This window comes from Paenibacillus sp. O199 (genome assembly GCF_001636635.1).
In the GTDB taxonomy this organism is placed as follows: domain Bacteria; phylum Bacillota; class Bacilli; order Paenibacillales; family Paenibacillaceae; genus Paenibacillus; species Paenibacillus marchantiae.
The window spans coordinates 1-57,671 of record NZ_LGRP01000024.1; the positions used below are offsets into that span (position 1 = coordinate 1).

48 protein-coding genes, 1 pseudogene and 1 riboswitch (1 of these 50 running past the window's edge) are annotated in these 57,671 nt (G+C 48.0%); of the genes and pseudogenes, 31 read left to right on the forward strand and 18 right to left on the reverse strand.

Features of this window, described 5'->3' with window-relative positions:
* Both A6049_RS24610 and A6049_RS24615 read left to right on the forward strand, forming a co-directional pair.
* Positions 1 to 373, forward strand: a pseudogene (locus A6049_RS24610) (Dyp-type peroxidase domain-containing protein); the annotation flags it as partial.
* A gap of 53 nt (positions 374 to 426) precedes the next feature.
* Complete coding sequence (locus A6049_RS24615; RefSeq protein ID WP_240321536.1) at positions 427 to 2,319, forward strand: FTR1 family iron permease; 1,893 nt, start codon at positions 427 to 429, stop codon at positions 2,317 to 2,319.
* Between the two features lie 165 nt (positions 2,320 to 2,484).
* Here A6049_RS24615 and A6049_RS24620 read toward each other — a convergent pair whose 3' ends face one another.
* Positions 2,485 to 3,546: a LacI family DNA-binding transcriptional regulator gene (locus A6049_RS24620; protein ID WP_063567183.1), complete on the reverse strand. Its 1,062-nt coding sequence runs from the start codon at positions 3,544 to 3,546 to the stop codon at positions 2,485 to 2,487.
* A 507-nt stretch (positions 3,547 to 4,053) separates the two neighbouring features.
* On the opposite strand from A6049_RS24620, the gene A6049_RS24625 reads away from it, so the two are divergent.
* The 15 genes from A6049_RS24625 to A6049_RS24705 all read left to right on the forward strand — a co-directional run bounded on the left by A6049_RS24625 (position 4,054) and on the right by A6049_RS24705 (position 21,534).
* On the forward strand, positions 4,054 to 4,947 hold the full coding sequence (locus A6049_RS24625; protein ID WP_240321538.1) for an ABC transporter permease: 894 nt from the start codon (positions 4,054 to 4,056) through the stop codon (positions 4,945 to 4,947).
* Positions 4,948 to 4,963: 16 nt separating this feature from the next.
* Positions 4,964 to 5,845 carry a carbohydrate ABC transporter permease gene (locus A6049_RS24630; RefSeq protein ID WP_063567184.1) on the forward strand — a complete coding sequence of 294 codons (882 nt, stop codon included), beginning with the start codon at positions 4,964 to 4,966 and terminating at the stop codon, positions 5,843 to 5,845.
* Between the two features lie 56 nt (positions 5,846 to 5,901).
* Entirely contained in the window at positions 5,902 to 7,509 is a 1,608-nt protein-coding gene (locus A6049_RS24635) for an ABC transporter substrate-binding protein (protein ID WP_063567185.1), read from the forward strand.
* A gap of 98 nt (positions 7,510 to 7,607) precedes the next feature.
* Positions 7,608 to 9,089 carry a glycoside hydrolase family 32 protein gene (locus A6049_RS24640; protein WP_063567186.1) on the forward strand — a complete coding sequence of 494 codons (1,482 nt, stop codon included), beginning with the start codon at positions 7,608 to 7,610 and terminating at the stop codon, positions 9,087 to 9,089.
* A 19-nt stretch (positions 9,090 to 9,108) separates the two neighbouring features.
* Entirely contained in the window at positions 9,109 to 10,002 is an 894-nt protein-coding gene (locus A6049_RS24645) for an ROK family protein (RefSeq protein WP_063567187.1), read from the forward strand.
* Between the two features lie 408 nt (positions 10,003 to 10,410).
* Positions 10,411 to 10,755: a Na-translocating system protein MpsC family protein gene (locus A6049_RS24650; RefSeq protein ID WP_024632855.1), complete on the forward strand. Its 345-nt coding sequence runs from the start codon at positions 10,411 to 10,413 to the stop codon at positions 10,753 to 10,755.
* Between the two features lie 477 nt (positions 10,756 to 11,232).
* Positions 11,233 to 12,303, forward strand: coding sequence for an ABC transporter substrate-binding protein (locus A6049_RS24660; RefSeq protein ID WP_063567243.1), 1,071 nt, complete (start codon positions 11,233 to 11,235; stop codon positions 12,301 to 12,303).
* 107 nt (positions 12,304 to 12,410) lie between these two features.
* Complete coding sequence (locus tag A6049_RS24665) at positions 12,411 to 13,349, forward strand: nucleoside hydrolase (protein WP_063567189.1); 939 nt, start codon at positions 12,411 to 12,413, stop codon at positions 13,347 to 13,349.
* Between the two features lie 199 nt (positions 13,350 to 13,548).
* Entirely contained in the window at positions 13,549 to 14,367 is an 819-nt protein-coding gene (locus A6049_RS24670) for an ABC transporter permease (RefSeq protein ID WP_063567190.1), read from the forward strand.
* A gap of 4 nt (positions 14,368 to 14,371) precedes the next feature.
* On the forward strand, positions 14,372 to 15,163 hold the full coding sequence (locus A6049_RS24675) for an ABC transporter permease (protein ID WP_024632851.1): 792 nt from the start codon (positions 14,372 to 14,374) through the stop codon (positions 15,161 to 15,163).
* Positions 15,164 to 15,181: 18 nt separating this feature from the next.
* The gene (locus tag A6049_RS24680; RefSeq protein ID WP_063567191.1) at positions 15,182 to 16,240 is read left to right on the forward strand and encodes an ABC transporter ATP-binding protein; all 1,059 of its coding nucleotides are present in this window, start codon (positions 15,182 to 15,184) and stop codon (positions 16,238 to 16,240) included.
* A 119-nt stretch (positions 16,241 to 16,359) separates the two neighbouring features.
* A complete protein-coding gene (locus A6049_RS24685) occupies positions 16,360 to 18,117 on the forward strand; it encodes an adenine deaminase (RefSeq protein ID WP_063567192.1) in 1,758 nt (585 codons plus the stop codon).
* A 523-nt stretch (positions 18,118 to 18,640) separates the two neighbouring features.
* Entirely contained in the window at positions 18,641 to 19,381 is a 741-nt protein-coding gene (locus A6049_RS24695; protein WP_063567194.1) for an HAD family hydrolase, read from the forward strand.
* 339 nt (positions 19,382 to 19,720) lie between these two features.
* Positions 19,721 to 20,200, forward strand: coding sequence for a Dps family protein (locus tag A6049_RS24700; RefSeq protein ID WP_063567195.1), 480 nt, complete (start codon positions 19,721 to 19,723; stop codon positions 20,198 to 20,200).
* Positions 20,201 to 20,328: 128 nt separating this feature from the next.
* Positions 20,329 to 21,534, forward strand: coding sequence for a nitric oxide synthase oxygenase (locus tag A6049_RS24705; RefSeq protein ID WP_063567196.1), 1,206 nt, complete (start codon positions 20,329 to 20,331; stop codon positions 21,532 to 21,534).
* Positions 21,535 to 21,875: 341 nt separating this feature from the next.
* Here A6049_RS24705 and A6049_RS24710 read toward each other — a convergent pair whose 3' ends face one another.
* A complete protein-coding gene (locus tag A6049_RS24710; RefSeq protein WP_161490634.1) occupies positions 21,876 to 23,141 on the reverse strand; it encodes an MFS transporter in 1,266 nt (421 codons plus the stop codon).
* A 257-nt stretch (positions 23,142 to 23,398) separates the two neighbouring features.
* Between A6049_RS24710 and A6049_RS24715 the strand changes: the two genes are divergently transcribed.
* Genes A6049_RS24715 through A6049_RS24730 form a run of 4 tightly spaced genes read left to right on the forward strand, consistent with a single transcriptional unit; the run spans position 23,399 to position 27,182 of the window.
* Complete coding sequence (locus A6049_RS24715) at positions 23,399 to 24,508, forward strand: ABC transporter ATP-binding protein (RefSeq protein ID WP_063567198.1); 1,110 nt, start codon at positions 23,399 to 23,401, stop codon at positions 24,506 to 24,508.
* Positions 24,498 to 25,331, forward strand: coding sequence for an ABC transporter permease (locus tag A6049_RS24720; protein WP_024632841.1), 834 nt, complete (start codon positions 24,498 to 24,500; stop codon positions 25,329 to 25,331). Before A6049_RS24715 ends, A6049_RS24720 begins: the two co-directional genes overlap by 11 nt.
* Positions 25,306 to 26,112, forward strand: coding sequence for an ABC transporter permease (locus tag A6049_RS24725; RefSeq protein ID WP_063567199.1), 807 nt, complete (start codon positions 25,306 to 25,308; stop codon positions 26,110 to 26,112). The genes A6049_RS24720 and A6049_RS24725 overlap by 26 nt, the downstream gene beginning before the upstream one ends.
* Positions 26,109 to 27,182, forward strand: a complete 1,074-nt coding sequence (locus A6049_RS24730) for an ABC transporter substrate-binding protein (RefSeq protein ID WP_063567200.1) — start codon at positions 26,109 to 26,111, stop codon at positions 27,180 to 27,182. The genes A6049_RS24725 and A6049_RS24730 overlap by 4 nt, the downstream gene beginning before the upstream one ends.
* Before the next feature lie 359 nt (positions 27,183 to 27,541).
* Here the strand turns inward: A6049_RS24730 and A6049_RS24735 are convergent, their stop codons facing one another.
* Together A6049_RS24735 and A6049_RS24740 are read right to left on the reverse strand one after the other, a co-directional pair.
* Positions 27,542 to 28,042 carry a hypothetical protein gene (locus A6049_RS24735; protein ID WP_063567201.1) on the reverse strand — a complete coding sequence of 167 codons (501 nt, stop codon included), beginning with the start codon at positions 28,040 to 28,042 and terminating at the stop codon, positions 27,542 to 27,544.
* A 189-nt stretch (positions 28,043 to 28,231) separates the two neighbouring features.
* Positions 28,232 to 29,275 carry an AraC family transcriptional regulator gene (locus A6049_RS24740; protein WP_063567202.1) on the reverse strand — a complete coding sequence of 348 codons (1,044 nt, stop codon included), beginning with the start codon at positions 29,273 to 29,275 and terminating at the stop codon, positions 28,232 to 28,234.
* 134 nt (positions 29,276 to 29,409) lie between these two features.
* Here A6049_RS24740 and A6049_RS24745 point away from each other — a divergent pair, with 134 nt between their 5' ends.
* The gene (locus A6049_RS24745; protein ID WP_063567203.1) at positions 29,410 to 30,042 is read left to right on the forward strand and encodes an NAD(P)H-dependent oxidoreductase; all 633 of its coding nucleotides are present in this window, start codon (positions 29,410 to 29,412) and stop codon (positions 30,040 to 30,042) included.
* A gap of 114 nt (positions 30,043 to 30,156) precedes the next feature.
* On the opposite strand, the gene A6049_RS24750 is transcribed toward A6049_RS24745, so the two are convergent.
* From A6049_RS24750 to A6049_RS24760, 3 genes are all read right to left on the reverse strand, one after another.
* Positions 30,157 to 31,158, reverse strand: a complete 1,002-nt coding sequence (locus tag A6049_RS24750; RefSeq protein ID WP_095206212.1) for a cation diffusion facilitator family transporter — start codon at positions 31,156 to 31,158, stop codon at positions 30,157 to 30,159.
* Between the two features lie 198 nt (positions 31,159 to 31,356).
* Positions 31,357 to 32,127 (reverse strand): dioxygenase family protein, encoded by a 771-nt coding sequence (locus A6049_RS24755; RefSeq protein ID WP_063567204.1) that lies wholly within the window; start codon positions 32,125 to 32,127, stop codon positions 31,357 to 31,359.
* On the reverse strand, positions 32,127 to 32,804 hold the full coding sequence (locus A6049_RS24760; protein WP_063567205.1) for an alpha/beta hydrolase: 678 nt from the start codon (positions 32,802 to 32,804) through the stop codon (positions 32,127 to 32,129). The genes A6049_RS24755 and A6049_RS24760 overlap by 1 nt, the downstream gene beginning before the upstream one ends.
* Before the next feature lie 212 nt (positions 32,805 to 33,016).
* Here A6049_RS24760 and A6049_RS24765 point away from each other — a divergent pair, with 212 nt between their 5' ends.
* Entirely contained in the window at positions 33,017 to 33,565 is a 549-nt protein-coding gene (locus A6049_RS24765) for a helix-turn-helix domain-containing protein (RefSeq protein WP_063567206.1), read from the forward strand.
* A 15-nt stretch (positions 33,566 to 33,580) separates the two neighbouring features.
* Complete coding sequence (locus A6049_RS33000; RefSeq protein WP_139295652.1) at positions 33,581 to 33,766, forward strand: hypothetical protein; 186 nt, start codon at positions 33,581 to 33,583, stop codon at positions 33,764 to 33,766.
* A 19-nt stretch (positions 33,767 to 33,785) separates the two neighbouring features.
* On the opposite strand, the gene A6049_RS24770 is transcribed toward A6049_RS33000, so the two are convergent.
* From A6049_RS24770 to A6049_RS24790, 5 genes are all read right to left on the reverse strand, one after another.
* A complete protein-coding gene (locus A6049_RS24770) occupies positions 33,786 to 34,505 on the reverse strand; it encodes a 3-ketoacyl-ACP reductase (protein ID WP_063567207.1) in 720 nt (239 codons plus the stop codon).
* Positions 34,506 to 34,579: 74 nt separating this feature from the next.
* Entirely contained in the window at positions 34,580 to 35,482 is a 903-nt protein-coding gene (locus A6049_RS24775; RefSeq protein ID WP_063567208.1) for a DUF4097 family beta strand repeat-containing protein, read from the reverse strand.
* A gap of 2 nt (positions 35,483 to 35,484) precedes the next feature.
* Complete coding sequence (locus A6049_RS24780) at positions 35,485 to 36,075, reverse strand: HAAS signaling domain-containing protein (protein ID WP_063567209.1); 591 nt, start codon at positions 36,073 to 36,075, stop codon at positions 35,485 to 35,487.
* On the reverse strand, positions 36,068 to 36,397 hold the full coding sequence (locus A6049_RS24785; RefSeq protein ID WP_063567210.1) for a PadR family transcriptional regulator: 330 nt from the start codon (positions 36,395 to 36,397) through the stop codon (positions 36,068 to 36,070). The genes A6049_RS24780 and A6049_RS24785 overlap by 8 nt, the downstream gene beginning before the upstream one ends.
* A 274-nt stretch (positions 36,398 to 36,671) precedes the next feature.
* On the reverse strand, positions 36,672 to 38,216 hold the full coding sequence (locus A6049_RS24790) for an FAD-dependent oxidoreductase (RefSeq protein WP_063567211.1): 1,545 nt from the start codon (positions 38,214 to 38,216) through the stop codon (positions 36,672 to 36,674).
* A gap of 380 nt (positions 38,217 to 38,596) precedes the next feature.
* Here A6049_RS24790 and A6049_RS24795 point away from each other — a divergent pair, with 380 nt between their 5' ends.
* Positions 38,597 to 41,416 carry a glycoside hydrolase family 3 C-terminal domain-containing protein gene (locus A6049_RS24795; RefSeq protein ID WP_063567212.1) on the forward strand — a complete coding sequence of 940 codons (2,820 nt, stop codon included), beginning with the start codon at positions 38,597 to 38,599 and terminating at the stop codon, positions 41,414 to 41,416.
* Positions 41,417 to 41,548: 132 nt separating this feature from the next.
* On the opposite strand, the gene A6049_RS24800 is transcribed toward A6049_RS24795, so the two are convergent.
* The 4 genes from A6049_RS24800 to A6049_RS24815 form a co-directional block, all read right to left on the reverse strand.
* Positions 41,549 to 42,388 carry a methyl-accepting chemotaxis protein gene (locus A6049_RS24800; RefSeq protein ID WP_063567213.1) on the reverse strand — a complete coding sequence of 280 codons (840 nt, stop codon included), beginning with the start codon at positions 42,386 to 42,388 and terminating at the stop codon, positions 41,549 to 41,551.
* A gap of 364 nt (positions 42,389 to 42,752) precedes the next feature.
* The gene (gene metE / locus A6049_RS24805) at positions 42,753 to 45,101 is read right to left on the reverse strand and encodes a 5-methyltetrahydropteroyltriglutamate--homocysteine S-methyltransferase (protein ID WP_063567214.1); all 2,349 of its coding nucleotides are present in this window, start codon (positions 45,099 to 45,101) and stop codon (positions 42,753 to 42,755) included.
* Positions 45,102 to 45,320: 219 nt separating this feature from the next.
* Positions 45,321 to 45,518: riboswitch (cobalamin riboswitch) on the reverse strand.
* Positions 45,519 to 45,774: 256 nt separating this feature from the next.
* Positions 45,775 to 46,284: an anaerobic ribonucleoside-triphosphate reductase activating protein gene (gene nrdG, locus A6049_RS24810; protein WP_063567215.1), complete on the reverse strand. Its 510-nt coding sequence runs from the start codon at positions 46,282 to 46,284 to the stop codon at positions 45,775 to 45,777.
* The gene (locus A6049_RS24815) at positions 46,281 to 48,242 is read right to left on the reverse strand and encodes an anaerobic ribonucleoside triphosphate reductase (protein ID WP_063567216.1); all 1,962 of its coding nucleotides are present in this window, start codon (positions 48,240 to 48,242) and stop codon (positions 46,281 to 46,283) included. The genes nrdG and A6049_RS24815 overlap by 4 nt, the downstream gene beginning before the upstream one ends.
* A gap of 374 nt (positions 48,243 to 48,616) precedes the next feature.
* Between A6049_RS24815 and A6049_RS24820 the strand changes: the two genes are divergently transcribed.
* The gene (locus tag A6049_RS24820) at positions 48,617 to 50,254 is read left to right on the forward strand and encodes a hybrid sensor histidine kinase/response regulator (RefSeq protein WP_063567217.1); all 1,638 of its coding nucleotides are present in this window, start codon (positions 48,617 to 48,619) and stop codon (positions 50,252 to 50,254) included.
* A gap of 47 nt (positions 50,255 to 50,301) precedes the next feature.
* Here the strand turns inward: A6049_RS24820 and A6049_RS24825 are convergent, their stop codons facing one another.
* Positions 50,302 to 51,315: a LacI family DNA-binding transcriptional regulator gene (locus A6049_RS24825; RefSeq protein WP_063567218.1), complete on the reverse strand. Its 1,014-nt coding sequence runs from the start codon at positions 51,313 to 51,315 to the stop codon at positions 50,302 to 50,304.
* Between the two features lie 300 nt (positions 51,316 to 51,615).
* Here A6049_RS24825 and A6049_RS24830 point away from each other — a divergent pair, with 300 nt between their 5' ends.
* Together A6049_RS24830 and A6049_RS24835 are read left to right on the forward strand one after the other, a co-directional pair.
* Positions 51,616 to 53,262: a cellulase family glycosylhydrolase gene (locus A6049_RS24830; RefSeq protein WP_090952074.1), complete on the forward strand. Its 1,647-nt coding sequence runs from the start codon at positions 51,616 to 51,618 to the stop codon at positions 53,260 to 53,262.
* Between the two features lie 203 nt (positions 53,263 to 53,465).
* Positions 53,466 to 54,404, forward strand: a complete 939-nt coding sequence (locus A6049_RS24835; protein WP_063567219.1) for an aldo/keto reductase family protein — start codon at positions 53,466 to 53,468, stop codon at positions 54,402 to 54,404.
* A 131-nt stretch (positions 54,405 to 54,535) separates the two neighbouring features.
* Here the strand turns inward: A6049_RS24835 and A6049_RS24840 are convergent, their stop codons facing one another.
* Positions 54,536 to 55,663 carry a GGDEF domain-containing protein gene (locus A6049_RS24840; RefSeq protein ID WP_063567220.1) on the reverse strand — a complete coding sequence of 376 codons (1,128 nt, stop codon included), beginning with the start codon at positions 55,661 to 55,663 and terminating at the stop codon, positions 54,536 to 54,538.
* 275 nt (positions 55,664 to 55,938) lie between these two features.
* On the opposite strand from A6049_RS24840, the gene A6049_RS24845 reads away from it, so the two are divergent.
* From A6049_RS24845 to A6049_RS24855, 3 genes are all read left to right on the forward strand, one after another.
* Entirely contained in the window at positions 55,939 to 56,334 is a 396-nt protein-coding gene (locus tag A6049_RS24845) for a Fur family transcriptional regulator (RefSeq protein ID WP_063567221.1), read from the forward strand.
* Entirely contained in the window at positions 56,310 to 57,116 is an 807-nt protein-coding gene (locus A6049_RS24850) for a winged helix-turn-helix transcriptional regulator (protein WP_063567222.1), read from the forward strand. Before A6049_RS24845 ends, A6049_RS24850 begins: the two co-directional genes overlap by 25 nt.
* Positions 57,117 to 57,433: 317 nt before the next feature.
* A protein-coding gene (locus A6049_RS24855; protein WP_063567223.1) for a catalase crosses the window boundary here: on the forward strand, positions 57,434 to 57,671 show its beginning. The gene runs 1,226 nt beyond the window's last position; the window shows 238 of its 1,464 coding nt (coding positions 1-238); its start codon is at positions 57,434 to 57,436; its stop codon lies beyond the right edge, outside the window.

The window sequence follows — 57,671 nt, forward strand, 5'->3', positions numbered from 1 at the left end:
CCGGGATAGCGGAGCGCCGCTCGGCAGCCGCGGCGAGTTCGATCCGGTAGATCTGAAGGCCAAGTCTGCCGATGGACAGCCTGTCATTCCGGCAACGTCACATCTGCGTCTCGCGAAGGGTGATGGCAGTCAGCAAATTTTACGCCGCTCCTACTCGTATTCGAGTGGGCTCGATGCCAAGACCGGACAGCTGGATGCAGGTTTGCTGTTCATTAGTTATCAACGGGACCTGGAGAAGCAGTTTGTTCCGATTCAGAAACGACTGGCAAAGAACGACAAGCTGAACGAATATACCGTGCACACAGGCAGTGCTGTATTTGCCTGTTTCCCGGGGATTACGAATGGCGGATATATTGGGGACACCTTGATTTAATAGAAGGTTAGATGGCACTGATCGGTTTCAGAGGAATGGGGAGGATGACAAAGATGAGCAGGATCGCAGATCGGAAGGCGCCGAAGCGGCTGTACAAAGGAAGGTTGATGCGCTCCTTGCTGATGCTGCTGGTGTTCCTGATGGTGGGGTCCAGTGTAATTCGTTTACCGGGCATGCCACACGCTTCTGCTGAGGAGCTCCAAAACAATGAGCAGTCCGTGCAAAAACAACTGGATAGTCTATTGCCGCCTGTGGGCAGCGCCTTGGTTGAAGCGGGACAGGGCAAGCTGGCAGAAGCCACGGAGGACGTCGCCGAATTCCGGCAACTGTGGGATGCTGCCAGCACGTTGGTGCCGGAGCAGAACGCAGATCAGGTTGCGACGACCGCCAGCGTTGTAGTTGAAGCTTTGTCTAAAGCGGAACAGGCACTGTCGGGCAATGATTCTGATGCTGCCAAGAAAGCATTGGCGGATCTTGCCCGTGCGACCAATCAGTACATTGAGGCGTTTCAGGGTGCGGAAGAGAGCAGCGACGCAGGCCGTAAAGCGGCCGAAAGGCTGCTGCCAGACGCACGTAAAAGTCTGAGTGCAATGGAACAGGGCGATTGGACCCAGGCAGAGCATGCCTATAAACGGATTGTTACGGCCTGGAAAGGCACCGAAGCTCCGATCCGTCAGGATCATTTTGGCGTATACAGCCAGTTGGAAAAAGACATCAGCCTGGTTCGTATTTCAATGCAGGCCGAGCCCCGCAAGGAAGAACAGGCAACAGAGCGTATGCAGGAACTAGTCACGTTGCTCACGGACTACAGTGCAGGGACACTCAAGGAAGGGGAAGTTGAGGATACGTCAGCATCCTCTGGTGTTTCTTCATTGTCCGACCTGCTGAAATTACTGGAGCAAATAGAGCAGCAGATTCAAGCCGGGGATACCACTTCTGCTGCAACGGGATTGGAGCAGTTTATCGTGGCCTGGCCTTTAGTTGAAGGTCAGGTGCAGATATCATCTCCCGCTTCATATACGGCTATTGAGAATGAAATGGCGGAAGCATCCGGATATGTCGTCTCCAATCCGCCAAATACGGCGAAGGCAACCGAGGTTGTAACCCGAATGATCAATCGGCTGGAGCCGTTAACGGCTACCACCTCATACACGGCATGGGATGCAGCATTGATTCTGCTTCGCGAAGGATTGGAAGCCATTCTGGTACTGGCTGCATTGCTCGCTTATGCCAAGAAAAGTGGTGAGACTGCGGCCCGGCGCTGGATCTGGGCTGGTGCCGGTAGTGGTCTGCTGCTTAGTGCGGCGCTGGCCGTTGTACTGTCGCTGACCCTTGCTGTGGCATCATCGGGTAGCACACGGGAGATGATTGAGGGGTATACGGGGCTTGCAGCCGTTTTACTGATGTTGACGGTTGGGCATTGGATGCATAGCAAATCGAATACCCGCTCCTGGAATAGTTATGTACAGCGACAAGTAGGTGGTGCACTGGCAAGGGGGAGTCTGTGGTCACTCTTTGCTGTGGCGGGACTCGCCATATTGCGAGAAGGTGCGGAGACTGCGATCTTTTATATTGGCATGGCGCCTGCAATTGATACCTCGCAGATGTTGATCGGTATGGGGGCAGCATTGCTCATCCTGATTGTATTGGCTGTGGCCATTATTCAGTTCAGTGTACGTCTGCCTGTACGATGGTTTTTCCTGACCGCTACGCTGCTGATTTATTATCTGGTATTTCGTTTCCTTGGAGAGAGTATTCACTCCCTTCAAGTCTCAGCAGCGCTGGGGGCTCATGTTGTGCCGAGTCTGCCAACGATTGGCTGGCTTGGCATGTATCCGACATGGGAGACCTTTATTCCACAACTCGTTGTGCTGGTCTTTATGATCTTTAATCTGATTCGTACAGAGGTAAGTTCGGCCAAAGGAGCATCCAAGGCATCCGTGTAGCACGGAGCTACGAATGTTGGTTAGAGGCCGTATCCTGTTCGCGTCATATTGTGACTGCATCATACAAAGGGCATATAGAAGTCCCTTTAAAAAAGCCGTATCCTTCACGATCTACTCTGCGTGAAAGATACGGCTATTTATTTTTTTAGAGATTCATGAGATAAGTTAAACGGTTTGTGGATTGGCATTCATAAGTGTGGGAGTGGACTCCCGTATGATCGGTTTGGTCACGATATGCGAGACCTGATAAGGCTGTGACGGATGATCAATCCGGGATAACAGCATCTCCGCAGCCTTGATGCCCATTTCGTTGCTGTAGATATGAACCGTCGTTAATGCAGGCTCAATAATCCGTGATTCAGGTGCGTTATCAAAGCCGCATATGACGATATCCTGCGGCACTGTAACACTCCTCGCTCTCAAAGCTCTGATGAGATCGACTGCGATAAAGTCGTTGGCACACACATACGCATCAGGCAGTGACTTCAGCTCCGCTACTCGCTCGTTCAACCAGCCGGGCTTCGAGAAGAACAGGCGGTCATCATCCACAATGCATTCGGATGGATCGACCTGCAGGCCCGCTTCCAGCATGGCCCGCTGATACCCTACCCAACGTTCATTAAAGCTTTTGCAATGATTGTAATCCCCGGCAAATCCAATATGGTTATAACCGCTCTCAATTAACTTTCTGGTTAACTGGTACGTGCTGTGCTCATTCTCCATCAGCAGCAAATCTGCATGAAATTCCGGAAAACATATGTCAGACGCGCAATCGATGAAGATTGTGGGAATTCCCAGATCGGTAATAAGCTGCGTATATTTCAGATCGAACAATTCAATGCAGATGATGCCATCTACGTTGGAAATATCAAAATTGTTAGGAAGTGTAAGTGAATCCTGATCAACCTCACGCACAATATGAATGGAGAGATTGTACCCCTCTGCGCTGATTCTTTTCTCCAGACCGCTGATTAACATTGAACCAAAGTGAGATGTATTGGGCAGATTTTCCGTTAACAGGGCGATATTGCTTGGAGCTTTGGTTAGAACATGCTCATTTTCCATATAGGCAAACTGTTTATATTTAAGTTCAATTGCTTTTTTAATTACACGATTACGTGTCTCATCCGGGATGTTTCCGCTATCATTCAAGGCTTTGGAAGCTGTATTCCGGGAGATGCCCAAAGCATCCGCGATGTCCTGTATCGTAACCTTTTCTTTTGCCATCTAGTGCTTCACCTCTAATGATCATATGGTCGTCCATAGTATTATCTTAGTCAAATGTATAATAGATCGAAACAAATAGCAATCTCAATTTTACATATGCACAATTTAGTTTACATTTATAATTCAGATAATGCGCTATTATTTATATTCAGAAGTTTCGTTACAAATGATAATTAGTTCGAAGTATCCTACTGATGATAAGGGGAATGACAGATTTAAGGGAATTAAACAAACGTTATATATACCATTTAATGCACATTCATAACTCGAAAAATACACAAAATGTTATCAAATGCACAATTATTTTTTTACAAAATGTATTGACTAATGCCTAGATTACCTGCTAAATTGTAAATTATTAAATGAGCAATTGTAAATATTGAAAGCCCTTACTAAAAACAATTGTCAACTTCAGGAATGAACGGAGGTCATGTGTTGGATAACACGGTGGATACCAAAAAGGGTACAGGAAGGGCGTTGAAAGAGAGGACATCAACCGGTCACAGGATGCAGCAGTTCAAAAAGAATTATTTTTTGTATTTGTTACTCGCACCAGCTCTGATCCTGACCCTTATCTTCAAATACATCCCGATGTACGGAGCCATTATCGCATTTAAGGATTTTAGTCCAATCAAAGGCATCATGGGCAGTGAGTGGGTAGGACTGAAGCATTTCGAGAAATTTATAGCTTCACCCAATTTCGATATCATTTTAATGAATACGCTTAAACTGAGCTTTTTGGGGTTGATATTCAGTTTTCCGGTGCCCATTCTACTTGCTCTTATGCTCAATCAGGTACGTAAAGCCGGAGTGAAAAAAAATATTCAATTGTTTCTGTATGCACCCAACTTCATATCGGTTGTTGTCGTTGTGGGTATGCTGTTCATCTTCCTATCCCCGACAGGACCGGTTAACCAATTCGCGACATGGATTACCGGTCATCCAATCATGTTCATGTCCGAGCCGGAATATTTCCGCTGGATCTACATTTTGTCGGATATTTGGACCGGAGCAGGCTGGGCTTCCATCATTTATGTCGCTGCTTTGGCCAATGTCGATCCGGAACTTCACAATGCAGCCAATCTGGATGGAGCCAATCTACTTCAGCGTATTCGCCACATCGACCTTCCGACGATTCGTCCGATTATGGCTATCGTATTTATTCTTGCCGCTGGCGGAATCATGTCGATTGGATTTGAGAAGGCCTACCTGATGCAGACGTCCATGAACCTGCCTTCCTCCGAGATCATTGCCACGTATGTCTACAAGGTGGGCTTGCAGTCCGGAGATTACGCTTATTCTGCGGCAGTGGGATTGTTCAACTCGGTCATCAATGTCATTTTGCTGGTGACTGTGAATCTGATTGTGAAGAAATTGAATGAAGGCGAAGGCCTCTATTAGGAAAGGAGTATTATCCATGGTAGTCAAACACACGGGAATGGATCGTCTGATCCTCGCACTGAACGCCATCTTTCTCACCTGTGCTGTACTGGTTGTGGTCGTTCCTTTGATTTACATCGTTATCGCCTCATTTATGGACCCTACTGTGCTGCTGAATCGGGGATTGTCCTTCAATGTATCCGACTGGAGTCTGGACGGGTATCAGATGATTCTATCCAATCCGGCCATGATTCGAGGATTTGCCAATGCGGTGCTGTACTCGGTTTCCTTTGCACTCGTGACGGTGACCGTCTCCATATTTGCAGGGTATGCCTTATCTGATGATAGGCTGGCTGGGCGAGGGTTTTTCATGATTATATTTATCATCACGATGTTCTTCGGTGGCGGTTTGATCCCTACCTATCTGCTTGTTCGTAATCTCGGCATGCTGGACACGGTATGGGCCATTATCATCCCAGGCGCAGTCAACGTATGGAACATCATTCTCTCCAGAACCTTCTTCAAAGGGGTACCGCGAGAACTGAGAGAAGCCGCCAATGTGGATGGCGCCTCCGAGATGAAGATTTTCTTCCAGATCGTCATTCCGTTATCAAAACCTATCATTTTTGTCCTCGCGTTGTACGCGTTTGTAGGGCAGTGGAATTCCTATTTTGACGCCATGATCTATCTGGACAACCCGAACCTTCATCCGTTACAGCTCGTTCTGCGCTCCATTCTGATTCAGAATCAGGCTGCACCGGGCATGATCAGTGATCAGCTTGCGATGGCAGAACTGAAACGGCTCTCGGAAATGATCAAATATTCAGCCATTGTCATTTCGAGTCTGCCACTCATCATCATGTATCCGTTCTTTCAGAAATATTTCGAAAAAGGTGTCATGGTAGGTTCGCTCAAATAGTGAACAGCCTGAAATATAGCGCGCTCGATCCAACATAATCCACGGAGGTCATTATCATGAAAAAAGTGAACAAGTCCAGAAAAGCCGCTACAACGGCATCCATTTCCATGTTGTCAGCTATGCTCCTGCTCTCGGCTTGTGGCGGGGGAGGAGGCGGTGCAGCGAGTGAAGCTCAGTCACCTGATGGCAAAGTGACATTGAATTTTATAACACAGAGCTCTCCCCTGGCTCCTTCTGATCCGAACGAGAAGCTGATTAACAAGAGACTCGAAGAGAAAACCAATGTGCATATCAACTGGAAGAACTATACGAGTGATGTGTTCGCGGAAAAAAGAAACCTGGCGGTAGCCAGCGGTGATTTGCCGGATGCCATCTTTGATGCAGGTTATGGGGATTATGATCTCCTGAAACTGGCGAAGGACGGGGCCATCATTCCACTGGAAGACCTGATTGAGCAATACATGCCGAATCTGCAAAAGGTGCTGGAGGAAGCTCCCGAATACAAAAGCATGATTACGGCTCCAGACGGACATATTTATTCCTTTCCCTGGATTGAGGAGCTCGGAAGTGGCAAGCAGCGCATACAGGCGGTTGATGACTTGCCCTGGATCAATGTGGAGTGGCTGAACAAGCTTGGATTGAAGATGCCAACGACGACCGAAGAGCTGAAACAAGTGCTGATTGCGTTCAAAACCCAGGATCCCAACGGTAATGGTAAGGCGGACGAAATCCCGTTGTCTTTCATTAACAAGCCTGGCGGAGAAGATCTGACATTTCTCTTTGCCGCATTTGGACTTGGAGAGAACTCGGATCACACGGTTGTAACCAACGATGGAAAAGTGGTATTCACGGCAGCTGATGAAGGCTACAAGGAAGCGGTCAAATATATTCACGAATTGGTTCAGGAAGGTCTCGTGGACATCGAAGCGTATCAGCAGGATTGGAATACGTATCTGGCCAAGGGCAAAGACAACAAGTATGGCATGTACTTCACTTGGGATAAGGCCAACATTACAGGCATGAATGATACCTATGATGTTCTGCCTCCGGTTGCCGGGCCCAATGGAGAGGTTAATGTTGCACGTACGAATGGTATTGGTCTCGACCGGGGACGTATGGTTATTACGAGCAGCAATAAAAATCTGGAATCCACAGCGAAGTGGGTGGACCAATTGTACGATCCGCTCCAATCCGTGCAGAATAACTGGGGAACCTACGGCGATGAGACACAGCAGAATATATTTGAATTCGATGAAGCCAAAGGCATGCTGAAGCATCTTCCGCTGGAAGGCTCTGCACCTGTTGAGCTCAGACAGAAAACGAGTATATCAGGACCACTGGCCATTCTCGACAGTTACTATGATAAATACACGACCAAACCGGATGATGCCGCATGGCGTATGGAATTGCTTGACAAAGTTATGGTTCCACATATGAAAGCAGAAAACGTCTATCCAAAAGTGTTCTTCTCGATTGATGAACTCGACCGCCTCTCCACGATTGAGACCGATCTGTTCGCCTATGTGCTGCGTATGCGCACGGAATGGTATCAGAACGGAAAGATCGATAAGGAGTGGGATGCTTATCTGAAAGAGCTGGATCGTCTTGGCTTGCAAGAGTGGCTTCAAATTAAACAAGCGGGATATGACCGCAATACCCAATAAAACAAACTCGATGAGGAGACTCTGCCGTACATAGCATTAAGGTGCGTGAGTGAAGCAAGTCTCCTCTTCAACGGTTTGAATCAAAGGAGTAAACCAACATGTCTACCATTTCAACAACGGATTACCGGGGCGCCTATCACTTCTCGCCCAAGAAAAATTGGATGAATGACCCCAACGGTATGGTATTTTTCAAAGGCGAGTATCACTTGTTCTATCAGCATCATCCATTTGGCACAACATGGGGACCGATGCATTGGGGACACGCGGTGACCAAGGACCTGGTTACCTGGGAAGAGCTGCCTGTGGCTTTGGCGCCGGATGAGCATGGCATGATATTTTCCGGCAGCGCCGTGGTGGACTGGAACAATACGTCCGGATTCTTTGACGATGAGCCAGGACTGGTGGCTATTTTCACCCATCATCAGGAGGTGCCAAACAATCCTCCCGTTCAGTCTCAGAGCCTCGCATATAGCAAGGATAGCGGCAGAACATGGATGAAATACGAGGACAATCCGGTACTGGAGCATGAGTCGTTCGTGGATTTCCGTGATCCCAAAGTGTTCTGGCATGAACAGACCAAGGAATGGATTATGATTATCGCTTGTGGTCAAACGGTATGTCTGTACCATTCCTCCAATCTGAAGGATTGGACACTGGGCAGTGAATTCGGCGCAGGGATCGGTTCGCATGATGGCGTATGGGAGTGCCCTGACCTGTTCCCGCTGGCCGTGGATGGAGATGCGAGCCAGGAGAAATGGGTGATGCTCGTCAGCATTGGTGCAGATCCGGCCTTCAAAGAAGGCTCCAGAACGCAATACTTCACCGGAGATTTTGATGGCATTACATTTGTTCCTGATGAAGCTTCCCATACCGTTCGCTGGCTTGATCATGGTCGGGATAACTACGCAGGGGTCAGTTGGTCCGACATTCCGGCCGAAGACGGCAGACGTCTGTTTATGGGCTGGATGAGCAACTGGATGTATGCCAATCAGACACCAACCGAAGCATACCGCGGAGCGATGACCATTGCGAGAGAGCTGACATTGGAGAAAAGGGACGGAGAAGTCCTGCTGGTTCAGCGTCCTGTACGCGAGCTGGAGCAAGCACGCACGCCAGTACTGTCCTTACAGAATACTTCTATTAGACAAGTGAGTGAGCAGTTGAACACCTTGGGCCTTGTAAACTATGAGATTCATGCGGAATGGCCTTCTGATCAATCTGTTCAATTTGCATTACGAAGTGGTGCGGACAATGAAACGCTCATCGGCGTGGACGTTCGTCAGAATGAGGTATATGTTGATCGCAGTCGATCGGGTATTAGCGATTTCCATGAACATTTCCTGGGCCGCCATGCAGCTGGATTAAAAGCAGTGGACGGCAACCAACATCTGCGTATTTATGTGGATTACTCATCCGTAGAGGTATTTGCCAATGACGGTCAAGCGGTTATTACGGATCTGATCTATCCGGATGCGGGTTCCGAGGGAATCTCTGTTCAGTCCGAGAATAAGGATGTAGTATTTGCTTCGCTTCATATCTACGAGCTATCCCCCATCCGAGTTGAAGGTCAGTGGGAATAATCGCGAGGGGGACAGTAAGATGCGTATAGGAGCAATAGAAGCCGGTGGAACGAAGTTTGTATGTGGTGTAGGTAACGAGCGAGGGGAAATTGAAGATTGGTGCAGCTTTCCAACGGAACATCCCCAGACCACACTGGCGAAGGTTATTGACTATTTCAGGGATAAAGGAGTAGCCGCAATCGGAATCGGCTCCTTTGGTCCGATTGATCTGCAACCCGATAGCCCCACCTATGGTTACATTACAACAACGCCCAAGCCAGGGTGGGGAAACTGTAATGTTATTGGATCATTGAAGCGCGAATTCCCGATTCCCTTCGGATGGGATACGGATGTGAATGCAGCGGCCCTTGGAGAAGTCACTTGGGGAGCAGCAAAGGGATTGGAAAACTGTGTGTATTATACAATCGGCACAGGTGTTGGGATTGGACTTGTGGCGGGAGGTAAACGTGTGCATGGATTGCTGCACCCAGAGGGGGGACACATCCGGACGAGACGGCACCCGGAGGATCATTTTGCCGGATTATGTCCGTATCATGGCGATTGCTTGGAGGGCATGGCTGCGGGGCCAGCCATTCAAGCCCGTTGGCAGAGCCCTGGCAGCGAACTGCCGGCAGACCACCCTGCCTGGGAGATCGAATCCTTTTACATTGCGGAGTCCATCACGACAGCCATTCTGCTTCATTCCCCGCAAAAGGTCATCTTGGGCGGAGGGGTGATGCAGCAAAGTCATCTGTTCCCCATGATCCGGGAGCGGGTTGTACGAAATCTGAATGGTTATGTGAATGCAGCCTCAATAACGCAACATATCAATCAATATATTGTCCAGCCGGGATTGGGCCAGCACGCAGGACTATGCGGTGCCCTTGCATTGGGTTTAGAGGCATTGCAGCAACATCCAACGTCGGCTTTATAATTTCTTATATTAATAATGTCCCAGAAGGGACGGATGCAGGTTCACTTGGCTATGTGACCTCACCGTCCTTTGTGGGATTTTTGTCTCATTTACTACAAGAAAAAGTACGCCACGGTTCAAGGCGGATCAGGAAAAGGTGATGCTCAGTCGTTTTGAGTTTCATCCAGAGAACGAGTATCAAAATTGGGTTTTTAAGCAAGAATAATAGAGAAAAGAGATACAGGTAACGCTAAGCACGCTCACGGTGAATATTTACGAATTGTTTTCGCTAGTTTATACCTATCGTTCGCTTTTATGTGTTATTTGCATGTTAACTATATCTTTTGGGTTGCCTAAAATCGTAGATATATGTATAATCAATCGTGTTAACACGTCGAACGTACGGTAGTAAATGATGTGGGTGAGTTCATGGAACTGCTGGACAGCAATGAGAGCAAGAAGAAGATGTGCCAGTATTATAACGAAATTTCGAAGGAACTGTTCGGCTTTGGGACCACTCTCCTGAGAGTGACCATTGATCAGAACATTGTAACCTTCTACGCGAAGCACCGACGTTCACCGCGCTCTGACGCCCTGGAAGGGGAGGCCCCCGGCTTGAAGCTGGAAGTGGACTTCCGCATGTCTGTCTTGTATAAGAAGAAATTCAGGGAGAAGTTGGAGCAGCACATGGGTTTGCCAATCGAAGCTGTATTACGGGATTACGATGCGTCCACGCAGTGGGCCATCACGAATGTGATATTGGAACAAGCATAGGATGGATCGACAGGTTCGATGCATGCGGTGCGAACGATTCTAATTCATCATTCGGATTCCAAACAATTTCATATGATGGCGTCTGACTTCGGATTGATTCTGAAGCAGAAACCGATGATGTACCGGCAGCGGGTGTCGCTTTCCTTTGTTTACGAAGAAAAGTGTTCTTGTTTATACAAGAATGCTTTTCTTTTTGTTTTTTTAAGTTGAACTAGCCCTAGATAACGCATGTACCCTTCGAAAATCAGAAGACCTTCCGATCGCTGTTATCCCCAGATTTCTTTTATTCCCTTTAATAAAGGTAGAAATCTTGTGATAGCTTATGCTTTCGAAGAAGCTTTCTTTCAGAAAGCTTTTAGGCGAACACTTCGTTTCTCCAGGTTCTTTCTGTTTTCTAGGTGAAATGCGTTATCAAGCTAGTTCAACTTAATGGTTTGGGTTGTTAAATCACACATATCAGGGGGAATCAGGATCATGATGAAAAAGTGGATTAGCGGTTTGGCGGCAGTGGCAATGACATCGGTATTACTTGCAGGTTGCGGCAGCAGCACAGAGAACGCAACAGGCGGATCAGGCAGCGGAGGCACGGCGCCAACTAAGCTGGTCATCTCCACTTGGGGGTTCTCGGAAGATTTCTTCAATGAAGAAGTATTTGGTCCATTTGAAAAAGAACATAATGTAGACATCGTGCTTGAAGTGGGTAACAACGCTGAGCGTTTGAACAAAATCCGCCAAGGTACATCCAATGTGGATGTGATCTATTTGTCCGATTACTATGCACAGCAAGGTATTGATGAAGGTTTGTTTGAGAAAATCGACCGCTCCAAAATTCCGAATGTGAATGATATTTATGATATTGCCAAAGCACCGCTTGGCGAAGATTACGGCCCGGCCTATACGGTTGGACAGCTCGGAATCGCTTATAATCCAGACCTCGTTAACAAAGAAGTCACTTCATGGGCAGATCTGTGGGACCCGGCGTTTGCGGGTAACCTGACCATTCCGAATATTACGGCAACAGCAGGCCCGATGGTATTGGATGCAGCTTCCCGTGTAGCCGGAAACGAAACGTTTAATGAAGATGCAGCATTTGCGGAACTGAAAAAATTAAGCAGCAACGTTGTTAAATTCTACACGCAAACTTCCGAATTCGTGAACATGTTCTCCCAAGAAGAGATTGCGGGCGGACCGATTATGGAAATGTACTTCAAAGACCTGAAAGCTGCAGTTCCAAATGCGAAGTTTGTTACACCTAGCGAAGGTGCATATGCAGTCATGAATACGATCAATGTCGTGAAAGGCAGTAAGAACAAAGAACTCGCTGAAGAATTCATCAACTGGCAGTTGAGCCAGGATGTACAAACCAAATCCGCCAAAGCGAAAGTGGACTCCCCGGTAAATACGAAGGTTGAATTGAATGCCGAAGAAGCTGAAGGCGTAACATATGGTGCGGACGTAGTTGGCAAGCTGAACAAGCTGGATATGGAATTTGTGAATCAACAGGCTAAAGCATGGACAGATCGTTGGAACCGCGAGATTGCACAATAAGCATAATTAGCGTTAGAACGATAAGGTTTAGAGACAGGTATAGATTGTGCTCGACAAACAAAAATTTGCAGCAAGCAATCATTGAACGAAAAAGGAGTTGGGAATGTATGAGTGAAACAGGAAATCGCATCATTCTGGATGTGGATACCGGTATTGATGACGCGCTGGCGATCTTGCTGGCCGTCAAGAGTCGGAAGCTGGACATTCTCGGAATTACCACGGTCTGTGGGAATGTATCGCTCCAGCAGGCAACGGATAATACATGCAAAATTCTCGAGCTGGTGGGAGCACCCTCCATTCCGGTCATTGCCGGAGCGGCTGGGCCACTCACACGCAAGTCTCACTATGAGCACCGGGTACATGGACAAGATGGATTGGGTGGTGCGCTGCCCGATCCGGCCGTGTCCAAGCAGGCGGATGAAGGTTTTGCCCCGGAATTTATCGTTGAACAAGCGAAGTTGTACCCAGGCGAACTAACACTAATCATGACCGCGCCATTAACGAATCTGGCGCTTGCGTTAATGAAGTGTCCTGAACTACCTACATTATTGAAGGAAGTCATCTTCATGGGTGGCGTCGTTCGTGGACATGGCAATGTTACACCTACTGCGGAGTACAACACGTACGCCGATCCCGAAGCCGCACGCATTGTATTGCATGCAGGTTTCGAGAAGCTTACGCAGGTGGGCTTGGATGTTACCCGCCAAACGCTGCTGAATGAAAAAGCCATCGGACGATTAACTGATCCGGTGTTGCGCGATTACGTGGCACAGAGCACGGAGATTTACATCAAGCGGTATGAAGAAATGAACGGCATACGCGCCTGTGCCCTGCATGATCCACTGGCCGTTGGTGTCGCTCTTGCCCCGGAACTGGTTGGACGCAAATCGTATTACGTTGATGTAGAGACGGCCAGCCGCCTGTGCGATGGTCAGATGGTATGTGACTTCCAAAACCGTTTGGGTGAACAACCCAACACATTGGTATGTGAAACGGTAGATGCCGAAGCATTTCTTGAGTTGTTTATTAATGCGTTAAATTCTTAATTGCTCGACCCAATAAGATATTTATACGATTGCGGAGAGTGCAGAACCGATCTGGAGAAGCGAAGCGTTCCCCTTTATCCCCCGATTTTCTCCATTGAAAAGGAATCAGAAAAATCGGGGGATAACAGGGATCGAAGGACGGTACTGCAATCGGAGTATCCGAGTATAAATCTCTAATTCTTATGTCAGGAGTACCGCGATGAAGAAATCAGTATACTGGCTATTGCTGCCGGGATTTGTGTTTTTGGCGGCATTTATGATCATTCCGATTGTCCTGACGATCGGATCGACGTTTTTTCAAGAAAACTCCTTCACGTTTGAAGGATATATGCATTTTTTCAGAGACCCTTACTTTTTGAAAATATTGCTTACGACGCTGCAGGTCAGCGTGGTCACCACCATCGTCTGCGTGGTGCTCGGATTCCCGACAGCTTATTATATTTCACAGAAAGCGCCGCGCCGCAAAGGCATTCTGCTCGCGCTGGCAATCTTCCCACTGCTGACGAGCCCGGTTGTGCGCTCGTTTAGCTGGATGATTATTCTCGGACGCAAAGGGCTGATCAACAACGCCCTTGTTGGGCTTGGTATCGTGGACAAGCCGCTGGATATTCTTTATACGCCGGCAGCCATGATGATTGGTTTGACCCATCTGTTCCTGCCACTTATGATCATTTCCCTGGTCGGTGTGCTTGAGAACATCGATGGTGATCTGCTCAAGGCAGCACAGAGTTTGGGTGCATCCCGCTTCACGGCATTTCGCCGGGTGGTGTTCCCGCTGGCTGTGCCAGGGCTCGTTATCGGAGCCGTACTTGTTTTTGTCGGAAGCCTGACGGCTTATACAACGCCTGCACTATTGGGAGGCAAACAGCGTGTAATTGCGACGTTCCTCTATCAGAACGCCATGACCCTGAACGACTGGTATCTGGCCTCGGTCGTTGCTGCGATTATGATTGTCATTACGTTTGTCGTGGTCGGTGTCATGAACAAAATGGCCAAAACTTTAAATCCGAAGGGGTAGACATATGCGGGAGAAACATATCGGGCTGGGCCTGTTCAGTCTGCTGGTCTTTATCTTTCTGCTGGGCCCGCTTCTGATCATCTCGGTGACTTCGTTTGAACCGGGGACGGTACTCAAATTTCCGCCGGAGGGCTTTTCCCTCCGCTGGTACGAGAATATTTTCAACACAGGCGGTTTCCTCCGCACGTTCCAGACGTCCATCATCATTTCCCTGCTGGGGAATTTGCTGGCGCTGTTGCTCGGGGTTCCAGCTGCGTACGCACTTAGTCGTTATGATTTCAAGGGCAAGTCCGTGCTGAATGCATTGTTCTTGTCTCCGGTACTCATTCCGGGAATCGTGCTTGGTTTTACATTGATGAAATACCTCATCGTGATCTATCATCTGCCGATGTATTTGGGTTTGCTGATCGGTCACACGATTATTATGCTTCCATTTATCATTCGCGTTATCGCATCGAGTCTGTCGAGCTTTGACTTTGCGGTAGAAGAAGCAGCCCTGAGTCTCGGCGCGGGACGGGTAAGAACGTTCTTCCAGATCGTGCTGCCTAACATTCGCTCAGGAATTCTCGCTGCGGTGCTGATTGCCTTTTTGGAATCGTTCAACAACGTGGACATTTCCGTGTTTATGACCGGACCAGGGGTAAGCACATTGCCTATTCAGATGCTGACCTATGTAGAAAATTATTTTGACCCAACCATTGCAGCCATTTCCGTGCTTTTGATGGTATTAACTGGACTTTTAATGTTCGTGATCGAACGGATCATGGGCGGATTCTCATACTTTACTAAACGTTAATTGGAGGCGCAGAACGCTATGGCATTGCTGACATTGGATCGCGTATCGGTGGCTTACGATAACCAGACGATCCTGAAGGATTTTCAATTGGAGCTGGAAAAAGGTAAGCTGCTCTCCCTGCTCGGACCGAGCGGTTGCGGCAAAACAACTACGCTGCGCCTCATCGCCGGATTCCTGGAAGCAACACAGGGCAAGTTTATGTTCGGCGGCAAGGATTATACGAAGGTTCCGGTAAACAAGCGGAATTTCGGATTTGTATTTCAGAGTTATGCGCTGTTCCCGCATCTGTCTGTCTATGACAACGTGGCCTTCGGCCTGCGGATGCGCAAGGTAAAAGACAAGGATATTTCTTCACGCGTAATGCGCATCCTTGAAGTGGTGAACCTGAACGGCTTCGAGAAACGCTTCCCGCAGGAACTGTCCGGTGGACAGCGTCAGCGTGTGGCGATTGCCCGCGCACTCGTCATTGAACCGGATTTGCTGTTGTTTGATGAACCGCTCAGTAACCTGGATGCCAACCTGCGGCTGAATATGCGGGTGGAGATCCGCCGGATTCAGCAGGAACTGGGCATTACGACGCTTTATGTCTCTCATGATCAGGAGGAGTGCTTCTCCATCTCGGATCAGGTAGCGATTATGAACAAAGGCGTTGTCGAGCAGCTCGACCGCCCGGAGACGATTTTTAAATACCCGGCCACAGAATTTGTAGCCCAATTTATCGGCTTCCACAATTTTATTGAATTCGCAGAGCGCAGTGATGCAGGAGAGGTGATCACGCTGAAAGCGGGTGGTCGTTTGTTCACGGCAACAGCGCATCCCGGAACAGCACGTCCCGGTGCACGCAAAGGTGCGATTCGTCCGGATGATCTGATGGTTAGCGGAGATACCTCTGGGGACATGGCAAATGCTTTGCCAGGGATTATCAAAGTAAGCACGTATCTTGGACGCAGTTATCAGTACGTCATTGAGACAGAACTTGGCGACTTCACAGCCAATCAGGAGATGGAGACACCTTATCTCAGCGGACAGCGGGTTAATCTGATTTTCCCGCAGGATAAACTTGTCCTTGTGGAATAGCCGCAGGAAGCAGAAGCAGCAAAAGAGGCATTTATCAGCTGAATCCAGAGCAATATAGCTAGTTGTAACTGCTGCTCTGGATCGCTGTAAGATGCTCATGAAGAAGGAGATTATGCCCCATGCGTGCAGATCAACTAATTAAGAATGTACATGTGTATAACAGTTATTATAAACGATTCGAAATGAACAACGTGGCTGTACTGGACGGTAGATTTATGTATGTTGGTCCAGGTGGACCGGAGATGATTGAAGCCGATGAAGTGATTGATGCACGCGGACGTTACATGATTCCGGGCCTTATTGATATTCATCTGCACATTGAGAGTACGATGGTGACACCGGCAACCTTTTCCCATGGCCTGATCCGCTGCGGGGTAACGTCCATTGTGGCGGAACCGCATGAGATGGCGAATGTGTTTGGGCTGGAAGGTGTGCAGGAGATGATGTCGGCCAGTCGTGAGACAACGGTGGACATGTTTTACGCCATCCCAAGCTCCGTTCCGGCGACTCCCATGGAAACAACAGGTGGTTCAATTGAAATCGAAGACATGGATGTGCTGCTCGCTACTGGAGAGATCATCTGTCTGGGTGAGATCATGAACTATGTGGACGTCATCCGTGATCCGGAATGCAAGACCAATCAGATTCTTCAGCATATTCGCAAAAACTATCCAGATCTTGTGATCGAAGGTCATACACCGAAATTGCTTGGGCTGGATCTGCACCGACTGATCTATGCGGGCATCGATTCCGATCATACGCATCAGAGCATTGAGGGCTTGCAGGCGCGAATTGCGGCAGGTATGTTCATTGAAATTCAGGAAAAATCGATGACGCCAGAAGTCATGGAATACCTGATTCAGCATGATGTCGCTCAGCATTTCTGCTTCGTAACAGACGATGTTATGCCAGATTCGCTAGTGGAACGAGGACATCTGGATCATATCGTGCGTAAAGCCATTCGGATGGGGATGCGCCCCGAAGATGCGATTTACGCTGCAACCTCAACCCCTGCATCCCGGATGAAAATGACCGATCGCGGTAGCATTGCCCCAGGCAAAGTGGCGGACTATGTGCTGCTGTCCAACTTAGATACACTTGCAGTAGAGCAGGTATACAAAAATGGCCGTAAAGCTTATGACGACTACGAACCGTACAAGCAGGACCGAATTAGTGGACAGTTCCCGCCTCACTTTTACCAAAGCGTGCAATTGGATCTGCTGGGAGCCGAGGATTTTGCAATCCGTTTGTCTGATCCGAAGGTGAACGGGCAAAGTCAAGCATCTGACTCAGACGCGCAGTTATCTGAAAATGGTTTAAACAACTGCCGGGTTATGATGGTGAAGGATGGTTCAACCTTTGTGGAAGAACATATCGCACAGGTTCAGGCTGCGAATGGTGAACTTCTCTGGGAAGAGAGTGGATATGGACAGATTGCGACCTTTGAACGTTATGGTGTGAACGGTAACCGAGCACATGGTTTGATTGGTGGAGACACGATCAAGCGTGGTGCCATTGCAACAACATATTCACATGATAACCACAACCTATTGGTCGTAGGACGCAATCGTGAAGATATGATCTTAGCAGCTAACACGGTAATTTCGAGCCAGGGTGGGTTCTGTGTGGTGGAAGACGGCAAAGTGTTGTCCCATCTCGAACTTCCTGTGGGTGGTATATTGACGGAGGAACCGCTGGCAGTAGTATCACACCAAGTGAAAGAGCTGCGTGCAGCGATGTTGTCTCTTGGTTATGTGCACTATAACCCAATCATGTCCATCAGTACCCATTCCCTTGCGGTAAGTCCGGCTCTGAAAATTACGGATCACGGCCTGATTGATGTGAATGCAGGCAAGGTTGTACCGTTGATACTTTAATTGGAATACACATAATTCGTGAAGTATCTCTTAATTAGATGATTGATCGCGGAATACTGTAAATAAGTTAAAGTGAAGAATTAGAAAAAGGTAGGTATACTGTAGAGAAAGAATACAGTGCACCTACCTTTTTTTTGAAGCTCATTTATGGCAACGATAACATTTATATTGTCGATGTGGATTATCAATGCGTCTTCATTTTCTTGAGAGTTGCTGCATAGTACACTGATCTTATGGCACAACTGATCATAGGACCCATGAGTATTAAGTTGCTGTATGTTGGAACAGTAGTGTAACTATAATGGATATAAATTAGCACTGATGTCGAAACAACAAAAAGGAAGAGATTTAACACTAAGTTGTATACTTTTCGCTTCTGTTCTTTGGGATATAAGGAGAATGCCATATAATCTACTTCCTTGCAATATTCGTTATAGAAATATGCTAGCATTTATCAGGATTTATTTCCACATTATTGTAATTATTAATTAAATTTTATGAGATCGAATAAGGGAGATCCATCATGTTATCTAACGACAACGCCCCAAAAGCTATATTTTTCGACGTAGACGATACCTTGTATGACCACTTGCAGCCGCTTCGTGGCGCTTTACAGCAAGTTCTTGGTTTATCAGATGAGTTCCCATATGGGGAGGCATACCATCGCTTCCGTTATTATAGCGACTGGCTGTCTGCCCAAGAAGACTTGTCTGCTGTACCCGAACCGGAAGCGGTGGAACGGATGCGTCATCGCAGATTTGAGCTGACCATGGCGGAATTTGGATATCCCCTAGAACAGGGACAGGCTGAAGAACTGCAAGCACAGTATTTGAGTAGACAGTTTCAGATTCAGCCCTTTGATGGAGCATATGAGCTTATTCGAAGACTTCTTGCAGAAGGGCATATGGTGGGATTAATCACCAACGGAGAAGGAAAACATCAGCAGCGGAAGCTCGAAGCGCTGGATGTGTTCAGTCTTATTCCCGAGGAACGGATCTTCATATCGGGTACCCTAGGTTACGCCAAGCCGGATCGCAGATTATTTGAGCATGTAAGCAGGCGGACAGGATCGGATTCCGAGTCCAGTTATTATATCGGCGATTCCTGGCGCAATGATGTTATCGGTGCAGTGGATGCCGGATGGAAAGTGATTTGGTTCAACCATCGTGATGCTTTGCCAGAATCAGAGCATCAGCCTCATCACGTTGCGGGTAGTTATGAAGAGGTAAGCCGTATCCTTACATCCGAGTTGATTCAACAATAAAGCGTGCGCTATGTGCGTTGGTGCAGTCCTGATCCTCAGTGAGGATCAGGGCTGTTTTTTGTTATATGGGACGTGAGGATTGTCATTGTACATCGGTGAAAATCGAGGTATAGATACTGTGTGTAAAGGTGTTTAAGGGGTCTTCTCACACTGTCCAAACATGAAGCGTAGCTTCATGGAATCTTCATTCAAAAGAGTAGGCTATAGCCTTCACAAAGGATAAGGGCAGTGCTATAATTAAAACAAGATTTAGATTAAGTCTAAATTAAACAAACGAAAGAAAGTTACGTTACGTTATCAAATTCAAAACTATATCACATTCGAGAGGGGATAAATTCCATGAGCACAATCCAAACTAGAAACAATACTTTTGCAAACCATGCTACTGAACTTCAAGAGGTCCTGAACCGCCAGATCGCTGGTTGGTCTGTACTGTATACTAAATTGCACCACTTCCACTGGTATGTGAAAGGTCCTCATTTCTTCACACTGCATGCCAAATTCGAAGAGCTGTATAACTTGGCTACGGCGAATATGGACGAAGCCGCAGAACGTCTATTGGCGATTGGTGGACGTCCGGTCGCAACGATGGCTGAGCAACTGCGGTTGTCACCTGTTGAGGAAGCACAGGGACAGTTGTCGGCTGAAAAAATGGTAGAAACCGTAGTTACTGATCTGCAAGCGATGGTGGGTGTAATTAACGAGGGTATTCAAGCAGCTGGCGAAGCTGAGGATAATGCAACTGAAGATATGTTGATTGGATTCACTGCTGCATTGGATAAAGAGGTCTGGATGTTAAACGCATTTCTGGGCAAATAAGCTAAGTTACCCTGCATCCTGAACAACGATATGTAGAGTCCGTGAACAAAGTGCCCGTTCGCTTACAAATCCGGTGTGCTTGCCGTATAATGATGGCATTCAAGATGTATAGATTGGTGGAGTGAATAATGCGGACAGACCTGGAAGAACTGCGGGATGAAGCTGAACGGTTTATATATAGATGTTATGAAGAGCTGGGCCATTCGCGTGAAGACGCGCAGGCCCGGCTTGTTGCAGTTTTGAACGAGATTGAGCACACAGGCACATATGTGCATACTGCGGATGAACTGGAGCATGGCTGTAAAATGGCATGGCGGAACAGCAATCGCTGCATCGGGCGGCTATTCTGGGATAAACTGCGCATCGTTGATGCACGTCATGCAGATACGGTTGGAACGGCAGCAGATGCTGTGATGACGCACATCAGAGCGGCTTCCAACAAAGGGAAGATTATTCCCATGATTACGATTCTTCCACCTGATGGACCGAAGGGAGCCCCTGTGCGAATTTGGAATCACCAGTTAATCCGTTATGCCGGATATGAGACGACGGAAGGCATTGTAGGTGATCCTGCCTCCGTTGAGCTAACGAAGACAGCAATGTCGCTTGGCTGGCTGGGGGAAGGCACGCCTTATGATGTGCTTCCATTGATTATCCAGGCTAAGGGGCAAGCTCCAGAGTGGTATCCTGTGCCCAAGGAAGACATCGTGGAAGTGAATATTGAACACCCGGAGCGTCCCGAGATTGCTGAACTGGACATGCGCTGGTACGGTGTACCAATGATTGCCGATATGCGGCTGGAGATTGGCGGCATATCCTACCCGGCAGCACCATTCAACGGCTGGTATATGGGCACTGAGATTGGCGCACGCAATCTGGCGGATACGTTTCGGTATAATAAACTACCAGCGGTAGCGGCAGCACTTGGCTTGAATACGTCGAGTGAAACGACACTTTGGAAGGATCGGGCTCTGGTAGAGCTGAATGTAGCGGTGCTGCATTCGTTCAAGAAAGCAGGCGTCAGCATTGTGGATCACCACACAGCGGCAGCGCAATTTGCCCTGTTTGAGCAGCGGGAAGAGAAAGCCGGGCGCGAAATGACAGGCGATTGGGTCTGGCTGATTCCGCCGGTGTCTCCGGCAACGACGCATATTTTCCACAGTTCCTATCGCAATGAGATTGTGAAGCCTAACTTTTTCTATGGAGATCATTCCTACACATTGGATACAGAGAAATCGGAAGCTGAACGGATGGACAGGGAAAAACAACAACCCGAGGGGGATCATCAGCCTCAGGCTGAGAACTCACCAATGAAATGCCCGTTTGCACACTGATGTGCGAGCGGGTTGTTTTTTTTGCTGTTTTTTCATCAAATCACGGACTCTAAAATAGGAAATAAAGCTGAACATTCTTTCTCTATATGGAAATTAATTGCACTTCTATAATAAGGATCATGACTTAATATAGGAGGGTTACCCATGCACGGAGTTTGAAGGCGATTTGAAGCCCGATGGGGTAGAAGTTCTTGAAGCAAAGTTTTACAAGCCGACGGAATTGCCTGAGAACACAGACCCTTATTTGAAAAATAAAATCAAAGAAAATGCACTACATATCGCAGCACTATTGGGTAAAAAATGATTGGAGGCTGCCCACTGATGTGGGCAGTTTTGTGCGTCTACACTCGTTTCGATCTGTAACGGCTGCGCATCACTGCCTGAACGGCAATTGCAGCAGCAATCAGAAGCAGATTGAACACAAACACGGTATACAGCGATCCACGCTCCACAAGCAGAGCAGCCACCAGAGGGGACACGATGGAACCGATCTCTGCCACAGAGACAATTTTGCCTATGACGGAGCTTCTACCCTCGTCCGGGATATGATCCCCGATATGAGCAAAGAACGAATCCATGTAACATGCACCGCCTACGCCGCCGATCAGCATGCCCACGTAAACCAGCACATATGAAGATGTGCTCAGAAAAACCACCACTTCGATGCCAATCATCAGCATGCCGAACATGCAGAGCAGCAGACGATCACCCATTCGATCAGACAGGTAACCGGCTACCGGAGCAGCCGCGAGTGTAGAAATACCAACGACGGTAAAGGCAAGACTGATCGCAAACGGGTCCCACTGCATGATATGAGCTGCATACAATGCAAAGTAAGTCAGAAACACGGCATAAGCACTCATCTCCAGGAAATGAACCGTACCGTAGCCAATCAGTTGCTGCCTCCGGGTAAGTCCGGTGGACGGAATGATTGGGCTAGGAGTAGCGTTTACTGGAGAAACTGTATAATCGGCAGGCGTTTGCGTTGGTTTGGCATCCGTTGGAGACTCGCTTAAGTCGTGACCGTCCGCCACATTCTCAGATACAGGATTGGGCTTTGCTGCTGTCTTCATCCCCATTGCCGCAACCACAGCCATCAGACAGCACACGGTAACGAGTAAAAAAGGCACCGACAAAGGCCAATGCAACGAGAGCCAACCGCTGATGACCGGACCCAGCACCATGCCCCCACCTTCACTGCTGCTAATATAACCGTTGTAGAGCCCCCGGTTGTCGACGTTCCCCTCATCCCCAATGATGGAACGTACGACGACCGTAAGTCCGGTAGAAGCGAGCCCTTGCAGCAGCCGCAGCAGACCAAATACTAGTGCGGCAGAAGATACAGCGAAACCGCCCATACAAACAGCGAGCAGCAGAAGCATGGCAATAAGTGCCCGCTTGCCCCCGATTTTTCGATAGAGTGCCGCAGCGGGCACCCCGCCAATCACTTTACCGACATAAAAGAGTGCAAAAATAACCCCCATCATCCAGCCGGACAGGCCGAATTCCTCAATAAACAAAGGGAACAGGGGCAGGATCATGAAACCGCCCATCTGACTCAGAAAACAAATGATCATCAGCAAAGGCAGGTTACGACGAATATCCACGAACAGGACTCCTTTCACATGACTTGATTCGGAAATCCTCATGAAATCGCTCTACTTGGATGCGTAGATATCGACATATATCCGTAATGTATGCTGTATTTGTGAGAATAAGAAGAAATAACACATGGCGTTTACATCAAAACCATTGCGGATATAGCTGAATCATATATAATAGATGGGATTTGTAATGAAGCATGCATGAAAAGAAGTGTACAGGCTCAAGGTATACCTCAAGTTTAAAGGGGGCGAAATGAAGCATGTCAGAACAACAACCGATTATCCGGTTCGACCGGGTGACCCAGCAATACGATCAGGATGAAGCCGTATTGAAGGAGGTCAGCTTCGAGATTGAGCGGGGTAAATTTTATACGCTACTCGGCCCGTCAGGCTGCGGGAAAACAACGATATTGCGCCTGATCGCCGGCTTTGCGGAGCCGACACAGGGCAGTATTTATTTTAACGGTGCACTGATTAACCAAGTGCCGGCTCACCAGCGGCAGGTGAATACCGTATTTCAGGATTACGCGTTATTTCCACATTTGAACGTATTTGAGAACGTAGCTTTTGGTTTGCGGATCAAAAAAATGAAAACCGCTGAAATTCAAGGCAAAGTGCTGGAAGCACTCAAGTTCGTCAATCTCTCTGGCTATGAAAACCGTGAAATTGGCGAGATGTCCGGTGGACAACGGCAGCGCGTCGCCATTGCGCGGGCAATTGTGAATGAACCCGAGATTTTGCTGCTGGACGAGCCACTATCGGCGCTCGATTTGAAGCTGCGGACCGAAATGCAGTATGAACTGCGCGAGCTGCAACAGCGATTGGGTATTACGTTTATTTTTGTCACGCATGATCAGGAAGAAGCCTTGGCGATGTCGGATGAGATCTTTGTCCTGAACGGCGGCGTCATTCAACAGAGCGGCACACCGAATGATATCTATGATGAGCCGATTAACCGTTTTGTGGCGGACTTTATTGGTGAATCGAACATTGTATCCGGCAAAATGAAGCAGGACTTTGTGGTGGAATTCGCTGGCGCAGAGTACGAGTGTGTCGATCAGGGTTTGCAGCGGGACGAGCCTGTGGAGATTGTAATTCGTCCAGAGGATATGGAGATTACAACCGAGGAACAGGGCAAGATGCAGGTCAACGTGGACTCCCAGCTGTTCCGTGGGGTGCATTACGAGATATCCACATACGATGATGCGGGTAATGAATGGCTGGTGCATTCCACGAAGAAAGCCGTCGTAGGCGCTCGTATTGGACTGTATTTTGACCCGGAAGCCATCCACGTCATGCGCTTTAACGAGACGGAAGAAGAGTTCGATAAACGTCTGGAAGCCTACCAAGAGGCCGTTCATGCAGACTAAGGCGAGTACACGCAATGCGTATCTGATTCCATATGTATTATGGATGGTGTTGTTTGTAGTTGCTCCGGTTCTGCTGGTGGTGTATTACTCGTTCTTCGATGTGGAGGGCAATTTCACGCTGGGTAACTACGCTCGGTTCTTTACACCTGTGTACATGCAGATGACCCTAAGCTCGTTCTGGTATGCATTTCTGATCACGGTGTTCTCGCTGTTGGTCTCGTATCCGACGGCGTATTTACTGACTCGTACGAAGCACAAGCAGCTGTGGCTGCTGCTTATTATTTTGCCAAGCTGGATCAATCTGTTGTTAAAAGCGTACGCCTTTATCGGCCTGTTCGGCACGTATGGCTTGACCAATTCCCTGCTGGAAGTGGTGGGCATTGGCACGCAACAGATTTTGTTCACCGATTTTAGCTTTATCTTTGTCTCGGTGTACATCTTCATTCCGTTCATGATCCTGCCGATCTTCAACGCGTTGGAAGAGATGAATCCTTCGCTGATCTATGCGGCCCGGGATCTTGGGGCATCGTCATGGCTGACGTTCCGCCGGGTTATCTTCCCGTTGACGCTCAGCGGAGTGAAATCCGGCTGTCAGGCCGTATTTATTCCGGCGCTATCTTTGTTCATGATTACCCGCCTTATTGCGGGGAACCGGGTAATTACGCTGGGAACAGCGATTGAGCAGCATTTTCTCGTCACCCAGGACTGGGGGATGGGTTCGACGATTGCCGTCTTTTTGATTATTGCGATGGCGATCATTATGTTCCTGACTGGATCAGGCAAGAAGGAGGTGCGTAATGGGAAGAAACGGAAAGCTGTCTAACGTCTATCTGGCCGTTGTATTCGCCATACTGTACGCACCGATTGCGTATCTGATCTTCTATTCCTTCAACAGTGGCGGGCATATGCGCGGTTTCGAAGGATTTACATTGAAATGGTACAGGGAAGTATTTGCCGATACCCGGCTGCTGATTATTGTACTCAATACGTTTATTATTGCGCTCCTGTCCTCTGCGATCTCGACGATGCTCGGTGTGGCAGGGGCACTGGCGATCTACCATGTGCGGCGCAAACGGACCAAGAATACGTTGCTGTCACTCAATAACGTGCTGATCGTTAGTCCGGATGTCATCATTGGTGCATCCTTTCTGATTCTGTTCACCATGATTGGCATCAAGCTTGGATTCACCTCGGTACTGTTGTCTCATATCGCATTCAGCGTGCCGATTGTTGTAATTATGGTACTGCCAAAGCTTCAGGAGATGAGTCCGACCTTGATGGATGCGGCGCGCGATCTGGGTGCTGGATCATGGCAGATCCTAACTCGTGTCGTGCTTCCATACGTTAAACCGGGTATTTTTGCCGGATTCTTCATGGCATTGACTTACTCGCTTGATGACTTTGCGGTAACATTCTTTGTCACGGGTAACGGATACTCCACACTCTCTGTGGAGATTTATTCAAGAGCAAGGCAGGGTGTGTCATTGTCCATCAATGCGCTGTCCACGCTGCTGTTCCTGCTGACGGTGCTGCTGGTGGTTGGGTATTACTTCATTAACCGCCGTGCAGCGCGAACGCCTGCGGGAAGGGGGCTGCGTCCATGAAGCAACTGGTTCGGACATTTGCGATTGTATTTGTGGCTGCCTTTGCCTTGATGATTCTCGCTTCGTATCTGAACAAGAGTCAGGGGTATTCCGGCGGCAACACGCTGACGATTTACAACTGGGGCGATTATATCGACCCCGATTTGCTGAAGGAATTTGAACAAGAGACCGGCATCAAGGTGATCTATCAGACGTTTGATTCGAACGAAGCGATGTTAACCAAGATTGAGCAGGGCGGAACGACGTTTGATGTGGCGATTCCTTCTGAGTATGCGATTAGCAAAATGAAAGAGGAAAACCTGCTCATTCCGCTGGATCACAGCAAGCTGCCCAATCTAAGCAACATCGACTCCCGGTTTATGGACCTATCCTTTGATGAGGGCAACAAGTACTCCATCCCTTACTTCTGGGGAACGGTGGGTATTGTGTACAATCCTGAACTGGTCGATGGGTTAACGTTTGAGAGCTGGAATGATCTGTGGGACCCACGTTTGAAAAATCAAATCTTGCTGCTCGACGGTGCCCGTGAAGTCATGGGCATGGGGCTGAACAGCCTCGGGTATTCGTTGAACGATACGAACGAAGATCATCTGCAGGAAGCTTTGAAGAAACTGTCCACCCTCACGCCTAACGTCAGAGCGATTGTCGGAGACGAGATCAAAATGCTGCTGGCAAACGAGGAAGCGGCGGTAGGACTCGTATGGTCCGGTGATGCGTCAGAAATTATGGATGAGAACGACAAGCTGGATTACGTGGTTCCGGAGGAAGGCTCGAACCTTTGGTTCGATAACATGGTCATTCCGAAGACCGCGAGTAATATTGAAGGTGCTCATCAGTTTATCAACTTCATGCTGGACCCTGATCATGCGGCTCGTAATACTGAATATGTAGGGTACTCTACACCGAACGCCGAGGCATTGAAGCTGCTGCCAGAGGATATTTCGGAGGATGAACGATTCTATCCAGATGAGACACTGACGGGTAAGCTGGAAGTGTACAATAATCTGGGCAAAAAAATGCTCTCGCATTATAACGATTTGTTCCTCGAATTTAAAATGCATAGCAAATAAAAGGTATTCGAGTGAGATGCACAGCGTCTCTCTAATTCATTAAAACTCCAATGGGAGTTAATAACCACCAATAGCGCGTGTACAGTTCGTTAGAATAAATAGGGGTGCAGCTCGTCATTTCAATTAAATGACGAGCTGCACCCCTACATTTTTACTCTGCCTCAGAGCAAATAGCTCAAGTGTTTTGTTCTATTTAGTTTACACGTTAACGGAGAGGACAGAACAAACTGAAGAAGCGAAGCGCTCGCCTTTATCTCCGGATTTTTCCCTTTATTAAAGGAGAATCAAGAAAATCTGGAGATAACAGCGATCAAAAGTTGTTCTGTCATCGGAGTGGTCAAGTGGAAACAATCAGAAGTTTACATGCGCTTTTTGCGACCCACAATGATCCACGCCCCACCCATAATCAGCACAATCGCCACGAATGGCTGGATAAAGGACAGACTGTTCAGCATCGTGCCAATCGACATGACGGCGAAGAATAACAGTGAGATAACCGTCAGAATGTTGATCGGAATCAGCAACCATTTGTTACGGCCACCGAACCAATACAATTCGAACAGACCTACCGCTACCGCAAGAATGAAGCCAGGCCACATCGTGCTCCAGTTACCAAAGAGCATGGCGATCTGGGAGACAACACCTACCGTAAGCAAGATGCCCCCGGGAACAAGTAATCCGATCCCTCGTCCAATCATGGAGAAGTACAGCCAGTGGAAGAATAAACCCAATGGAATTACAAATAGGGTGGGCCAGAACGTGGCAAAGATTGTACCTGGACCGAGTGAACCTCCCTGGTTCAAAATCAGGTACACGCCGAGCAAAATAAGCACAGGCGCAAGGATGGTGCGTTTAGCCATGATATCTCTCCTTTTCAATACAAGATCAATTCCCGAACGGTCATGGAGTATGTTTTCTCGTTATTCACAGCATACCATGAACCGCAAAAGGGTATCCTCGGTCTTTGGAGTTAAACTTCACCTAGACTAAAGTCTAGGTTCAAAACATGTAATCACTAATCCCCTTAGGAGGATTGGATTCGGGATTATTCAACTACGGGGCTGCATGGGCTGTTTGAGACTGGAACGGTATTGCCCGGGAGTCTGTCCCGTCCACTTTTTGAAGGCATTCTGAAACGCGCTTTGCTCCGAAAAATGTAAGGCATACGCAATATCCCCCACGGAATAGGTTCCCTTCTGCAAATATCGCAATGCCATTTCCTTGCGTACCTGAACGGATATCTCATGATACGTTGTATCTTCTTCACGCAATCGGCTCTGAAGTGTGCGAATGCTCACGCCCAGATACTCTGCGGTGTGTTGTAATGTGGGAAAGAAGGTTGGTAGGCTCTCCATCATCCATCGACTTACTTTGCCAGAGAAGGATTGAGATGAATGAAGCTCATCTTTGCTTTCCTGAGCCATGGTTTCAAAGACCTTCAGCATTCTTGCATCCGAATATAATACGGGCTGATCCAGAATGTCTTTGTGCATTCGCAGGAGTGTATGGGTAGCCCCGAATTGCGGCTCTATTCCGAACATGCCAACATAAGGAGATAGATCGCCTGAAGCATCGGGGGCTTGATGACTAAACTGAACCTCTTTTAACTCCACCCGGCGATTCGCCAGTTTGCTGATCAAATACACCATCGAGACAGCCATATCTTCCACACAATGACGGGACATCTGCTTCTCCGAATTTTGCAAAGACAATTGAAGGATTAGATCCGTTCCGGCTACTTTCCAATCCAGATTAAATCCACTATATAGAATGATGTTATATCGTTGATAAGCAGCGAGTGCATCTCCAATCGTCTTGGAATGCATCATGACGTAACCAGGAAGGCCAAGGTCCGCAAAGTCCAGCAGTTGTCCCTGGTTCAATCCAAAATACAGATCATCCGAGTATCTCGCAGCATACTGCATAATCCGTTCCAACTCTTCAACTGGAATACGTGCTTCCGGATTCTGCATAATAGCAGGATCTAAGCTGACGTACTCGAAAAACGCTTCGGATTCGTACCCTTTGTTCACCAGCGTCTTCATAATCGGATACAACATGGAAATGGACACACCGTGATTATGGTTGTTCATGCTACCCCCTTTTGCGCGAATCAGCAATGTTTTGGCGCCGTTGATCATTTGTTTATGTATGCGTTCATTCTATGCTTGTGATATGCCTGCTTCTTCGGCCTTCATGAACTTTATTATACAGGAGGAACAGATGTATGAATTCAAATATTTTGGTAATTAATGGTCATCCGGATCCGCAAAGTTACTGCAAAGCACTGTCAGAAGCCTATATAAAAGGAGCCCGACAATCGGGCAGTTCTGTGGAACTGATCGACCTGAGCCATATTCAGTTTAATCTCAATCTTCAGTACGGGTACCGTCAGCGGACGGAATTGGAGCCTGATTTGGTGAGAGCTCAGGAATTGATCCGATGGACAGACCATCTGGTGTTTGTATATCCGACGTGGTGGGGAGTGATGCCTGCTATTTTGAAAGGGTTTATTGATCGGGTGTTTTTGCCTGGATTCGCGATGAAAGATCGGGAGGACTCACCCCTATGGGACAAATTGCTGAAAGGAAGGTCTGCCCACATCATTGTGACCATGGATACACCACGCTGGTACAATCGATTCATTTACAGACATGCAGGGCACCGGGTTATGAAATCCAATATTCTCAAATTCTGCGGGGTCTCCCCGGTACGTGTAACCGAGATTAGTCCAATCAAAGGCTCCACTGAGGCGTTCCGTCTGAAATGGCTGGATAAATTGATGAAGATGGGCATGAAGCAAGGTGGCAGAAGTAAACCCTATGCTGGTCACTCAGCGAATTCTAACCAACAAGTTTAGCCCAACTTTAGCAGCCATGGAGTTATATTAGCTATGTCACGTTGTTTGCTATGTAAGGAAGCCCACTCCGCGAAGAGTAGGCTTCTTTTATCTTTTATAAAAGGGAGCAGGCCCTTATTTCACCACATCAGAATGCTTCTTGCCCCAGCTGTTCACACCATCATCTTCGATAATCGAGATGGCCGCATCGGCGATGTCTGGATCTGTCATTAACTTCTCTTGGATACGGAACTTGATATCATCTGCATCGGCAAGGCTCAATCCTTTGGTCAGTTCGATCAGACCCTCAACGTGGTAATAACGACCTTCCTGAATAATGCGCATCATCTGGATATCTGCAACATGAGAGTCTGCCAGAATGGTCTGGGATACTTTATCCTCAACATCCTGTGGAGCCGCTACACCAATCAGTCCGATCATATTGTCATAACCTACACGGAAAGCGACAGCGATCATCAGGCATCCAATAATGGTTGTCACGACTCCATCGAGCAATGCAAAATTGGTCAGTGCAATGACAACGACAGAGATCAGTGCGAGTGTCGCACCGAGTACCGCTACAATATCTTCGTAAAATACAAGGCGTGTTGGCGGTGCGGCGCGTCCTACATTTTTGATCGCAGCAGGGAACAGGGCGAGGCCTGACGCTTTGGGCGCACGTGCTTCGTGTAGAATTTCTTTCATTGCTTTAATCAAAATGGCTCCATCGATCACAATGTTAAGCACCAGCACGCCGATGTTAATCCAGATACCGCCGGAATGAGCAGCTGGATGCAGTAACAGATGAATGCCTTCATGGATTGTTTCATACGCCATAATGGTAACAACGATAACGGCAATCATACAGAAAATGTTGATGACTCGCCCGAATCCGGTCGGAAAGCGGCGTGTAGGTTTTTTCTCGGACAACACACTTCCGACAAAGACAAACCCTTGGTTGATGGCATCGGCTAGAGAGTGCATCGCCGAGGCGAACATGGCGCCACTGCCACTGAATAGAAAGGCTCCTCCTTTGCACAGTGCAAGTACAGCATTTCCTGCCATAGCTACAGCCGAGGATGTGTTCCCCTTTTTGACGAGAGACATTAAGCTCTCAGACTTTGGTTGTTCAGCCACTTCGAATGTTCCTCCCAGAAAGATGTGATAGGTGTAGAAAGAGTATTCCTTAATTACAGCTTGGTCATTTCCACTAAATGTTATTATAGCTTGCTTTACAACTCCCAGCATTATGCAAAAAAGGTCATATCACAAAAACACCCGTGCGAGTTCGCACGAGTGTCTGATTATTTTTATATAAGGTGTTATATCAATGGATCAATCAAATTTCCAGCAAGACAGGCTCAGGTTGCCATACTGATAGGCTTTGAACAGAAGGGATGCCTGCTTGTTCTGATCTCCCGCACCCATGGCGAGCAGCAATGGTACAAAATGCTCTGGCGTAGGCACGGCTGCTTGGGCTGATGGCGCCAGCTTGTCATAGGCGAATAGGGACGCTGTATCCCAGCTCACAAGTTTGTCTTGCAGCCAGTTGTCAAACGCAATGGCCCAAGGGTCAACGCCTGCGCTTTCCCAGTTTAACTGACGCAGGTTGTGTACCGTCCCACCACTGCCAATGACGAGAACGTCCTGCTCACGCAATGTGGCGAGTGCCTGCCCAACCTGATACTGCTGTTCATTGGACAGATAACGGTTCACGGATAAAGCAACGACCGGAATGTCCGCATTTGGATAGAGCAGGCGAAGCACAACCCAAGCACCGTGATCCAGACCACGAACAGAGTCGCTTTCCACCGGAATACCAGCATCCCCGAACAGGCGCTGAATCTCCGCTGTTGTCTCTTCATGTCCTTGTGCAGGGTATTTGATCTGATACAGCTCGGGCTGGAAGCCGCCAAAATCATAGATGGTCTCGTAGTTGGCTACTGAAGAAACCAATTGAGTTGTAGATTCCCAGTGAGCAGAGAACAATACGATCGCTTTGGGTTTCGGCAGTTCCTGTCCAAGTTTTTGCAGAAACTCAGTGTATGCATTTTCCTCCAGTGCGAGTGATGGTGCACCGTGAGCAATAAACAGGGATGGCATCATTATGAATTCAGTCCTTTCGGGTCTTCAGCAGTCAGCTTGGCGGCATCCGTCCGAAGCCATTGTTGAAATTGTTGATATAAGTCGGGGGTGACTTGGTGTCCACCGTGATATGGAACATACGTAACGTTATTGGTCTGTTCCCGGAAGAAGCTGGCGTTATCTTCGCCAAGTTGCAGCGGGAAGAGATGATCCTGATCGCCATGCGATATAAATACAGATAACTCTGAGTTGGGCTGTATCTTGTATTCGTCTTTCACAAATTGCGGAATGTAACCACTCATGGCTACAATTCCCTTGATTGCATCTCCCATGATCAGCGAGAGCGTCATCGCCATAATGGCTCCTTGACTGAATCCGGCGATATAACGCCGTGCGGGATCAATGGCATATTTGGCAGACAAGTCAACCATTAGCTGTTGCAGTCCCTGAACAGAGGCGTCGAACAACTCACGGACGGGGTTACCAATGCTTTTAATTTGAAAAAAGGCGTAGCCGCTACCCTGAACAATGGGCCCACGTACGGCAACGATAATAAAATTGGACTGAAGAGGCTCCATTAAGCGAAGCATATCCTGTTCATCCGAACCCATGCCATGCAGGGCAAAGATAACGGGATATTGTTGTTCTGTATTGAAATCGGAAGGAAGCCGAACCTCGTAAGTCAATGAATAATTCAATGCAACCACCACCTGATAAGAAATGAGTAATCAAAATAAAGTTCACTAATATGAAATTAATATTCTTATTTATGAACAAAATTTATCATGATTCCATTGTAGGGTCAATATTTTTTTTGTATTATGAAAATATGTTCCGTATAAGAAATCTATAATGCTCAATAACGATGGTTGGGTATCGGATATACAGATCAAAGGGGGAGGATTGCAACATGGATATTGGTCTAGCCATTCGTACGATCCGCAAACAAAAACAGATCACCATCATGCAAATGTGCGAGGGTACGGGGCTGTCCAAGGGATTTATCAGCAACGTGGAAAATAATAAAACATCACCGTCCATCGCGACGCTTGAAAGTATCGCAGATTATCTGAAAGTGCCACTGCCATACTTGCTGCTGTCACCGGAGCAGCGGATGAACGTGGTGCGCAAGGATGAGCGCAAAGAGACGACTGCCGGAAGTGGGCAGATCAAAGTACAGCATCTAACGGCAAAGGGTGCCATGCGCATGTCCATTGTAGAGCTGCCAGCAGGTGCATCGACTGGGGTTAATAAGCACGCCGGAGAAGAGAGTCATCTGGTTCTGCAAGGCCGAATTCGCGCAGAGCAGTGTGAGGACGTAGAGATTCTGGAAGCGGGGGATTCATTCAGCTGGAATGCCATCGTTCCCCACGAAGTAACCAATATTGGGGAGGAACCCGCGGTAGTACTAATCGCCGTGTCCAAGGAACTGGATTTGGACCATTTGTGGAACGCATAAGCAGAGAATCGCGGAATGGAGAATGAGAGAAGTAACGCTGCATTAATCATAAGGGTAGAGATTCAGCGTGATGAATCGTATTCGGACACGATGGCGGCTGCTGAATATGTAAAAGGCCGCCCAGAGGTTTCTCGGGCGGCCGGATGGCGACGTAGTGCATCATTAGAAATGGTTGCTTCCATCATTCATTGTTCTTTATAAATGGTCTGACTACTCCTGCTTACTGTGGATTAGTTGTCCAGATGCCTGCGGCTTTAACAAATACACGGTCCGACAGTTTGAGCGTCGCCAAAGCCAGTTCAGCTACGTCTTCCGCTTGCATCATGCGGTCTTCGTCTCCAATTTTGAGTCCGGCATTCGTCGCCAGCTCCGTGTTCACTGTACTTGGTGTTAACGCAGTAACCCGAATATTGGATTTGCGCACTTCCTGCATCAGGGATTCGGTCATGCCGAGCAATGCGAATTTGGAAGCACAGTAAGCTGAGCCTGTAGCAAATCCACGCTCGCCTGCGGTGGAGGCGATGTTGATAATGCTGCCGCTGCTTTCCTTAATCATGCTTGGCAGTACAGCACGAGTTACATAGTATGTACCCATGACATTAACATGCAGGATACGTTCCCACTCTTCCGGGTCCATATCCAGCAGTGTGCCGAAGCTTGCAATGCCTGCATTGTTGATCAGAATATCGACTGCGCCAAGCTCCATCTCAATCGCAGCTACGGCTGCTTCAGCCTGAGTGCGATCGGAAATATCCGCAATAGCACTGGTTACTTTTATACCATATTCCTGGCTCAGCGATTGCTGGAGAGCCTCCAGATCGGAGGCCGTCCGAGCGATCAGGCCGAGATGTACATTTTCCTTGGCAAGTGCTTCAGCAATGGCACGGCCAATACCTTTACCGGCGCCAGTGATGACAGCCGTTTTATTTTTAAGTTCCATGTGGGTAACTCCTCCTTAGAATTGGACTAGCATTTAATTATACTATATTACCCACAGTTCGAATATTTGCTTCATCATGATTGTTTGATTTTGATACTGCCTGAGGTAGTGCGAGCTTTGATGACCTCACGGCTTACCATGGGGGAATCAGGTATATTTACATCACCGGAAGTGGCCTGTGCATCGTAAATGCCGTCAAAATCGGGCGCTGCCTGTATGGAAATATCTCCTGACTGTCCCGATACATCAATTGGACCGGAAACTTCTTGCTCAATTTTCACACTACCGGAAGTGAAGTTAACATTTGCTGCACCTTTCAATTGCGTAATTTTGGTATCTCCCGACTGTACACTTCGGGTCACATCGCCATCAATGCCATTCAGCGTGAAACTTCCGGACGTTTGTTTGACTTCCATATCTCCTGCAATTGCTGCAGCTTTAATGTCTCCTGAAGTTAGATCGAGTTGAATGATTGGTACGGTAATGTCCTGAAGGTGAATGCTTCCAGACGTAGTGTTAAGGTCCAAGGTATTGGCATGCAGACCCTTCAGATCCAGGTCACTGGAAGAAGAGACGATGTTAACTTCATCCAGCTGATGTCCTTCAGGTAACGCTACTGTGATCGTTTGCTGCTGATTATTCCAATAAAGGGTGAAAAATTGCAAACGCAAACGCTCTTCCTGGTTTAACGTAAAGGTTCCATCCGTGATCGAAGCCTGTTTAAAAGCTTCAATGGTGGCCGGGTCCCACTTTCCGTCGACTTCAATGTAGCCATTGGAATCCGGACTGACAACGAATTCAATATCTGCGCTTAAGTTGGCATTCATCATGATATTGTGCAGCTCATCATTTTTGAATTCCCAACGTTTGGAGTAGGGTTCTCTCTCGTCTCCGAACTGAACTCCGTATATGGAGGTTCCGAGCAAACCGATGCCGATACATAGTATCGCTAAAGCGATCCATTTTTTGGTGCTCATGATTAGACATCTCCCTTCATCGTCTTTTGATTCCATCTTATATACTGAAGAGTGATCAACTTAAAGGCTGTAAACACCCTTTTTGTCGCAATGGCGAATAGAATGCCTATACCGAATACTCCAATCGAAACGAATAATTCAGAATACTCGAAATGGCCGAGATATAAGAAATCCACAGCAACAGCAACCGGGGCTACGACCAGCAGCGACAAACTGGCAATCGTGAGCCATACCGACCACAGAGTCAGTCCTAGCGGAATCGCGAGTATGATGTTCAAGAAAAAAAGTCCGATTGCCGTGAAGAAGTTGCGTGCAGCTCGATTTCCCTTCTTTTGCTGTGAACGCATTTCTTCGAATGTCCGTGCGTAGAACGGATCAGATCCTGGCGTTTGTGCATCATACCGGTCACCGAGCGCTTCTTTGGCAATCTCGATCGGATGCCCCAGTTCCCGTGCAATCTCTTCTTCCGGTCTTCCTTCTCTTAATCCCATCTCAAAATGCTGTTCATAATCAGCGAGCAATTCTGCCCGTTCCAGCGGGTCCATCGGTCTTAAATGAATCTCCATTGCCTGCATGAATTGTTGTCTATTCATTGGGGGTACCTTCCTCTATAAGATTTGCGACATTGCGCACAAAACCATTCCATTCATTCGTTAGAGTCTTCATATAGTCACGGCCGGTATCAGACAGTTTGTAATACTTACGTGGTGGTCCTTCACTGGATTCTTGCAGGTAAGTCGTACAATAGCCGTCATTGACCAATCTTCGCAAAAGGGGATACAGCGCACCTTCCGCCACTTCAATATGCTGGGATACAGCCTGAGCCAGTTCGTAGCCGTAACGATCCTGGCGGTTGATTAACACGAGGACGCATAGTTCCAGCACCCCTTTTTTGAATTGAATATTAACATTCACTTGGGTTCCTCCTTGTTGCTCTATCCAATCACTAGTGTGTATTGTTCAGTAGTCGTAAATTCATCATAGCATCCGGTACTGTTTAATGCAAGGTAGTGATTTTAAAATAGTTCCGTATCACGATTTCCCGCTAAGTTGGATTAACTTCGTTTTCTCGCTATTTTATCTATAGATCAGCATACGCAAAACCCGAATCGGTTACTTCCGTCTGAAGGCGGATTCCGATCCGGGTCTATGGGATGAAGATATACGCTGATGGGGGTATCAGCTTGGTTTATTCTTGTGCTTCCAGCATCTTAAGGTCTTTAACGGCAGGTCCTTCAATGACTTTGCCCGCGTAATCGTAGCGTGATCCGTGGCATGGGCAATCCCATGAACGTTCCCCGGCATTCCATTCGACTTCACAACCCAAATGGGTGCAGGTGGTATCCACAAGAAAGAGTTTGCCAGTCGGGTCCTTGTAGGCGCCAGCACGTTTGCCGTCATGGCGAACAACAGCCCCTTCATCGTTGCCGAGTTCTCCCGTGTTTTTGTGAATAATGCCGACTTTGCCAGAGATCAGTTCCGCGGCTACATTGACATTCTCTACAAGGAAGTTTTTCACACCAGGGTCTACCTTGAATCTTGCAGGATCGAATACTGCTGCGTAAGAGTTATCTCGTCCAGTAATCCGGTCTGTAAGGATATGTCCAGCCATCGTTCCTGTGGTCATGCCCCATTTGGCAAAGCCGGTAGCCACATAGACACGTTCATGTCGTCCAGTAATTGGCCCAATGTAAGGGACCTTATCGATGGAGATCAGATCTTGAGCTGACCAGCGGAAAGGGATGTTGCGAATGCCAAATGTATCGGCTGCATAACGCTCCAAATTTTCATAATGACCGACAGTGCATATGCCCTGTCCGGTTTTGTGATTTTCTCCTCCAAAGAGGATGTGTTCCTTCCCTTTATGAATGACAGTACGCAGGGATCGATAGGGTTTATCGTCAGAGATATACATGCCACCTGTGAAAGGTTTCTGAGGTTCAACAACAACAGCATAGGAACGCTCGGCGTGCAGCCGTGAAAAATAAAATCCGGGGTCATAGACCGGGAAATGGGAGGCAACAACGACATGTTCGGCCGTTACGGATGGACCATTCTCATATGTCCGCACATGTAGCGAGGCATCTTCCTCCACATCGGTTACCGTTGTATGTTCGTAGATGCGGACACCTTGCTTGACTGCGGATTCCAGCAGATAATGTAAATAACTAAGCGGGTCAAAGCGAGCTTGTCCCGGCATCTTAATACCTGCTCTGGCCGGAACAGGGATGGGAAGGGGATCAACCCATTGACCAGGAATATTCAGCTTGCCATAGGCAGTCAGCTCAATCTCCAGCTTCTTGAGATTCTCCTCGGATTGAATGTAGACATAGGCTTCTTCCTCTGCCCACTGGCAATCAATCTGTTTCTCTTTTACCAGATCGCGCATCCACTTGGCGGCTGTTGCATTGCCTTCATAATACATGCGGGCCTGTTCTTCTCCAAAATGATGAAGCAATTCATCAAATATCACGCCATGCTGTGCCGATACCTTGGCCGTTGTATGGCCTGTTGTGCCATCCAGTACTTTTCCAGCTTCAAGCACGACCACGCTCATTCCCGTCTGGGCCAGCAAATAAGCTGTTGTGATACCTGCAATTCCTGCACCAATAATGGCTACATCGGCTGTTGTATCTTCTGTCAGTTTCGGATATTCATTGAATGTGTTTGTCGCTCTCCACAGGGATTCCGGTATGGAAGGCAAACCTGTCGGGGGCTGTTGATGCTCACTCACTTGATTTTCCTCCTTCAATATTCTTCTTCATTAAGGACTATGCTTAGCTCAATAAGTACGTCATATCTATACTCCTATCCATGATTACCATACTGTGCCAGAATAAAACGATTGTCCGCATACTTTCCTGAGGAAAGTTCACATTTTCCTGTGAAGCCCCCCTGTTTTTTTTGCTAAACATGCTATATGATAGATTTACCGAAACCGTTTTAGTGAATGAAATGAAGAGTTAACGACGGCTCGTAAAGTGCTTGTTCTAAAAGGTTAAATCTTCGAATCGTGAGCTCGGATATGTCAAGAATACATCGTATTAATTTATCAATTATGTATCCGCTATCATTCTAAATAAATCAATGAATTCCCAAAGGAGATTCCATATTATGACCAACCAAACGAAATATCCGTTTCAGGATACAACGATCGAACTGGATACACGTGTAAAGGACCTCGTGTCCCGTCTGTCGGAAGATGAGAAAATCGAATCGATGCTGCAATACCAACCCGCAGTTGAACGACTGGGTATCGCAGCATATAAACACGGTACAGAAGCAGCCCATGGTCTGGCCTGGCTTGGCGAAGCGACTTCCTTCCCGCAGCCAGTAGGGCTGGCGTGTACCTGGGATGCGGACCTGATGAAAGAGATCGGCTCCGTGATCGGAGACGAGGCACGTGTATTTTATAAACGCAATCCAGCAGTAAACGGTCTGACTCTGTGGGCACCTACGGTTGATATGGAGCGTGATCCACGTTGGGGGCGGAACGAAGAAGCTTATGGTGAAGACCCGGAACTGACTGCTGAACTGACAACGGCGCTGGTTAAGGGAATCCAGGGCGACCATCCGAAGTATTACAAGGCGGTTGCTACGTTGAAGCATTTCCTTGCAAACAATAATGAAGTGGATCGTGGCAGTGGTTCATCAAGTATTGATCCGCGCAACATGCGTGAATATTATCTGAAAGCGTTCGAGAAACCGTTCAAAGAGGGCGGCGCACAATCAATGATGACCGCGTACAACTCTATTAATGGTACACCGGCATTGCTGCATCCGTTTGTAAACGAGATTGTGAAGGGCGAATGGGGCATGGATGGCTTCATCGTGAGTGATGCAGGGGATGTCATGGGGATCAAGAACGATCATAAATACTATGATTCTCACACACCAGGAACAGTGGAGTCCGTCAAAGCCGGAATTGACAGTATTACCGATGATGCGGATCTGTCGAAGCAGGCGCTGCGTGAAGGGCTGGAGCAAGGTACACTCACAATGGAAGACATCGATCTGGCGTTGTTCAATACGTTCCGTGTGCGTTTCCGTCTAGGTGAATTTGATCCGGCTGAGGGCAATCCATATGCTTCGATTGGTGAAGAAGCGATGATGACGGAGAAGGCGAAGGCCCTTTCACTGAGAGCAGCGAGAGAACAAGTTGTATTGCTTAAAAATGATCAAGGCACGCTTCCACTGGATAAAACAAAATCCGGCAAAGTGGCCGTGATTGGCCAACTGGGCGGAACAGTCTATCGTGACTGGTATGCAGGCACCATGCCATATAGCGTATCCCCGCTTGAAGCGATCAGTGGCAAAGTAGGCGGCGACAAGGTTGCATTCAAGGATGGCAATGACCGCATTACATTGACTTCAGTGGCAAGCGGTAAGGCTGTCGGATTGGCTGAGGATGAGAAATCATCCATCATTGCTTCAGGGAATGCTGAGACATTTAAAGTGAGTGACTGGGGCTTTGGCAGTTACACGTTGAAGGCAGACAGTAATGGGAAATACCTGACGACGGATGAAGAAACGGTTACGGCATCGGCGGATGAAGTATATGGCTGGTTTGTGAAGGAAGTATTCCATCTGTTGCCACAACAGGACGGAAGCGTGGGGCTGACGACTTGGAACGGTAAAACAGTAACGGCACCCAATAATGGAAACGATGCGTTTGCGGTATCCGAAGAGTTGAAATCTTTCGGTGCTACGGAAACGTTCAAAAAGGATATTGTGGTGAATGGGTTGGAGGAAGCGGTAGCGGCCGCGAAGGAAGCGGAGACAGCGATTGTATTTGTCGGCAACAATCCACTTGTGAATGGTAAAGAAGAGATCGACCGCCCAAGTCTGGACCTGGCTGAATCCCAGCAGCGTCTGGTTGAAGCCGTTTATGCAGCGAATCCAAATACCGTTGTAGTTATCGTGGGAAGTTACCCGTTCACGTCCAACTGGGTGCAGGAGAACATTCCGGCTGTATTGTATACATCCCATGCAGGACAAGAGTTGGGGAACGCTGTGGCTGACGTATTGTATGGCGATTATGCACCAGCAGGCCGCCTGAATATGACGTGGGTGCAATCGGCAGATCAGCTGACCGATATCAGAGACTACGATATCATTCAATCCGGACGTACGTATCAGTATTTTGAAGGTGATGTACTATATCCATTCGGACATGGATTAACGTATGCATCGTTTAAATACAGTAATTTGGAGCTGAACCCGGCCCAAGCTGGAGTCGAAGAGACCATTACTGTGCATGTGGATGTGACGAATACAGGAACGATCGCCAGTGATGAGGTTGTGCAGTTGTATGTGCGTGCCGGGCAGTCCCGTGTTAAACGTCCACTCAAAACGTTAAAAGGTTTCCGTCGTCTTCATATTGAAGCTGGGGCTACAGTGAAAGTCAGCTTCACACTGCCAGTTCAGGAACTGGCGATCTGGGATGTAACCCGTGATCGCTATGTGGTCGAAAGCGGTACCTACTCCATTATGGTGGGCAAATCTTCTGCTGATGTTCAGCTTGTTGCTGACCTGACGGTACAAGGGGAGACTATTCCTTCACGTAATTTGGGTGTGGCTACTCGCGCCGAAAATTACGATGCATACTTCGGTGTGGATCTGGATGAGAGCAAAGAAGGCGGAGCCTCTGTCCGTGTGATTGGTGAACAAGGCTGGATTGCCTTCAAGGATGCAGATCTGGGAAGCAATGCAGCAGCGCTTGAAGCTCGTGTATCATCAGAGCAGGCAGATGCGGTATTGGAAATTCGACTGGGCGCACCTGACGGTACACTGGCAGGACGCGTGGAGCTGGCACAGGGTAAGGCACAGCAGTGGTCCACGGTTAAGGCAGACCTGAAAGGTGTATCAGGTCAACAGGATGTATACCTCATGTTGTCCGCAGGAGTACGTGTCAGCCATTTCGAGATTCATTAAGTCGGATAGAATAACATTAGCAAGATGACCATGACCAAAATGGAATGATAGTAAATGAAAAATCCTCCGAAGAGATTCGGAGGATTTTGTTTGTGCATTTGGTTGAGTGGGTTAGGAGTTTCTTTTTCCTTTTTACTTTCCGTCAAATGTAATCAGTTTGTGCACAAATTGTTTCAATTGTTGGTTCGTTGCATTCAACTGCTCAATCGTGCTCATAAAATTGTTAACCAGTTCCGCTTGCTCCTGAGAACTCGCGGTAATCTCCCCAAGTTCATTCTCCATCCCCTGAATGGATTGGCGGACGGAGAGGAGGGACTCTTCAATACGCGTGGTCGCTTCCTTTGTATCTACGGACAGCTTGCGGATTTCCTTGGCGACGACGCCAAATCCTGCACCTGCTTCACCGACACGAGCAGCTTCGATGGCGGCATTCAGGCCGAGCAGATTCGTTTGTTCCGAGATTTCACGGATGAAGCTGGCGACCTGAGTCACGTTGCCTGATTTCTGTACAGCTTGTTTGGAGTTGTTGCGAATTTCTTCGGTGGTGGCGCTCAGCTCCTCCGAATGTGCAGCTACGTGCTGAACGCTGTCAATCAACTGGTTGGTCAGGTTTTCGGTAGCATTCATGAGCTGCTGCAGCTGATCCTGATCATCCATACTATAGAGCAGGTTGAATATAGCGATGACCTCGCCCTGTTCATTTTTGATCGGAAGGTAGGCGACATCAAACGGCACTCCAAATAACTCCTTCGGGTAATGATCAAATTGTTTGTCCGTACCACCTTTCAGATCGGCAAAATCACGATTAGGCTCGAGCAGTGGATCACCTGCTTTGAACTCTAGTTGTTTTAACGACTCTCCTGCGGAAAAATACAGGAATTTCTCCCGGTCAATAATGGAAAGGGTTACATCTTGGCGAATCGTATCCCGAAAAAAGGGCATACATGCGATTAGTGATTGAATCATATCCATTGGAAAGGTCCATCTCCTCAATTTTCTGATCTGATAAACGATTGTTTTAAATTGTTATTTAATAACTGCCTATATCATATATCGTCATGCAATAAGGAATAAAATAGAGAGAAATGATAATATATGATCCTTTAGAAGAGTTAGCTGCAGTTTCAAATACTTTTAGCTTCTGCATGGTTGTTCCGGGTGTACCGGACGGTAACTGGCAGGACACGTTGAAATGACGCAGGAGTACGTGTCAGCCATTTCGAGATTCGTTAAGTCGGATAAAAAAGACATTGCCAGATAAACAAATAGAATGATAGTAAATGAAAAAAGCCTCCGAAGGAATTCGGAGGCTTTTATTTGCATTCTCAAGCTTTGTTTAGATTGAAGAATCAGCGGTTACCCGTTCTCTTGCTGTACGAGCAGCATCCACCATGATGCTCAATGCATCTACAACTTCCGCTTTACCACGTGTTTTCAGTCCGCAGTCAGGGTTTACCCAGAACAGATCTGCTGGCAGCACTTGAAGTGCACGCTCAATCATATTCAACATCTCGTCCTTGCCTGGAACACGCGGACTGTGGATATCGTATACACCGAGTCCGATGCCTTTGTCATACGTATTCTGCTCGAAGCTGCCTACCAGTTCCCCATGGCTACGGGATGTTTCGATCGAGATCACATCTGCATCCAGGTCGCTGATGGCTTCAATAATATCATCGAACTCGCAGTAGCACATATGGGTATGCACCTGCGTTGTTGGTTTTACGGTAGCAGTAGCTAAACGGAAGGATTCCACGGCCCATTGCAGGTACTCATCCCACTTGCTCCGTTTGAGCGGAAGTCCTTCACGCAGAGCTGGCTCATCGACCTGAATCATCTCAATGCCTGCTTGCTCGAGCGCTTCAACCTCGTCGCGAATGGCGCGAGCAATTTGGTAGGATACTTCACTGCGTGGAATATCCGAGCGGACAAAGGACCAGTTCAGGATCGTTACCGGACCTGTGAGCATGCCTTTCACCGGTTTGCTGGTCAGTGTCTGGGCATAGGCCGTTTCTTTCACCGTCATCGGTTCATTGAACAGTACATCTCCGTAGATTACAGGTGGCTTCACGCAGCGTGAGCCGTAAGATTGTACCCAGCCATTTTTGGTGAAGGCGAATCCGGTCAGCTTCTCACCGAAAAACTCGACCATATCGGTACGTTCGAACTCACCGTGTACCAGCACATCCAGACCAATTTCCTCCTGGATAGTAATCCATTCTTGGATCTGTTCACGTACATAGGCATCATATTGCTCCGCATTCCATTCCCCTTTACGGAAGAGTGCACGTGCTTTGCGCACGTCTGCCGTTTGCGGGAAGCTGCCAATGGTTGTTGTTGGCAGCAGCGGGAGCGACCATTTTTGCTGCTGCAATTCGCGTCGCTCATGGAATGACGCGTTGCGAAGCAGCTGCTCATCAGCATGCACCCCTGCAGGCGCACCACTCAGGCGTGTCCGTGATTCGGACTCGCTCAGCAGGCGCACCGCTTCGGTGCTTGCCTGGGCGCGGCGGCTGGCTTCAGCCAAAGCCGCTGCTTGGTCCGCCTGCTTTGCACCGCCGGACAACAACGTGCCGAGCGTCGCTATTTCCTCCAGCTTCTCGTCGGCAAAGGCCAGGGCATTGCGCAGTACCGGATCAAGCGCGCTCTCCTGAGCAGCAGTAACCGGTACATGCAACAGGCTGCAGGAAGGCTGAATGATTAGCTTGCCTTCGGCTGCGAATTCAGCCACCTGCTCCAGCAGCTTCGCCGTCTCTGCGAGATCGGCACGCCAGATGTTGCGCCCGTCGATGACACCGGCGCCCAACCATTTATCCTGCGGGAAGCCATGCTCCCGCAGGCTGGCGAGGTTGCCTTCATAGCCGTGGACCAGGTCCAGGCCGATTCCGGCAACAGGCAGTGCTGTCACGACCGGATAAGCTTCCACCGATTCGAAGTACGTTTGAAGCAGTACCTTTAATTCCGGTGCAGCTTGTGCCAAGGCAGCGTACACCTGTCGTAGCAAGGCTTCATCTTCGGAAGAGACAACCAGCGTCAGAGCAGGCTCGTCGATCTGTACCCACTGTACGCCTTCTGCTTGAAGCTCAGACAGAAGCTGGGCGTATACGGGAACGAGGCGTGTGACAATCTCTGCAAAGCGTTCCGCGTCATAGCCTTTGGCGAAACGTACATACGAGTACGGACCGACTACGACCGGTTTACCTTCCAGCCCAAGCTCCTGCTTCGCTTCGCGATAGGCGGCAAGGGGTTTATTTTCAAGCAATGCAAATGCAGTATCATTATGAATCTCAGGAACGATGTAGTGATAGTTGGTGTTCAGCCACTTGGTCATCTCACAGGCTGTTGCCTGATCATTACCCCGGGCCATGGCGTAGTAGGTAGATACGGATACGGGTCCGCCTGAATGGTTAAAGCGCTCAGGAACGACGCCAAACATCGCCGATACGTCAAGAATATGATCATAGTAGGAGAAGTCGCCTACAGGAATCAGATCGAGCTGCTGTGCCTGCTGTTTCTTCAGATCCTGCAACCGAAGCGTGGTTAGCTCCTGATGAAGCGTAGATTCATCGATTCGGCCAGCCCAGAAGGACTCCAGTGCTTTTTTCCATTCGCGTCCCGCACCGATACGGGGGTAACCAAGGTTGCCTGTCAGTACTTGTGGCTGTTGTTGCTGTGATTGCGACATGTAAAATTCCTCCTCATTTATAATAGGTAACTCATCAAGTTGAAGCTATTGTGGTGTGTTTCTTTTGAAAGCATCAAAAAAAGGCATTCCTTCCGATTCCATACCCCGAGAAACAGGCATCATGAATGACGACTGTGCACAAAGATAGAATGGGAAAGAACACCTGCTATAAGTAGTTGTAGCGGTTGCTCTAACACCTTCCTATCTTCCGTAGGTCATGCGATGCTGTCGAAACAGGCAGGTCTCCTGGCTTGCGGATCATGGTCATATGCATTCCTTCCCGGTGGTTACACCAGTGGATTATATGCACAGACTCCCCGTATACAGTGGCGGGACCGCGACGGATTTACACCGTGCTTCCCTTTTAAGCCTGACCACGCATGTAGCGCGGTAGGCACCTGTTTCCGTGTGCAGAAATGTGCGTACACATCTCTGGCTATGAAATTGGCGACCAAGCATAGATGATAGATTGTATCATGATGCAATCGTCGTATACTTGCTCTTATGCTACCAATCATAGACGATAACCTAAGGGCTTGCAACATATATCATTAATCCGATCGGAAATAAAATATTGCTCTATGAATCCTAGATATATTGGCAGATTTGACTCCTTAAAATGAACCATATCATCGCCCACGCTGTGCTTGATCCCCCTCAAATAAAAAAATCGTTACCATGCATCTAACTGCATGGTAACGATTGTCCGGCCTGCCATTGTTGCACCCACATTAACGATGCGCTGATTACGACTGCCACGAAAAGGAAGAGACACATCACGTTCAGCTGCGATATAAGGCCCATCGATAATGACGTCGCATAGCTGGGATAACTCCGCCCGTGACGGGTCTGTAATCAATTCCTCATACACAAACCCCGTGTATGCCCATACAGTCAGATCAGGTCGTGCAGCCCGAAGCTGACGAACCCAGGATGCGCATTCTGCCGCAGAGAAAAAAGGATCACCTCCGCATAACGTTACCCCTTCCAGCAAGGGATGAGAGGTTACCTCATGCAAAATCTGCTGCTGCCGCTCCTCCGTAAATGGTTCGCCTGCACGGAAGTTCCATGAGCCGGGGCTAAAGCAGCCCGGACAGGCATGGCGGCATCCGCTGATGAACAACACGGCACGCAGGCCAGGCCCCTCATTCACCGATTCCGGAATGTAACCATACAGATTCACCGATGCTTCACCCGGTCTCTCACTTCGGCCTGCTTCGCCCCATTGAAGCGCACTTTATAGTCACCGGTCAGATATCCCGTCACCCGGCGCAGCCGCTGGAAATGCACGTGGTTTTCATGAGCCTCACATCCGGGACATACATCTCCAATAACGCCCTCATAGCCACAGGACGGACAGCGATCAATCGGATGATTAATGGAGAAATACCCGATGTCCTGGGCCAGCGCGTATTGCACGATTCGTTGGAAAGCGGCGGTATTGGCCCTTACGTTCCCGTCAAGTTCGACATAAGAGATCGCTCCGGCATTACATAGTGAGTGGAAGGGAGCTTCCAATTCAATCTTGCGATAGGCAGGAAGGGAATGATAGACCGGAATGTGAAATGAATTGGTGTAGTATTCCCGGTCGTTGACCCCCACGATGCTGCCATATCGCTCACGATCAATCTTGGTGAATTTGCCGGACAGTCCCTCGGCGGGCGTAGCGAACAAGGTGATATTCAGGTTATGCTGCTCACTCATCCGGTCACAGAATTCTCTCATCGTACGAATGATATTCAAGGCTTCTCGATGTACATGGAGGTCTTGTCCATGGTGACGGCCATATAGAGCGGTCATACATTCAGCAAGTCCGATAAAACCAAGGGATAACGTACCATGTTTCAACAGGTCAGCCACTGGTTCATTCGGAGCCAATTGTTCACCGCCTTCCCATACTCCTTCCCGCATCATGAAGTCCGATGCTTTGGCAGGCTGGTTCATCTGAATTCGATACCGGTGCAGCAGTCCATCCGTAGCATTGTGCATGACCGATTCCAGCGCCGTATAGAAGCCAGCCCGGTCAGCGATGGCTCTTGCTCCCTGGCAGATCCCATATCGAATACCGAGCTTGACCAGATTGATGGTGTTAAAGGACAGATTGCCTTTGCCGCTCTGACGATTGCGTCCGAAGCGATCAGCCAGTGTGCGTGTCCGGCATCCCATCGTCGCAATGATCGTATCGGGATCTTCCGGTTGATAATAGGGCAGGTTGAAGGAAGCATCCACATTGACAAAGTTCGGATACATGCGCCGTGAGGAGCAGGTCACAGCAAGCCGGAACAAGTCGTAATTCGGATCTCCCTCAGATTGATTAATTCCTTGCTTGCACTGGAAAATATGTTGTGGGAACACGGGCGTTTCTCCGTTACCCAGTCCCCGAATGGTCGCTTCCAGCAACGACCGGGACACGAGCCGACCTTCGGCTGAAGTGCACAGCCCGTAGTTCAGCGAAGTGAACGGAATCTGTCCCCCAGCACGACTGCTCATGGTGTTCAAATTATGGATCAGAGATTCGGCAGCCTGTTCGGTCTCCAGTTCCGTTTCTTCACAGGCAAAGGCAAAGGCTCGAGGACACTTCTCCTTTGCTTCATCGCTATCCAGATGCAGTTGCTCATCCTCAATTGGGGCAATCTCCCCAAACAGCCGTTGCCCCTTCCGATAATGCTTACGGAACGAACGCTTCACATAAGGTGCGAGATCCCAGTCGATTTTATTGGCGGATACACCGCCGTACTGGCTGTTTTGCTGGGATTGAAAAATAATGGCCACCAGTGCCATGGCAGACATGATTGTCTGTGGTGTACGAACTGAACCGTTGCCGGTATTGAATCCGGAGGCCAGCAGTCGGTCAAACGGAATAAAGATACAGTTGGTCGTTCCAAGGGCATACTGATCCAGATCGTGTACATACAGATCGCCGTTCTCCACAGCTAGAGCGAGCTCCTTAGGCAACACATGACGCAGAGCATGCCACTTGGCGGTCTCCGAACCGAGCCTGCTCATCTTGCCGCTGAACGAGTCTCCGTTCAGATTGGCATTCTCCCTCAGCGTATCGGCATCTTCAGCACCAATAATTCGTCTTCCCAGGTCAGATAGAAGATCAGATGCCGGTGGAGAGGCATACTCAAGCATGTTCATATCAGTTCCTCCTAAATAATGAAATTGAAATTGTATAGGGATAATGTCCATTCATTGAACACTACATGTAGAGTTTCTTTATCCATTTATAAACTATATATTGTTATTTAGGTGTGATAATGATCACATGGGAGAGGCTGATCGACTGTCATGATTTATAGCCCTGAATGATAAATGTTTTCAAAGCTGGAGGGTAAGCGTATAATTTCTATTTACCGTGCAAGTTCAGTTGACGATGCTTGAAAAAAGGATAGAAAACTTCATATATGAATAGTTTGTGACAGCTGTTTTGGAACATTTGATCCCTCGTTAATCGATTGAATCATACTGTGGGATACGGATTTGAAGTGCAGCTAAAACAAGAGGGGTGAATCATGGGAACGTTAGGCATTACAAGGGGCTTCTATGAAAATATACAGGAAGCCGCATCCCATATTGTAGATGTATTAAGCGGTATATTAAAGGTGAACACCATTTTCGTTGCCACGAATGATGGCGTGACGAATGTTATTATGGAAGCTTTTAACCGCGAGGAAGAGTTGATCGCCAAAGGTAGTGAACTTCCATTTGAAGCGTCATATTGCAGCTTGGTCTTAAGAGATAAGGGCAGCAGTCTGATCATCACGGATACATGTGAACATCCCCTTACGAAATCAATGGACGTAACAAGCGGACTGGGCAATCGTTTCTTTGTGGGGATTCCCATTATGCGGAGATCCGGGGAAACGTTCGGCACGATCTGTCTGATGGATGACCCTGATTATGTGATCAGTGAAACGGATATGAAAACACTGCAAGCCATGGCCGTTTTTCTCGGATATGTTGTGGATCTGGAAGATACGCTGCAAGTTCAGGAACAGAAGCTGAGTGATTCGGAGCAACTACAAGAGCAGTTGCAGGCAGAGAAGGAACGTGCGGAGTCTGAGGCAATGACCAAGACGCAGATGCTGTCGCTGATGAGCCACGAAATACGTAATCCGCTGAACGGCATTCTGGGATTAACGGATCTGATGCGTACACCAGATATGTCGGACGAGCAGGCAGAATATGTGAATATGATTGAAACCAGCGGTAACATTCTGCTCTCCCTGCTGAATAATATGATGAGTTTCAACGTCAATGACGCAGGCAAAACGGTTGTACACGATGATCCATTTGATCTGGTAGCCACGATTGAGAATACCGTTTATCTCTATGCGGGACTGGCGCTGAGCAAGAACATTGAGCTGGGATTGAACCTTGATCTGAATGTGTCCCAGGTTTTTGTCGGGGATGAGATCAAGATCGGGCAACTATTGGCCCATGTCATTCAGTATGCTCTAGATTCAACACGGACAGGTTCGGTATTGGTTACGGCAACCGTAGCTGGTGGAGATGCAGAGGAGGCAGGTACGCTTCAACTCCATGTGAAGTACACCGGACGTATGTTGTCTTCGGACAATAAGCTTAGATCATTTAACAATTTGGATGGAAATATAAGTACACAGAAGCTGGTAGGAACCAATCTCGGTTTGGCGGTCAGCCAGAATCTTGCCATCCTAATGAACGGCCGTATTCAGGTGCATGGCATGGGAGACAAGGAGACAGAATTCGAGATCTGCCTGCCGCTCCGCAGACATTGGGAACTGCCTCAGCTTGCCAATATTCAGCATCGACTGAAGGGCAAAAAGGTGCTGCTTGCCAAGGACCCTGACATTCTGCAAGGGGCCTCTTCCCTGATGCGCAGATGGGAGATGGATGTGCATATGACCTCAGTTACCACCGAAGCGTACGACTGGATTCAGGAGGGCTTTAAGCCTGATGTGGCCGTTGTGGATATGGGACTGTTGGAGGGCGGTGCTGTGGATTTTGTACACAAGCTGAAGCGCTTGGTTACAGATTCACCGGTCATTGTTCTGATCCCGTATGGCATGCATATCGATCCACATGAAGCGGAAGTCTTCGATGCGGTCCTGACCAAGCCGGTGAAGCAGGCTGATTTGTTGAATGCGTTAAGCATCATTGTGCATTAAGAATATGTGAACATATATTAAACTGGCGCACCTGTTACGGGTGCGCTTTATGTTGTTATTTTGAAGGAAGAGGAAGCTCGAACAAGCAGCTCCGAGTCGACTTTAAATACACGTTTGTCCTGAAAATCATTTGTATTCATCGTGTCAATCATCTTCTCCATAAGAATGGCCCCCATCGTATACTTGGGCTGATTCACCGAACTTAGCGTAGGATGAATGTATTTGCTGATTCGATTGTTGTCCACACCTACGATAGCCAATTGCTCAGGGATGCGTATCCCGTATTCCATACATGCTTTGTATACACCTAGCGCCATCTCATCATTAGCCGCATATACAGCGGAGAAGGACAGGCCTTTGTTAAACAGTCTTTTGATGGCCTCGTACCCACCTTCCTCATTGAAGTTCCCATTCTCGATCAGTTCGGGACGGAACGGAATCTGATGATTGCGCAGGGCCTTCAAATAACCTTCTAGCCGTTCATAGCTGTCAATTGCTTCAGGATAACCGTTTAAGAAAACGATATTTCGATGTCCGGCCTCAACGAGATGCTGAACAACTTCCTGGGAGAATTTCACGTTGTCCGTATATATACACGGGATCTGATCATGTTCGATATATTTGCCAACGATGCCAATGCGATACCCCTTATCCGCAAGCTGGAATAATTCCTCATCCGCCAGCATGGGCGTGATAATGATGACACCGTCAATGGTTCGATCCAGCAGCAAATTAAGATAATCGACTTCTCTCTCTTTCAGGTTATGAGCATCACATATAATGACCTTGTAATGGCGGGCATAGGCGATGTTCTCAATGCCTTTAATAATTTCGGCATAATAGGAGTTGTTAATATCGGGAACGATTACGCCAATTGTCATGGTTCTCTGTGAACGAAGATTCTTGGCTGCTGCGTTGGGGTGATATCCCAATTGCTCGATGGCGCGCATCACCTTATCTTTGGTCTTGGTGCTTACTTTGCTGTGCTGATTAATGACCCGCGATACGGTTGCCGGGGACACACCTGCAATGGCAGCTACATCAATGATTTTGACATCCATATTCTTCACAACTCCAAATAAGTGATTGACAATTAATTCAAATTCATTATAATTCCAATTGAAAACGATTACAAGTTATAACCGATTGAAACAATAATTGGGATAGTGGAGGAATAAAGGGTTTAATATTCGATAAAATGTAATCGATTTCACTAACTCCAGTTGTGATAAATAGCGGACATCCATGGATTGTCCCCCTCGTACACCCGCTGTTTATATAGCATTACCGTTACCTGTCGTGAGTGCTGCATCCTGGTTCAGTCATACCTCAAGATATGACCATTTAAGGGAGGCGTCAACATGTTGAAGAAGAGCACTATTATGCTATTGTGCAGCTGTCTGCTGCTGGGACTGCTGGCTTCGGCCGTAGGTTCACCGAAGGCCAGTGCGGCTTTTGGATCAAGGGATTTCCTGAAGGCTAACGGGACGGTTGTTCGCAATAATTCGGGTACAGGCAACGTGGTAAATCTGCGTGGTACAAACTTGGGTGGCTGGCTGCTGCAGGAAGAATGGATGACGCCCTCCGGGGCGGTAGATGAATACACGCTGCGTCGCACGTTGACGAATCGTTTTGGAGAATCGGGTGCACAGAGCCTGATCAATGGATATCAGGACAACTGGATTCAGGCTGGTGATCTGGATAACATCAAGAACTGGGGCATGAACGTTGTGCGTGTGCCGATCTATTGGGAGGATTTTATGAACACCAGCGGTGTCATGAAGCCTGATTCGGTTACGTTCCGCAAACTGGATTGGCTGATTGATGAAGCGGGCAAACGGAACCTGTATGTCATTCTCGATCTGCACGGTGCACCGGGAGCCGCCTGTCCATGGCATTCCTGCGGTCAGGAGAATTCCAACCAACTGTGGACTAATTCTACATACCAGAACTGGACTATTCAGATCTGGGAACGGATGGCGACACGTTACAAAGGTAATCCAACTGTTGCTGCGTACGACCTACTCAATGAACCTCTGGTAACCATGGGAACGGGTGAAAATGCAGCTCAAATCAAGCAAAAGATGGATTTCTATGACCGGATGTACAAAGCCGTCCGTGCCAAGGATGCCGATCACATGATCATCATCGCAGCATTCTTCGACTGGTGGGCAGCTTCACCACCAACGACTTATGGCTGGACGAATGTGATGTATCAGACGCACCATTATCAATTCACGGATTATAACAACTGGGATCTGACCAATTCGGAGATGGATCGCTGGCTGAAGGATATGGCGTCCTATCAGAAGAATTGGAACGTTCCGGTGTTAGCGGGCGAGTTCTCGTTTGGTCAGGATGATCTGACCGAGAAGTGGCTGTCTGGTCTGAATGCACTGAATGCTTCATGGACGAACTGGAGTTATAAGGTCAAAGGCGGCGGAACTTGGGGTTATTACAATAACAACAACAACCCGGCACCGAACCTGAATACGGACAGCGCGGCAACAATTGCTTCCAAATGGAGCAAGTTCACAACGGCGAACTTTGCCTCTAATACTTCGTTCCAGAATGTGGTCAAAAAACATACGGGAACGGCTCCTTTTACAGAGACATGGTCCAGCCTGAAAGCCAATGCCAACGGCACATTTGTTAGCGCAGAGAATGGCGGTGCAGATGCACTGGTAGCCAATCGGGATACTGCCGGACATTGGGAGCGGTTCAAAATCATCCAGAATTCGGATGGTACGGTATCCTTCCTGTCGATGAGCAACATCAAATATGTGCAAGCAGATCTGAATAATGGCGGGCGCTTGATCGCCTCGGCCACGTACCCATCCACATGGGAGAAGTTTACCCGTGAAGATCTGGCTGGGGGATTGGTTGCCTTCAAATCCCTGGCGAACGGTAAATATGTCAGTGCGGATCTGAATAACGGAGGCGTGCTGTCTGCCAATCGTAACGCTGTGGGCGGAGCATGGGAACAATTTAACGTAACAGCTAACTAAGATTAACTAGTGCCCATTCATTAAAATGTGGTGACTGGGTAATATTTGACGCGTGTCGTGGCTCCGCTCTTTAGCGGAGCTTTTCATATTCATCCCTATCTATTTCCCAAATTCTTCTCCAAAGCCCTTTTAATCCGAGCCGAATACGATACAATAGAAAGGGAACTTCATCATTAATCAGTTTAGAGGAGGATGTGCATTCAATGGAATACCGTAGATTAGGTGGAAGCGGACTGAAAGTAAGCGAGATTAGCCTGGGTAGCTGGCTGACATACGGAGGATATGTGGAACGTGAAAACGCGGTGAAATCAATTGAAGCCGCATTCGATGAAGGCATCAACTTTTTCGATACAGCCAATGTGTACGAGCGGGGTGCAGCAGAAGAACTGCTGGGGCAGACGTTGAAAGCGTATTCCCGCGATTCCTATGTCCTTGCAACCAAGGTTTTTGGCAAAATGGGTGACGGTCCAAATGACCAAGGGTTATCACGTAAACATATTAAGGAACAATGCGAAGCCAGCTTGCAACGGCTAGGTGTTGATTATGTAGACATATATTATTGCCATCGCTATCATACCGAAACACCGATTGAAGAGACACTGCGAGCACTTGACGATCTGGTGCGTCAGGGCAAGGTGCTCTACGTAGGTGTTAGTCAATGGACCGCGGCACAGATGGAAGCTGCGCTGGGTACCGCTGACCGCCTGTTGCTGGATCATATCGTGGTGAACCAGCCGGTATACAACATGTTTGACCGTTACATCGAAAGTGAAATCATCCCTTTGGGTGAGCGAAAAGGTATTGGACAAGTCGTCTACTCCCCGCTTGCACAAGGATTGTTGACCGGGAAATACACTTCGGTGTCCGATATTCCCGAGAACAGCCGGGCAGCGAAGCTGGGATGGGATGAAGGGAAAATTAATGCTGACCGGATTGGCAAGGTTCGCCAGTTGATTGAAGTGGCGGACAAGCTGGACTTGAAGGTTGGTCAATTGGCTCTGGCGTGGATTCTGCGTCAAAATAACGTGTCCAGTGCGCTTGTAGGGGCAAGTCGCCCTGAGCAGGTGAAAGAGAACGCTGCCGCTTCCGGTGTGAAGCTGGATGCTGCCATCGTTGAAGAAATCGAACAAATCTTAGCTTAAGGCGAACTCAACCTCATAGGTTGCTTTTTACCCGTACGCGAGTTGATTCGAATGCTGCAAAGTGGTGAGATAAGAAAGGGATGTCCTGCTAGCCTGATAGGCTATGAGGACATCCCTTTTTTGGTTTGAGATTAGAATGGGCTTTGGCCGACGGAGAGCGACCTGGAACGCAGCGGAATGGCACATACGCGGTTCCTGCCCGTATTCTTGGCTTCATATAATGCACGGTCTGCCTGTTCAAAGAAATCGTTATCATCCCGGTCGTCGCAGTGATCCGGAAAAACTGCGACCCCTATGGAGATGGTCAGTCGGATCGTATTGCCATCAGGCAGCGCAAAATGGTACTTCTCGACCGATTGTCTGATGGACTCGGCAATGGCCATGGCTTGGTGATGACCACAATCAAGCAGCAAAATAGCGAATTCCTCGCCTCCGTTTCGAGAGACGATATCCGCTGAGCGGGCATGCTCAATGAGCAATTGTCCAAGTTGTTTCAGGACCGCATCACCTGAAGTATGACCGAAAGTGTCATTTACTTTTTTGAAACGATCGATGTCGATGACCAACAGGGATAGTTTTTGCTTGTACTCACGAGCCCGTTCCAGTTCCAACTCAAGTGATTTCTCAAATTGTCTGCGATTACTGAGATTGGTAAGATGGTCGGTGGTTGCTTTTCGTTCGAGCAGGAACAACATCTCATTCGATTTATTAATGAATTCTGCGATGAAATAAATAAAGATTCCACCGACAAAAGAAATGGTCATCTGTAAAGGATATACTTTCATTAATGAGTTCATGCTGGTTGTATTCAGCATCAGGATCACAAAGATCAGCGTCATACCCAGCAGGTTCATGGTAATAATTTTGGTTAATCTCGACCAGGGAGCATAGGCAAAATATACACCGGATAGTCCGATAATCGTCATGACGAATGCTGCATCGATGGCAGCGGATGACATTCCAAACATGACAATACGCAGGATGGAAATGACAAGTCCCGAGATGACCGAAGCCAGTCCTCCTAAATATACGGCTGCTGTGACGATAGCCAAATGACGCAAATCCACAATGGTAGTTTCATTTAAAGGAAAGGAATAATTCATCAGTACCGTTCCATAGATCCCGAACAGCAGACCACCGATCATCTGAACACGCATCGAGGGAAAGGGCACGCGGATACGATAGAATTTGGCTATGATTCCGGACACATACATGAACGTGATCATGACACAGAGATTGACGAAAAACGTGCTTAGCAACAAGCATCCCCCCTTTAGCGCACATTACTATATTTTAGCTGAAAAGCAGTATAGTAGCGAACCATATTATCCCAAATGAGAGCGACGGATGCTTAGAAGAGGCTTGGCTATAAGTATTCATGAATAAAATAGTCGGATATTGACTTCATTGTGCAATGAGATTTATACTTAATCTAAATCAAAATTGATTTTGATGTTTCAGGGAATCATAGCAATCAGTAGATTGCTGTGTCATCTTATATACTATTGAATGGGTTAATAAAGGAGAATTGCTGGTGAGAACTCTAAATCTGACGATACAGCGTCAAGCCGTTTACGATGTAGTCCGTCATTCCGAAGACCATCCAACGGCAGCAGAAGTGATGAACCGTCTGGTGGAGCAAGGTTATAATTTGGCTTATGGTACGGTATATAATTCACTCCGATATTTAACGGATAAAGAATTGATTCGAGAGCTCAAGTTAGGCGAGACGGCCAGTCGTTATGATGCCCGCATGGACGATCATCAACATATTATGTGTGAAGTATGTGGCAAGGTGGATGAAGTTATGACGGAAGTTCCTCCGCAATGGATGAAGCAAGTCGCGGAGGAAACCGGGTATGCGATTGATCACGCTCATGTGGTCTTTGGAGGTGTCTGCGCGGAATGCAGAAACAAACGGGTCAAGTAAAAATCAACCTGTCCGGTCGTCGTTTGCCGCTCCGGGTCAAGCCTGCCCTTGCGGATCCAACTCCCCTTGTGGATAATTGCCCGGTTACGAGACGGGTCATTCTGATTAGTCCTATGCCAGGGCAAGTACATGAGCTGGTTAAGGCACTTACGGATAGCTGCTTCGATGTGCTGGTGTTCCACCGCTGGGAGCCTGATTTGCATGAACGGCTTGTATTTGATCTGTTGATCTATGACCTGTCTGTTGCTGGAACCATTGATGCTTTTGCCGGTATCAGCAGCCGATTGAATCGTGAAGCGGAACATGCAACACCCTGTCTGTATCTGGTGGGGGAGAAGATGATTGGCAGTGCCAGTGGCCCGATGCTTCAGGAGGAATTACTGGTCTGGCCGGCCCGTCCGCAGGAAGCGTTGTATCGTGTGCAACGCATGATCGGCAATAGTCCTGCAGCACCGAAACGCGGATTTCTACCTCAGGAAGGCCAACGCATTGGTTTCAAGGATCTATGGCTGGATCGTGAGCGGATGAGCGTGCACCGGAATAATGACCGCATTCACCTGACCAAGACAGAGTATGATCTGCTGCTGAAGCTGATTGATGCCAAAGGTGCAGTGATTTCCCGTGAGGAGATGCTCAGCGATATTTGGGAGACTGATTTTACGGGTGGAAGCAATGTGGTGGATGTTCATATCAAAAGCTTGCGCAAAAAACTTGGCGATAACGCGGCTTCGCCTCAATATATAGTAACGGTAAGAGGAGTGGGCTACCGCCTGGCGGATTAGTCCGCTTTTTTTTTTGTGTGGACACATTGCGCTGTTCATGTCACTCGTATGCGGGTATATCCACTAGAGAGAGTAGATCAAGCAATCGGAATGGATCAATGCTCATCTTACTCCAAGTTGATGTTCATATTTCATTCATGAAACGAACAAGAAACTCATCTTAATCTCATACGAACCTCATGCAAGGGGCGAGTGGGACATGTTAGAATCAATTTAACAGTTAGATCAAGTCTAAATGTATATTTAAAGCGATGGCGAATATGATTTTAATAGAGTATATACAGCAGGCATGAGACCAACATGAGGAGGATAACGATATGACAGAACGCATGACAACCAATCAGGGCGCACCCGTAGGTGACAACCAAAACTCCCGTACCGCAGGAAGAAGAGGTCCCACATTACTTGAGGATTATCATCTTCTTGAGAAGATCGCACACTTTGACCGTGAACGTATTCCGGAACGGGTCGTTCATGCAAGAGGTGCTGGCGCACATGGCGTGTTTACGCTGGAGAAGAGCATGAAGGCTTATACGACAGCCGATTTCTTACAAG

Excerpts from the sequence above, each read along its gene's own strand:
- A6049_RS24615 (WP_240321536.1), top strand. The coding sequence starts at position 427 with ATGAGCAGGATCGCAGATCGGAAGGCGCCGAAGCGGCTGTACAAAGGA.
- A6049_RS24620 (WP_063567183.1), bottom strand. The coding sequence starts at position 3,546 with ATGGCAAAAGAAAAGGTTACGATACAGGACATCGCGGATGCTTTGGGC.
- A6049_RS24625 (WP_240321538.1), top strand. The coding sequence starts at position 4,054 with ATGCAGCAGTTCAAAAAGAATTATTTTTTGTATTTGTTACTCGCACCA.
- A6049_RS24630 (WP_063567184.1), top strand. The coding sequence starts at position 4,964 with ATGGTAGTCAAACACACGGGAATGGATCGTCTGATCCTCGCACTGAAC.
- A6049_RS24635 (WP_063567185.1), top strand. The coding sequence starts at position 5,902 with ATGAAAAAAGTGAACAAGTCCAGAAAAGCCGCTACAACGGCATCCATT.
- A6049_RS24640 (WP_063567186.1), top strand. The coding sequence starts at position 7,608 with ATGTCTACCATTTCAACAACGGATTACCGGGGCGCCTATCACTTCTCG.
- A6049_RS24645 (WP_063567187.1), top strand. The coding sequence starts at position 9,109 with ATGCGTATAGGAGCAATAGAAGCCGGTGGAACGAAGTTTGTATGTGGT.
- A6049_RS24650 (WP_024632855.1), top strand. The coding sequence starts at position 10,411 with ATGGAACTGCTGGACAGCAATGAGAGCAAGAAGAAGATGTGCCAGTAT.
- A6049_RS24660 (WP_063567243.1), top strand. The coding sequence starts at position 11,233 with ATGAAAAAGTGGATTAGCGGTTTGGCGGCAGTGGCAATGACATCGGTA.
- A6049_RS24665 (WP_063567189.1), top strand. The coding sequence starts at position 12,411 with ATGAGTGAAACAGGAAATCGCATCATTCTGGATGTGGATACCGGTATT.
- A6049_RS24670 (WP_063567190.1), top strand. The coding sequence starts at position 13,549 with ATGAAGAAATCAGTATACTGGCTATTGCTGCCGGGATTTGTGTTTTTG.
- A6049_RS24675 (WP_024632851.1), top strand. The coding sequence starts at position 14,372 with ATGCGGGAGAAACATATCGGGCTGGGCCTGTTCAGTCTGCTGGTCTTT.
- A6049_RS24680 (WP_063567191.1), top strand. The coding sequence starts at position 15,182 with ATGGCATTGCTGACATTGGATCGCGTATCGGTGGCTTACGATAACCAG.
- A6049_RS24685 (WP_063567192.1), top strand. The coding sequence starts at position 16,360 with ATGCGTGCAGATCAACTAATTAAGAATGTACATGTGTATAACAGTTAT.
- A6049_RS24695 (WP_063567194.1), top strand. The coding sequence starts at position 18,641 with ATGTTATCTAACGACAACGCCCCAAAAGCTATATTTTTCGACGTAGAC.
- A6049_RS24700 (WP_063567195.1), top strand. The coding sequence starts at position 19,721 with ATGAGCACAATCCAAACTAGAAACAATACTTTTGCAAACCATGCTACT.
- A6049_RS24705 (WP_063567196.1), top strand. The coding sequence starts at position 20,329 with ATGCGGACAGACCTGGAAGAACTGCGGGATGAAGCTGAACGGTTTATA.
- A6049_RS24715 (WP_063567198.1), top strand. The coding sequence starts at position 23,399 with ATGTCAGAACAACAACCGATTATCCGGTTCGACCGGGTGACCCAGCAA.
- A6049_RS24720 (WP_024632841.1), top strand. The coding sequence starts at position 24,498 with ATGCAGACTAAGGCGAGTACACGCAATGCGTATCTGATTCCATATGTA.
- A6049_RS24725 (WP_063567199.1), top strand. The coding sequence starts at position 25,306 with ATGGGAAGAAACGGAAAGCTGTCTAACGTCTATCTGGCCGTTGTATTC.
- A6049_RS24730 (WP_063567200.1), top strand. The coding sequence starts at position 26,109 with ATGAAGCAACTGGTTCGGACATTTGCGATTGTATTTGTGGCTGCCTTT.
- A6049_RS24735 (WP_063567201.1), bottom strand. The coding sequence starts at position 28,042 with ATGGCTAAACGCACCATCCTTGCGCCTGTGCTTATTTTGCTCGGCGTG.
- A6049_RS24740 (WP_063567202.1), bottom strand. The coding sequence starts at position 29,275 with ATGAACAACCATAATCACGGTGTGTCCATTTCCATGTTGTATCCGATT.
- A6049_RS24745 (WP_063567203.1), top strand. The coding sequence starts at position 29,410 with ATGAATTCAAATATTTTGGTAATTAATGGTCATCCGGATCCGCAAAGT.
- A6049_RS24755 (WP_063567204.1), bottom strand. The coding sequence starts at position 32,127 with ATGATGCCATCCCTGTTTATTGCTCACGGTGCACCATCACTCGCACTG.
- A6049_RS24765 (WP_063567206.1), top strand. The coding sequence starts at position 33,017 with ATGGATATTGGTCTAGCCATTCGTACGATCCGCAAACAAAAACAGATC.
- A6049_RS33000 (WP_139295652.1), top strand. The coding sequence starts at position 33,581 with ATGGAGAATGAGAGAAGTAACGCTGCATTAATCATAAGGGTAGAGATT.
- A6049_RS24770 (WP_063567207.1), bottom strand. The coding sequence starts at position 34,505 with ATGGAACTTAAAAATAAAACGGCTGTCATCACTGGCGCCGGTAAAGGT.
- A6049_RS24775 (WP_063567208.1), bottom strand. The coding sequence starts at position 35,482 with ATGAGCACCAAAAAATGGATCGCTTTAGCGATACTATGTATCGGCATC.
- A6049_RS24780 (WP_063567209.1), bottom strand. The coding sequence starts at position 36,075 with ATGAATAGACAACAATTCATGCAGGCAATGGAGATTCATTTAAGACCG.
- A6049_RS24795 (WP_063567212.1), top strand. The coding sequence starts at position 38,597 with ATGACCAACCAAACGAAATATCCGTTTCAGGATACAACGATCGAACTG.
- A6049_RS24800 (WP_063567213.1), bottom strand. The coding sequence starts at position 42,388 with ATGGATATGATTCAATCACTAATCGCATGTATGCCCTTTTTTCGGGAT.
- metE (WP_063567214.1), bottom strand. The coding sequence starts at position 45,101 with ATGTCGCAATCACAGCAACAACAGCCACAAGTACTGACAGGCAACCTT.
- A6049_RS24815 (WP_063567216.1), bottom strand. The coding sequence starts at position 48,242 with ATGAACATGCTTGAGTATGCCTCTCCACCGGCATCTGATCTTCTATCT.
- A6049_RS24820 (WP_063567217.1), top strand. The coding sequence starts at position 48,617 with ATGGGAACGTTAGGCATTACAAGGGGCTTCTATGAAAATATACAGGAA.
- A6049_RS24825 (WP_063567218.1), bottom strand. The coding sequence starts at position 51,315 with ATGGATGTCAAAATCATTGATGTAGCTGCCATTGCAGGTGTGTCCCCG.
- A6049_RS24830 (WP_090952074.1), top strand. The coding sequence starts at position 51,616 with ATGTTGAAGAAGAGCACTATTATGCTATTGTGCAGCTGTCTGCTGCTG.
- A6049_RS24835 (WP_063567219.1), top strand. The coding sequence starts at position 53,466 with ATGGAATACCGTAGATTAGGTGGAAGCGGACTGAAAGTAAGCGAGATT.
- A6049_RS24850 (WP_063567222.1), top strand. The coding sequence starts at position 56,310 with ATGCAGAAACAAACGGGTCAAGTAAAAATCAACCTGTCCGGTCGTCGT.